This is a genomic window from Pseudomonas sp. NPDC088414, assembly GCF_044753325.1.
Classification (GTDB): Bacteria; Pseudomonadota; Gammaproteobacteria; order Pseudomonadales; family Pseudomonadaceae; genus Aquipseudomonas.
Window position 1 is genome coordinate 1 of the sequence record NZ_JBIVMY010000029.1, and the last position, 57,671, is coordinate 57,671.

General features: G+C 59.1%; 47 protein-coding genes and 2 pseudogenes (1 of these 49 running past the window's edge). 31 read left to right on the top strand and 18 right to left on the bottom strand.

All coding sequences use genetic code 11. The annotated features are described in order from the left end of the window. Nucleotides 1–204 precede the first annotated feature (204 nt). The 6 genes from gatC (at nucleotide 205) to ACIP8I_RS21040 (ending at nucleotide 5,600) form a co-directional block, all read left to right on the top strand. Nucleotides 205–492: an Asp-tRNA(Asn)/Glu-tRNA(Gln) amidotransferase subunit GatC gene (gene gatC, locus ACIP8I_RS21015; RefSeq protein ID WP_003221657.1), complete on the top strand. Its 288-nt coding sequence runs from the start codon at nucleotides 205–207 to the stop codon at nucleotides 490–492. 16 nt (nucleotides 493–508) lie between these two features. Beyond that, nucleotides 509–1,960: an Asp-tRNA(Asn)/Glu-tRNA(Gln) amidotransferase subunit GatA gene (gatA, locus tag ACIP8I_RS21020; RefSeq protein ID WP_400763594.1), complete on the top strand. Its 1,452-nt coding sequence runs from the start codon at nucleotides 509–511 to the stop codon at nucleotides 1,958–1,960. 146 nt (nucleotides 1,961–2,106) lie between these two features. Next, nucleotides 2,107–3,552, top strand: a complete 1,446-nt coding sequence (gatB, locus tag ACIP8I_RS21025) for an Asp-tRNA(Asn)/Glu-tRNA(Gln) amidotransferase subunit GatB (protein WP_103521629.1) — start codon at nucleotides 2,107–2,109, stop codon at nucleotides 3,550–3,552. 191 nt (nucleotides 3,553–3,743) lie between these two features. Then, on the top strand, nucleotides 3,744–4,118 hold the full coding sequence (locus ACIP8I_RS21030) for a septal ring lytic transglycosylase RlpA family protein (protein ID WP_400763597.1): 375 nt from the start codon (nucleotides 3,744–3,746) through the stop codon (nucleotides 4,116–4,118). Nucleotides 4,119–4,164: 46 nt separating this feature from the next. Continuing rightward, nucleotides 4,165–5,226: a calcium/sodium antiporter gene (locus ACIP8I_RS21035; protein ID WP_400763600.1), complete on the top strand. Its 1,062-nt coding sequence runs from the start codon at nucleotides 4,165–4,167 to the stop codon at nucleotides 5,224–5,226. Next, nucleotides 5,223–5,600, top strand: a complete 378-nt coding sequence (locus ACIP8I_RS21040) for a carboxymuconolactone decarboxylase family protein (protein WP_367083103.1) — start codon at nucleotides 5,223–5,225, stop codon at nucleotides 5,598–5,600. Before ACIP8I_RS21035 ends, ACIP8I_RS21040 begins: the two co-directional genes overlap by 4 nt. Nucleotides 5,601–5,685: 85 nt before the next feature. Here the strand turns inward: ACIP8I_RS21040 and ACIP8I_RS21045 are convergent, their stop codons facing one another. From ACIP8I_RS21045 to kdgD, 5 genes are all read right to left on the bottom strand, one after another. Further along, the gene (locus ACIP8I_RS21045) at nucleotides 5,686–6,627 is read right to left on the bottom strand and encodes an AEC family transporter (protein ID WP_400763604.1); all 942 of its coding nucleotides are present in this window, start codon (nucleotides 6,625–6,627) and stop codon (nucleotides 5,686–5,688) included. A gap of 392 nt (nucleotides 6,628–7,019) precedes the next feature. Beyond that, entirely contained in the window at nucleotides 7,020–8,573 is a 1,554-nt protein-coding gene (gene garD, locus ACIP8I_RS21050; RefSeq protein ID WP_400763607.1) for a galactarate dehydratase, read from the bottom strand. Nucleotides 8,574–8,584: 11 nt separating this feature from the next. Continuing rightward, nucleotides 8,585–9,949 (bottom strand): MFS transporter, encoded by a 1,365-nt coding sequence (locus ACIP8I_RS21055; protein ID WP_367083099.1) that lies wholly within the window; start codon nucleotides 9,947–9,949, stop codon nucleotides 8,585–8,587. A gap of 158 nt (nucleotides 9,950–10,107) precedes the next feature. After that, nucleotides 10,108–11,553: an aldehyde dehydrogenase family protein gene (locus ACIP8I_RS21060; protein WP_400763610.1), complete on the bottom strand. Its 1,446-nt coding sequence runs from the start codon at nucleotides 11,551–11,553 to the stop codon at nucleotides 10,108–10,110. Between the two features lie 58 nt (nucleotides 11,554–11,611). Further along, nucleotides 11,612–12,523 carry a 5-dehydro-4-deoxyglucarate dehydratase gene (gene kdgD, locus ACIP8I_RS21065; protein WP_400763613.1) on the bottom strand — a complete coding sequence of 304 codons (912 nt, stop codon included), beginning with the start codon at nucleotides 12,521–12,523 and terminating at the stop codon, nucleotides 11,612–11,614. Between the two features lie 237 nt (nucleotides 12,524–12,760). On the opposite strand from kdgD, the gene ACIP8I_RS21070 reads away from it, so the two are divergent. The 3 genes from ACIP8I_RS21070 (at nucleotide 12,761) to ACIP8I_RS21080 (ending at nucleotide 14,797) form a co-directional block, all read left to right on the top strand. Then, nucleotides 12,761–14,074: a phospholipase gene (locus tag ACIP8I_RS21070; protein ID WP_400763616.1), complete on the top strand. Its 1,314-nt coding sequence runs from the start codon at nucleotides 12,761–12,763 to the stop codon at nucleotides 14,072–14,074. Nucleotides 14,075–14,076: 2 nt separating this feature from the next. After that, on the top strand, nucleotides 14,077–14,265 hold the full coding sequence (locus tag ACIP8I_RS21075) for a hypothetical protein (RefSeq protein ID WP_400763619.1): 189 nt from the start codon (nucleotides 14,077–14,079) through the stop codon (nucleotides 14,263–14,265). Nucleotides 14,266–14,434: 169 nt separating this feature from the next. Then, a complete protein-coding gene (locus tag ACIP8I_RS21080) occupies nucleotides 14,435–14,797 on the top strand; it encodes a hypothetical protein (protein WP_400763622.1) in 363 nt (120 codons plus the stop codon). 7 nt (nucleotides 14,798–14,804) lie between these two features. On the opposite strand, the gene ACIP8I_RS21085 is transcribed toward ACIP8I_RS21080, so the two are convergent. Then, nucleotides 14,805–15,551 (bottom strand): FadR/GntR family transcriptional regulator, encoded by a 747-nt coding sequence (locus ACIP8I_RS21085; protein ID WP_177325602.1) that lies wholly within the window; start codon nucleotides 15,549–15,551, stop codon nucleotides 14,805–14,807. Nucleotides 15,552–15,720: 169 nt separating this feature from the next. Further along, nucleotides 15,721–17,448, bottom strand: coding sequence for an ABC transporter ATP-binding protein/permease (locus tag ACIP8I_RS21090; RefSeq protein WP_400763624.1), 1,728 nt, complete (start codon nucleotides 17,446–17,448; stop codon nucleotides 15,721–15,723). A 270-nt stretch (nucleotides 17,449–17,718) separates the two neighbouring features. Here ACIP8I_RS21090 and ACIP8I_RS21095 point away from each other — a divergent pair, with 270 nt between their 5' ends. Further along, on the top strand, nucleotides 17,719–18,048 hold the full coding sequence (locus tag ACIP8I_RS21095; protein ID WP_400763627.1) for a hypothetical protein: 330 nt from the start codon (nucleotides 17,719–17,721) through the stop codon (nucleotides 18,046–18,048). Between the two features lie 71 nt (nucleotides 18,049–18,119). Here the strand turns inward: ACIP8I_RS21095 and ACIP8I_RS21100 are convergent, their stop codons facing one another. Together ACIP8I_RS21100 and ACIP8I_RS21105 are read right to left on the bottom strand one after the other, a co-directional pair. After that, nucleotides 18,120–18,680: a response regulator transcription factor gene (locus ACIP8I_RS21100; RefSeq protein ID WP_003221630.1), complete on the bottom strand. Its 561-nt coding sequence runs from the start codon at nucleotides 18,678–18,680 to the stop codon at nucleotides 18,120–18,122. A gap of 13 nt (nucleotides 18,681–18,693) precedes the next feature. Next, nucleotides 18,694–19,755: pseudogene (locus tag ACIP8I_RS21105) on the bottom strand (histidine kinase dimerization/phospho-acceptor domain-containing protein); the annotation flags it as partial. Between the two features lie 413 nt (nucleotides 19,756–20,168). Here ACIP8I_RS21105 and ACIP8I_RS21110 point away from each other — a divergent pair. Then, complete coding sequence (locus ACIP8I_RS21110; protein ID WP_027610819.1) at nucleotides 20,169–20,888, top strand: SIMPL domain-containing protein; 720 nt, start codon at nucleotides 20,169–20,171, stop codon at nucleotides 20,886–20,888. 187 nt (nucleotides 20,889–21,075) lie between these two features. Here ACIP8I_RS21110 and ACIP8I_RS21115 read toward each other — a convergent pair whose 3' ends face one another. Beyond that, complete coding sequence (locus ACIP8I_RS21115) at nucleotides 21,076–21,438, bottom strand: DUF6124 family protein (protein ID WP_367083089.1); 363 nt, start codon at nucleotides 21,436–21,438, stop codon at nucleotides 21,076–21,078. Between the two features lie 936 nt (nucleotides 21,439–22,374). Here ACIP8I_RS21115 and ACIP8I_RS21120 point away from each other — a divergent pair. The 9 genes from ACIP8I_RS21120 to ACIP8I_RS21160 all read left to right on the top strand — a co-directional run bounded on the left by ACIP8I_RS21120 (nucleotide 22,375) and on the right by ACIP8I_RS21160 (nucleotide 35,005). Then, complete coding sequence (locus tag ACIP8I_RS21120) at nucleotides 22,375–23,976, top strand: ABC transporter substrate-binding protein (RefSeq protein WP_400763631.1); 1,602 nt, start codon at nucleotides 22,375–22,377, stop codon at nucleotides 23,974–23,976. Nucleotides 23,977–24,236: 260 nt separating this feature from the next. Continuing rightward, on the top strand, nucleotides 24,237–25,862 hold the full coding sequence (locus ACIP8I_RS21125; RefSeq protein WP_007966695.1) for an ABC transporter substrate-binding protein: 1,626 nt from the start codon (nucleotides 24,237–24,239) through the stop codon (nucleotides 25,860–25,862). A gap of 302 nt (nucleotides 25,863–26,164) precedes the next feature. Next, entirely contained in the window at nucleotides 26,165–27,763 is a 1,599-nt protein-coding gene (locus tag ACIP8I_RS21130) for an ABC transporter substrate-binding protein (protein ID WP_400763635.1), read from the top strand. Between the two features lie 174 nt (nucleotides 27,764–27,937). Continuing rightward, the gene (locus tag ACIP8I_RS21135; RefSeq protein ID WP_007966699.1) at nucleotides 27,938–29,350 is read left to right on the top strand and encodes an OprD family porin; all 1,413 of its coding nucleotides are present in this window, start codon (nucleotides 27,938–27,940) and stop codon (nucleotides 29,348–29,350) included. A gap of 78 nt (nucleotides 29,351–29,428) precedes the next feature. Beyond that, nucleotides 29,429–31,024: an ABC transporter substrate-binding protein gene (locus ACIP8I_RS21140; RefSeq protein WP_400763638.1), complete on the top strand. Its 1,596-nt coding sequence runs from the start codon at nucleotides 29,429–29,431 to the stop codon at nucleotides 31,022–31,024. Between the two features lie 73 nt (nucleotides 31,025–31,097). Further along, complete coding sequence (locus ACIP8I_RS21145) at nucleotides 31,098–32,108, top strand: ABC transporter permease subunit (RefSeq protein ID WP_007953665.1); 1,011 nt, start codon at nucleotides 31,098–31,100, stop codon at nucleotides 32,106–32,108. An 11-nt stretch (nucleotides 32,109–32,119) separates the two neighbouring features. After that, nucleotides 32,120–33,046 (top strand): ABC transporter permease subunit, encoded by a 927-nt coding sequence (locus ACIP8I_RS21150; RefSeq protein WP_003221608.1) that lies wholly within the window; start codon nucleotides 32,120–32,122, stop codon nucleotides 33,044–33,046. 10 nt (nucleotides 33,047–33,056) lie between these two features. Further along, the gene (locus tag ACIP8I_RS21155) at nucleotides 33,057–34,025 is read left to right on the top strand and encodes an ABC transporter ATP-binding protein (RefSeq protein ID WP_007966704.1); all 969 of its coding nucleotides are present in this window, start codon (nucleotides 33,057–33,059) and stop codon (nucleotides 34,023–34,025) included. Continuing rightward, complete coding sequence (locus tag ACIP8I_RS21160) at nucleotides 34,025–35,005, top strand: peptide ABC transporter ATP-binding protein (RefSeq protein ID WP_007966705.1); 981 nt, start codon at nucleotides 34,025–34,027, stop codon at nucleotides 35,003–35,005. Before ACIP8I_RS21155 ends, ACIP8I_RS21160 begins: the two co-directional genes overlap by 1 nt. Before the next feature lie 210 nt (nucleotides 35,006–35,215). On the opposite strand, the gene ACIP8I_RS21165 is transcribed toward ACIP8I_RS21160, so the two are convergent. The 3 genes and pseudogenes from ACIP8I_RS21165 to ACIP8I_RS21175 form a co-directional block, all read right to left on the bottom strand. After that, nucleotides 35,216–35,470, bottom strand: coding sequence for a hypothetical protein (locus tag ACIP8I_RS21165; protein ID WP_045122146.1), 255 nt, complete (start codon nucleotides 35,468–35,470; stop codon nucleotides 35,216–35,218). A 157-nt stretch (nucleotides 35,471–35,627) separates the two neighbouring features. Continuing rightward, complete coding sequence (locus ACIP8I_RS21170; protein ID WP_400763644.1) at nucleotides 35,628–36,857, bottom strand: MFS transporter; 1,230 nt, start codon at nucleotides 36,855–36,857, stop codon at nucleotides 35,628–35,630. Nucleotides 36,858–36,984: 127 nt separating this feature from the next. Continuing rightward, a pseudogene (locus tag ACIP8I_RS21175) lies at nucleotides 36,985–37,092 on the bottom strand (hypothetical protein); the annotation flags it as partial. Nucleotides 37,093–37,507: 415 nt separating this feature from the next. Between ACIP8I_RS21175 and ACIP8I_RS21180 the strand changes: the two are divergent. The 3 genes from ACIP8I_RS21180 to ACIP8I_RS21190 are packed head-to-tail and all read left to right on the top strand — an operon-like array spanning nucleotide 37,508 to nucleotide 40,093. After that, nucleotides 37,508–38,557: an HD domain-containing protein gene (locus ACIP8I_RS21180; protein ID WP_400763647.1), complete on the top strand. Its 1,050-nt coding sequence runs from the start codon at nucleotides 37,508–37,510 to the stop codon at nucleotides 38,555–38,557. 25 nt (nucleotides 38,558–38,582) lie between these two features. Next, complete coding sequence (locus tag ACIP8I_RS21185) at nucleotides 38,583–39,566, top strand: nucleotidyltransferase domain-containing protein (protein WP_400763650.1); 984 nt, start codon at nucleotides 38,583–38,585, stop codon at nucleotides 39,564–39,566. A gap of 2 nt (nucleotides 39,567–39,568) precedes the next feature. Next, nucleotides 39,569–40,093 carry a histidine phosphatase family protein gene (locus ACIP8I_RS21190; protein WP_400763652.1) on the top strand — a complete coding sequence of 175 codons (525 nt, stop codon included), beginning with the start codon at nucleotides 39,569–39,571 and terminating at the stop codon, nucleotides 40,091–40,093. 47 nt (nucleotides 40,094–40,140) lie between these two features. Here ACIP8I_RS21190 and ACIP8I_RS21195 read toward each other — a convergent pair whose 3' ends face one another. Then, on the bottom strand, nucleotides 40,141–41,724 hold the full coding sequence (locus tag ACIP8I_RS21195) for a peptide chain release factor 3 (protein ID WP_027610807.1): 1,584 nt from the start codon (nucleotides 41,722–41,724) through the stop codon (nucleotides 40,141–40,143). A gap of 357 nt (nucleotides 41,725–42,081) precedes the next feature. Here ACIP8I_RS21195 and ACIP8I_RS21200 point away from each other — a divergent pair, with 357 nt between their 5' ends. The 5 genes from ACIP8I_RS21200 to ACIP8I_RS21220 all read left to right on the top strand — a co-directional run bounded on the left by ACIP8I_RS21200 (nucleotide 42,082) and on the right by ACIP8I_RS21220 (nucleotide 47,323). Next, entirely contained in the window at nucleotides 42,082–42,771 is a 690-nt protein-coding gene (locus ACIP8I_RS21200; protein WP_177327464.1) for an ABC transporter permease, read from the top strand. Nucleotides 42,772–42,792: 21 nt separating this feature from the next. Beyond that, entirely contained in the window at nucleotides 42,793–43,686 is an 894-nt protein-coding gene (locus ACIP8I_RS21205) for a glycine betaine ABC transporter substrate-binding protein (RefSeq protein WP_400763655.1), read from the top strand. 12 nt (nucleotides 43,687–43,698) lie between these two features. Then, entirely contained in the window at nucleotides 43,699–44,352 is a 654-nt protein-coding gene (locus tag ACIP8I_RS21210) for an ABC transporter permease (protein WP_329696102.1), read from the top strand. Then, nucleotides 44,349–45,506, top strand: coding sequence for a betaine/proline/choline family ABC transporter ATP-binding protein (locus ACIP8I_RS21215; RefSeq protein WP_003221591.1), 1,158 nt, complete (start codon nucleotides 44,349–44,351; stop codon nucleotides 45,504–45,506). The genes ACIP8I_RS21210 and ACIP8I_RS21215 overlap by 4 nt, the downstream gene beginning before the upstream one ends. A gap of 653 nt (nucleotides 45,507–46,159) precedes the next feature. Next, nucleotides 46,160–47,323, top strand: a complete 1,164-nt coding sequence (locus ACIP8I_RS21220; RefSeq protein ID WP_003221589.1) for a type III PLP-dependent enzyme — start codon at nucleotides 46,160–46,162, stop codon at nucleotides 47,321–47,323. 84 nt (nucleotides 47,324–47,407) lie between these two features. On the opposite strand, the gene ACIP8I_RS21225 is transcribed toward ACIP8I_RS21220, so the two are convergent. Both ACIP8I_RS21225 and ACIP8I_RS21230 read right to left on the bottom strand, forming a co-directional pair. Then, the gene (locus ACIP8I_RS21225) at nucleotides 47,408–48,148 is read right to left on the bottom strand and encodes a tetratricopeptide repeat protein (protein WP_400763659.1); all 741 of its coding nucleotides are present in this window, start codon (nucleotides 48,146–48,148) and stop codon (nucleotides 47,408–47,410) included. Then, on the bottom strand, nucleotides 48,145–48,825 hold the full coding sequence (locus ACIP8I_RS21230) for a Fe2+-dependent dioxygenase (protein ID WP_095139806.1): 681 nt from the start codon (nucleotides 48,823–48,825) through the stop codon (nucleotides 48,145–48,147). Before ACIP8I_RS21230 ends, ACIP8I_RS21225 begins: the two co-directional genes overlap by 4 nt. 207 nt (nucleotides 48,826–49,032) lie before the next feature. Between ACIP8I_RS21230 and ACIP8I_RS21235 the strand changes: the two genes are divergently transcribed. From ACIP8I_RS21235 to ACIP8I_RS21245, 3 genes are all read left to right on the top strand, one after another. Then, nucleotides 49,033–51,354 carry a TonB-dependent receptor gene (locus ACIP8I_RS21235; RefSeq protein ID WP_400763663.1) on the top strand — a complete coding sequence of 774 codons (2,322 nt, stop codon included), beginning with the start codon at nucleotides 49,033–49,035 and terminating at the stop codon, nucleotides 51,352–51,354. Between the two features lie 214 nt (nucleotides 51,355–51,568). Then, the gene (locus ACIP8I_RS21240; RefSeq protein WP_400763666.1) at nucleotides 51,569–54,097 is read left to right on the top strand and encodes a PepSY domain-containing protein; all 2,529 of its coding nucleotides are present in this window, start codon (nucleotides 51,569–51,571) and stop codon (nucleotides 54,095–54,097) included. A 366-nt stretch (nucleotides 54,098–54,463) separates the two neighbouring features. Next, entirely contained in the window at nucleotides 54,464–54,865 is a 402-nt protein-coding gene (locus ACIP8I_RS21245; protein WP_400763668.1) for an endonuclease domain-containing protein, read from the top strand. Nucleotides 54,866–54,881: 16 nt separating this feature from the next. Here the strand turns inward: ACIP8I_RS21245 and ACIP8I_RS21250 are convergent, their stop codons facing one another. Then, nucleotides 54,882–56,423, bottom strand: a complete 1,542-nt coding sequence (locus ACIP8I_RS21250) for an alkaline phosphatase D family protein (RefSeq protein WP_400763671.1) — start codon at nucleotides 56,421–56,423, stop codon at nucleotides 54,882–54,884. 167 nt (nucleotides 56,424–56,590) lie between these two features. Next, nucleotides 56,591–57,671 carry the 3' portion of a PTS fructose-like transporter subunit IIB gene (locus ACIP8I_RS21255; protein WP_400763674.1) on the bottom strand. 653 nt of this gene lie beyond the right edge of the window, so only the last 1,081 of its 1,734 coding nucleotides appear in the window; its start codon lies beyond the right edge, outside the window; its stop codon occupies nucleotides 56,591–56,593.

Consider the following 57,671-nt stretch of genomic DNA (forward strand, 5'->3'; position numbering starts at 1 on the left):
TGAAACTAGTCAACGCGTGGGTAAAAAAGTGCGGCAAACTCTAACAACGACAGGGATTTTGGGCAAGGCGCCAATATGTTAAATTGGCCGCTTTTCTGTGCACCAAGCCCCACAATCGCGGCCTTATGACCGTAGAAGTGCGGTAGTGTTCCGACAATCTAACACACGGACGCCGTCCGTTCTGTTTTCCACTGGAGAATCCCGATGGCGCTAGAACGCTCCGACGTGGAAAAAATCGCACATCTGGCCTGCCTTGGCCTCAATGATGCCGATCTTCCGCACATTACTTCCGCCCTCAACAGCATTCTCGGGCTGGTCGACGAAATGCAGGCCGTCGATACCGACGGTATCGAGCCTTTGGCCCACCCGCTGGAAGCCAGTCAGCGCCTGCGCGCCGACGTCGTGACCGAGACCAATCACCGCGAGGCCTATCAGTCCATCGCACCAGCGGTCGAAAACGGCCTGTATCTGGTTCCGAAAGTCATCGACTAAAGGGAAAGAGCCTGCAATGCATCAAATGACTCTGGCCGAGATCGCCCGCGGTCTCGCCGATAAAAAGTTTTCCTCCGAAGAGCTGACCAAAGTCCTGCTGGCGCGTATTACCCAGCTCGATCCGCAGCTCAACAGTTTCATCAGCCTCACCGAAGAGCTGGCACTCGAGCAGGCGAAAGCCGCCGACGCGCGCCGGGCCAACGGTGAGAGCGGCGCCCTGCTCGGCGCGCCGATCGCCCACAAGGACCTGTTCTGCACCCAGGGCATCCGCACCAGCTGCGGTTCGAAGATGCTCGACAACTTCAAGGCCCCGTACGATGCCACAGTGGTTGCGAAACTGGCGGCTGCCGGCGCCGTAACCCTGGGCAAGACCAACATGGACGAATTCGCCATGGGTTCGGCCAACGAGTCGAGCTGGTACGGCGCGGTGAAAAACCCGTGGAACCTGGAACACGTGCCGGGCGGCTCCTCCGGTGGTTCGGCGGCGGCAGTTGCCGCGCGTCTGTTGCCGGCGGCCACGGCCACCGACACCGGTGGTTCGATTCGTCAGCCCGCTGCATTCACCAACCTCACCGGCCTGAAACCGACCTACGGTCGTGTGTCGCGCTGGGGCATGATCGCGTACGCCTCCAGCCTCGATCAGGGCGGCCCTCTGGCGCGCACTGCCGAAGACTGCGCAATTTTGTTGCAAGGTATGGCCGGGTTCGATCAGAACGATTCCACCAGCATCGATGAGCCGGTTCCGGATTACTCCGCCAGCCTTGGCGATTCGCTGCAGGGCCTGCGCATCGGCGTGCCGAAGGAATACTTCAGCGCCGGTCTCGACCCGCGCATCGCCGAGCTGATCCAGAACAGCATCAAAGAGCTGCAGAAGCTCGGTGCCGTGATCAAGGAAATCAGCCTGCCGAACATGCAGCACGCGATTCCGGCGTACTACGTGATCGCCCCGGCAGAGGCCTCCTCGAACCTGTCGCGTTTCGACGGCGTGCGCTTCGGCCATCGCTGCGAGAACCCGGAAAACCTGATCGACCTGTACAAGCGCTCCCGTGGCGAAGGCTTCGGCCCTGAAGTGCAGCGCCGGATCATGGTCGGCGCCTACGCGCTGTCCGCCGGTTACTACGATGCCTACTACCTGAAAGCGCAGAAGATCCGCCGTCTGGTGAAGAACGACTTCATGGCGGCCTTTAATGAAGTCGACATCATCCTCGGCCCGACCACGCCAAACCCGGCCTGGAAGCTCGGCGCCAAGAACAGCGACCCGGTCGCCGCCTATCTGGAAGACGTCTACACCATCACCGCCAACCTCGCGGGCCTGCCGGGCCTGTCGATGCCGGCAGGTTTTGTCGACGGTCTGCCGGTTGGCGTGCAGTTGCTCGCGCCGTATTTCCAGGAAGGTCGCCTGTTGAACGTTGCCCACCAGTATCAGTTGAACACTGACTGGCACACCCGCACCCCGCAGGGGTTTTGAAACTGCTGCGCTCGGTAATGCTGCGTTGAAAACTGGCTCGTAATGCTCATTGACTACAGTCAACTCCGCTTACTCGCCAGTTTTCGCCTTGCCTTACCTTCGCTCGCGACGTTTCAAAATCCCCAGCAAAAGGCTAGGAGACACACATGCAATGGGAAGTCGTGATCGGGCTGGAGATTCACACTCAGCTCACTACCCGGTCGAAAATCTTTTCCGGTAGTTCCACCCAGTTCGGCTCCGAGCCGAACACCCAGGCCAGCCTGATCGACCTGGGCATGCCCGGCGTATTGCCGGTACTGAACCAGGAAGCGGTGCGCATGGCGGTGATGTTCGGTCTGGCGATTGACGCCGAGATCGGTCAGCACAACGTGTTCGCCCGTAAAAACTACTTCTACCCGGATCTGCCGAAGGGCTACCAGATCAGCCAGATGGAATTGCCGATTGTCGGCAAGGGCCACCTGGACATCGCCTTGGAAGACGGCACCGTCAAACGTGTCGGCATCACCCGCGCGCACCTGGAAGAAGACGCCGGCAAGAGCCTGCACGAAGAATTCAACGGTGCCACCGGCATCGACCTGAACCGTGCCGGCACGCCGCTGCTGGAAATCGTTTCCGAGCCGGACATGCGCAGCGCCAAGGAAGCCGTGGCTTACGTCAAGGCGATCCACGCGCTCGTGCGTTACTTGGGCATATGCGACGGCAACATGGCCGAAGGTTCGCTGCGTTGCGACTGCAACGTATCGGTACGCCCGAAAGGCCAGGTCGAGTTCGGCACCCGCTGCGAGATCAAGAACGTCAACTCGTTCCGTTTCATCGAGAAGGCGATCAACTCCGAGATCCAGCGGCAGATCGAGCTGATCGAAGACGGCGGCAAAGTGATCCAGCAGACCCGCCTGTACGATCCGAATAAGGACGAGACCCGTCCGATGCGCTCCAAAGAGGAAGCCAACGACTACCGTTACTTCCCCGATCCGGACCTGCTGCCGGTGGTCATCGAAGAGTCGTTCCTCGGTGAGGTGCGCGCCACCCTGCCGGAACTGCCACCGCAGAAACGCGAGCGCTTCCAGAGCCAGTTCGGTCTGTCGGCGTACGACGCCAACGTGCTGGCCACCAGCCGTGAGCAAGCGGACTACTTCGAGAAAGTCGCAGCCATCGGTGGCGACGCCAAACTGGCGGCGAACTGGGTGATGGTCGAGTTGGGCAGCCTGCTCAACAAGCAAGGCCTGGACATCGAGGACTCGCCGGTTTCTGCTGAACTGTTGGGCGGCATGTTGCAGCGCATCAAAGACAACACCATCTCCGGCAAGATCGCCAAAGTGGTGTTCGAAGCGATGGCCAACGGCGAAGGCACGGCGGACGAGATCATCGACAAGCGCGGTCTCAAGCAAGTGACCGACACTGGCGCGATCTCCGCAGTACTGGACGAAATGCTCGCGGCCAACGCCGAGCAGGTCGAGCAATACCGCGCGGCAGACGAAGCCAAACGCGGCAAGATGTTCGGCTTCTTCGTCGGTCAGGCCATGAAGGCTTCGAAAGGCAAAGCCAACCCGCAGCAAGTGAACGAACTGCTGAAAAGCAAGCTCGAAGGCTGATGCAAATGGAGCCAGCATTTGTTACTGGCTCTGATCCCCTGTGGCGAGGGAGCTTGCTCCCGCTGGTCTGCGCAGCAGACCCAAGTCGGCATCCGCACTTTTTCAGAAAGAATGCGGTTGCTGGTTTTGCGACCGCTTCGCGGCCGAGCGGGAGCAAGCTCCCTCGCCACAATTATTCTGGGAGCTTTCGAATGAAACGCCTGCTCGGCGCCTGCGCCCTGCTCTCCTTGCTCGCCGGTTGCGCCAGCAACGACATCATCGACCCGCACGGTTACGACCAGACCGGCGTCGCCTCCTATTACGGTGCCAAGCACCACGGTAAACGCACCGCCAGCGGCGAAGCGTTCAACCAGCATTCCCTGACCGCCGCCCACCGCCAATTGCCATTCGGTACACGGGTGAAGGTCACCAACCTGAAAAACGACAGATCCTGCGTTGTGCGCATCAACGATCGCGGGCCGCACACCCGTGGCCGCTTGATCGATGTCTCGCACGAGGCTGCCGAACGCCTCGGCATGCTCGGCAGCGGCACGGCGCGCGTGCGCATACAGGCCCTCGACGACTGATGGAGCGCTGACCATTTTTGCTCTAGCCGACTTACCGCTGATCAATGTGATCGAGCTACTCAGCGGCCTGATCCTGCTGATCCTCGGCGCCGAACTGATGGTGCGCGCCGCCGTGCGTCTGGCGGCGCGCCTGCATGTGCGCCCGCTGATCATCGGCCTGACCATCGTCGCCCTCGGCAGCAGCGCCCCGCAAATGGCGGTCAGCCTGCAAGCGACCCTGGCGCGCAACCCCGACATCGCCGTCGGCAGTGTGATCGGCAGCAGCATCTTCAACATCCTCGTGACCCTCGGCCTGTCGGCGCTGATCATTCCGTTGAGGGTCTCGCGGCAACTGGTGCGTCTGGACATTCCGCTGATGATCGGCGCTAGCCTGCTGGTGTTCGTCCTCGCCTGGAATGAACAGATCAGCCGCTTCGACGGCGTACTGCTACTCGCGGCACTGGCGTTGTATCTGGGCCTGCTGCTGCGCCAGTCGCGGCACTCGGCGCGCCCGCATTCGGAATTGCCGCAAGCCCCGCAGGCACCGTGGTTCAGCAGTCTGCTGATGATCGTTGTCGGCCTCGCGCTGTTGGTGTTCGCCGGGCATTTACTGCTCGGCGCAGCGGTGGCGGTGGCGACCGATCTGGGCTTCTCCGAACGGGTGATCGGCCTGACCGTGGTCGCGGTCGGCACCTCGCTGCCGGAACTCGCCACCTCGCTGATCGCCGCATTGCGCGGACAACGCGATATTGCCGTGGGCAACGTGATTGGTGCCAACCTGTTCAACCTGCTCGGGGTGCTCGGGGTCACTGCGTTGATTGCGCCGACGCCGTTGTCGGTCTCGCCCAACGCACTGGATTTCGATTTGCCGGTGATGCTTGGCGTCGCCGCGTTGTGCCTGCCGGTGTTCTATTCCGGCTACCGTGTGACCCGCGCCGAGGGTCTGCTGTTGCTCGGTTTGTACGCGGCTTACGGACTGCACGTGGTGTCGTTCACCACCGGCATGCCGCTGGCCGGCAAACTGGAAAAACTGATGCTGTTCTACGTGCTGCCGACGCTGCTGGCGTTTCTGTTGTTCACGTCCGTACGCGCCTGGCGCCGCCAACACCACAAGAGGGATGTGCCATGACCGATTCGCAGAAAACCGGGGTTGAAATCCGCCGTCAGGTAATGGGCGATGCGTTCGTTGATCGCGCGCTGGGCAACGCCACCGAATTCACTCAGCCGTTGCAGGACTTCGTCAATGAACACGCCTGGGGCGGGGTGTGGAATCGCGAAGGTCTGCCGCTGAAAACCCGCAGCCTGATCACCCTTGCCGCGCTGACCGCGTTGAAGTGCCCGCAGGAGTTGAAAGGCCACGTGCGTGGTGCGCTGAACAATGGCTGCACGGTCGAGGAGATTCGTGAGGCGCTGCTGCATTGCGCGGTGTACGCCGGGGTGCCGGCGGCGATTGATGCGTTTCGTGCGGCGCAGGAAGTGATCGACAGTTACCAGAAAAGCTGAAAGATCGCAGCCTGCGGCAGCTCCTACAGGAGAACGCATCCCAATGTAGGAGCTGCCGCAGGCTGCGATCTTTTGATCTTGCCCTTCAGATCCACCCACCCCACTGCAACAGAAAGATCCCGATATTGGTGGTCACCGCCGCCATCAGCGTGGTCAGCACAATGATCGCCGCTGCCAGCTCATGATTGCCCTGCGCCGCCCGGGCCATGACGAAACTGGCCGCCGCCGTCGGGCTACCGAAGTACAGAAACAGAATCCCCAGCTCCGCGCCACGAAAGCCCCAAAGCCACGCCCCCAGTGTCGCCAGCACCGGCAGGCCGATCATCTTCACCAGACTCGAACTCAGCGCCATGCTGCCGCTCTTGCGCAGCGCGGCCAGTGACAGCGTGCCACCAATGCAGATCAGCGCCAGCGGCAACGTGGTTTGCGCCAGATACTGGCCGGAGGTTTCCAGCCAGCCCGGCAGGCTGATCTTGAACCAGGCAAACGGCGCCGCCGCAATCACGCTGATGATCAACGGATTGCTGAACACGCTTTTGCAGATGCTCCACGGATCGGACTTGATCACCGGGCTGTACACCGCGAGCACGATGGTCGACAGGGTGTTGTAGAACAGGATCACCAACGCCGCGAGAATCGCCCCGAGGGAAATCCCGTAGTCGCCGTACATGCTCGCCGCCAGCGCCAAGCCGATCACCCCGTTGTTGCCGCGAAACGCGCCCTGGGTGTAGATGCCGCGATCCTCTCGGGGGCAACGAAAAATCGCCCAGCCCCAGGCCAGGGCAAAACTCACCAGCGTCGCAACCGCAAAATAGATCAGCAGCGCCGGTTGCAGCGCGGCGTGCAGGTCCGCATGCAGGATCCCTAGAAACAGCAGCGCCGGCATGCTGACGTTGAACACCAGCGAGGAGGCGGTGTGGATAAAGTTGTCGTTGATCCAGTCGATGCGCTTGAGCAACACCCCGAGGAACAGCATGGCGAACACCGGCGCGGTGATGTTCAGGGTTTCGAGGAAGATTGCCAGCATGCCGGGGGGAGCCTTTGAGTGAGCGTCGTCAGGGCTTAATGATAAGCCAAAAGCTTGAAAAGCCCCTCACCCTAACCCTCTCCCGGAGGGAGAGGGGACTGACTGAGGTGTGGTGCGTCATACATCGACCTGCAATACCGAGTCGACTATGGATTCGGCAAAGCATTTTCAGGTCGGTGTATTACTAAAATATTCCCGGATCGGCCCCTCTCTCCCTCCGGGAGAGGGGGCTGACTGAGGTGTGGTGCGTCATACATCGACCTGCAATACCGAGTCGACTGTGGATTCGGCAAAGCATTTTCAGGTCGGTGTATTACTAAAATATTCCCGGATCGGCCCCCTCTCCCTCCGGGAGAGGGTTGGGGTGAGGGTAGCTTTTGCCCCACAAACCATCAGGTAATCGGCGCCGGATTGAACAACGTGATGTCGTTATGCAGCTTGTGCTTCTCCGCCCAGGTCTGCTGCTTGCCGCTGGCAACATCCAGGTAGTAGTGGAACAACTCCCAGCCCAACTCCTCGATGGACGCGCGCCCGGTGGCGATTCGTCCGGCATCGATGTCGATCAGGTCCGGCCAGCGCTGCGCCAATTCCGTACGCGTCGAAACCTTCACCACCGGCGCCATCGCCAACCCGTACGGCGTACCCCGTCCGGTGGTGAACACATGCAGGTTCATCCCCGCCGCCAGTTGCAGCGTGCCGCAGACAAAATCACTGGCCGGTGTCGCGCAGAAGATCAGCCCCTTGCGCTTGAAACGCTCGCCCGGGCCGAGCACACCGTTGATCGCGCTGCTGCCGGATTTGACGATCGAACCCAGCGACTTCTCGACAATGTTCGACAACCCGCCCTTCTTGTTGCCCGGCGTGGTGTTGGCGCTGCGATCCGCCTCACCCTTGGCCAGATAACGGTCGTACCAGTCCATCTCGCGCACCAGTTCCTGCGCCACGGTCTTGGTCTCGGCACGAGAGGTCAGCAGGTAGATTGCATCGCGCACTTCGGTGACTTCGGAAAACATCACCGTCGCCCCGGCGCGCAGCAGCAGGTCCGAGGCGTAACCCAGCGCCGGGTTGGCGGTGATTCCGGAGAACGCATCGCTACCGCCGCACTGCATGCCGAGGATCAGCTCGGAGGCCGGCACGGTTTCGCGGCGGCGCTGATCGAGCTTCTTCAAACGGGTCTCGGCCAGCGCCATAATCTGCTCGATCATCTCGGTGAAGCCGTGACTGGAATCCTGCAGGCGATACAGCCAGGGCTCGCTCAAGTCGACCGAGGCATCGTCCTCGTGCATCACCTGCCCGGCCTGCAATTTCTCGCAGCCCAGACTGATCACCAGCGCTTCGCCACCCAGGTTCGGGTTGCGCGCCAGGTTGCGCACGGTGCGGATCGGGATGTAGGCATCGGTGGCGGTGATCGCCACGCCGCAGCCGTAACTGTGGGTCAACGCCACCACGTCATCGACGTGCGGATACTTCGGCAGCAACTCGTCCTTGATGCGTTTCACCGCGTGATCGAGCACGCCGGTGACGCACTGCACGGTGGTGGTGATCCCGAGGATATTGCGCGTACCGACGGTGCCGTCGGCGTTGCGATAACCCTCAAAGGTGAAACCTTCCAGCGGGGTCTGTGCGGCAGGCACCTCGGTGGACAGCGGCAGGCTGTCCAGCGGCGGCGCGGTCGGCATGCGCAGTTGATCTTCCTTGACCCAGCTGCCACGCGGGATCGGCTGCAACGCGTAGCCGATGGTCTGGCCGTAGCGAATCACCTGGCCGCCCTCGGGAATGTCCTCGAGGGTGACCTTGTGGCTCTGCGGCACAAAATCCACGGTCACCAGACCGTCCGGAAACTCGGTGCCGGCCGGTACGCCCTGGTCGTTGACCACAATCACTACGTTGTCCCGCTCGTGCAGGCGGATGTAGCGCGGCGAGTCGGAATGTTCAATCAACTGCATGACGCCGCTCCTCAGGAATGCGCTTGAGACAATTTGCCGGTGATTTCAGAACCACCATTGGTTGGCGGCTCTTTGAGCACCACACGTTTGATCGGGCCGACGATCACCAGGTAGCTGAACACCGCGACCAGTGCGTTGGCACCGACGAACACCAGCGCCCATTTGAACGAACCGGTGGAGCTGATGATGTAGCCAATCACGATCGGCGTGGTAATCGAAGCGATGTTGCCGAAGGTGTTGAACAGGCCACCACTCAAACCGGCGATCTGTTTCGGCGAGGTGTCGGACACCACCGCCCAGCCCAGCGCGCCGACACCTTTGCCGAAGAACGCCAGGGCCATGAAGCCAACCACCATCCATTCCACGTCAACATAGTTGCAAGCGACGATGCTGCTCGACACCAGCAGACCGGCGATGATCGGTGCCTTGCGGGCGAAGGTCAGCGAATGGCCCTTGCGCAGCAGGTAATCGGAAATCACCCCGCCCAGCACGCCACCAATGAAGCCGCAGATCGCCGGCAACGAGGCGATGAAACCGGCCTTGAGAATGGTCATGCCGCGCTCCTGCACCAGGTACACCGGGAACCAGGTCAGGAAGAAATAGGTGATGCCGTTGATGCAGTACTGGCCCAGATACACGCCGAGCATCATGCGGTTGGTCAGCAACTGGCGGATGTAATCCCACTTCGGCCCGTCAGTTTTTTTGCCTTGCTTGACGTCCATGTCGACCATGCCGCCGTTGTCGGCGATGAACTGCACTTCGGCTTCGTTGGCCAGCGGATGTTGGCGTGGGCTGTGGATAACCTTGAGCCAGATCCCCGAGAACACGATGCCGAACACGCCCATGACGATAAACACGTGTTCCCAGCCGAAGGTGTAGACGATCCAGCCCATCAGCGGCGCGAACAGCACGGTGGCAAAGTATTGCGCCGAGTTGAAGATCGCCGAGGCGGTACCGCGCTCAGCGGTCGGGAACCAGGCAGCGACAATCCGTGCGTTACCGGGGAACGACGGCGCCTCGGCCAGCCCCACCAGAAAGCGCAGCATGAACAGCGCAACGATCGCCGTGGACATGCCGAATTCACCGACAAAGCCTTGCAGCACGGTGAACAGCGACCAGCAGAAAATGCTCAGGGCGTAGACTTTTTTCGAACCGAAACGATCGAGCAGCCAGCCACCGGGAATCTGCCCGGCGACGTAGGCCCAACCGAAAGCGGAGAAGATATAACCGAGGGTGACCGCGTCGATGCCGAGGTCTTTTTGCAGGCTGGAACCGGCGATGGCGATGGTCGCGCGGTCGGCGTAGTTGATCGTGGTCACCAGAAACAGCATGAGCAGGATCAAATAGCGGACGTGAGTCGGCTTGGACGATTGCATGTAGATGTACTCCCACTGATTATTTTTATGCGCGGGTGAATCTTCTTTGGTGTTGCTTTTGTGGGAGCTGGCTTGCCAGCGATGGCATCACCGCGGTACGAGGGCATATCGCGTCGTCCGCATCGCTGGCATGCCAGCTCCCACAGGTATTGCGTGTATCAGGAACCGATGTAGGCGGTTTTCACCACGGTGTAGAACTCTTGTGCATAGCGGCCTTGCTCACGTGAGCCATAGGATGAACCCTTACGGCCACCGAACGGAACGTGGTAATCGACACCGGCGGTCGGCAGATTGACCATCACCATCCCGGCTTGCGAATGGCGCTTGAAGTGGTTGGCGTACTTCAGCGACGTGGTGGCGATACCGGCCGACAGGCCGAACTCGGTGTCGTTGGCCATCGCCAGCGCCGCCTCGTAATCGGCCACGCGAACGACGTTGGCCACCGGGCCGAAGATCTCTTCACGGCTGATGCGCATCGACGCTTCGCTGTCGGCAAACAGCGTCGGCGCGAGGAAGTAGCCTTCGGTGTCGCAGGTCACCAGACCACCGCCGCTGACCACACGTGCACCTTCGCTCTGACCGATGTCGATGTATTTCAGGTCCTGCTCCAGCTGCGCCTGGGAAACCACCGGGCCGATGTCGGTGCCGGATTTCAGCGCGTGACCAACCTTGATCGACTGCATGCGCTCGGCCATGGCCTCGACGAACTGGTCGTGTATCCCGGCGGTGACGATCAGGCGGCTCGACGCCGTGCAACGCTGGCCGGTGGAATAGAAAGCGCTCTGCACCGACAACTCGACCGCTTGTTTGAGGTCGGCGTCGTCGAGAATGATCTGCGGGTTCTTGCCGCCCATTTCCAGCTGCACCTTGGCCTGGCGCGACACGCAGTTGACGGCGATCTGCCGGCCCACGCCGACCGAACCGGTGAAGCTGATGCCGTCGACTTTCGGACTGTTGACCAGCGCTTCGCCGACCACCCGACCGCTGCCCATCACCAGGTTGAACACGCCGGCCGGGAAGCCTGCTCGGGAGATGATTTCTGCCAGCGCCCAGGCACAGCCCGGCACCAGATCGGCAGGTTTGAGCACCACGCAGTTGCCGTAGGCCAACGCCGGAGCGATCTTCCAGGCCGGAATCGCAATCGGGAAGTTCCACGGGGTGATCAGGCCGACCACACCGAGGGCTTCGCGAGTCACTTCGACGTTGACGCCCGGGCGCACCGACGGCACGTAGTCGCCGGACAGACGCAGGCATTCACCGGCGAAGAACTTGAAGATGTTGCCGGCGCGGGTCACTTCGCCAATGGCTTCGGGCAGGGTCTTGCCCTCTTCCCGGGCCAGCAGGGTGCCGAGTTCTTCGCGACGGGCGAGGATTTCCGTGCCGACTTTATCCAGCGCATCGTGACGGGCCTGAATGCCCGACACCGACCAGGCTGGGAACGCCGCGCGGGCCGCATCGATGGCGGCGTTAACCTGAGTCAGGTCAGCCTTGGCGTAGTCGCCGATGGTGTCGCTCAACTCGGACGGGTTGATGTTCGCCGAGTAGTCGGCACCGGCAACCCATTCACCGTTGATGTAATTGTCGTAACGCTTGGAATCAGCCACAGAAATTCTCCTCTCTACGCAAAAGCCGCTGATTGCTCAGCGGCCTTGTGGGTCGGTGTTATTGCGCGCCTTGCTTGTCGATCAGCGCGGCGAGCATTTCGAATTCTTCGCCGGTCAGGTCGGTCAGCGGTGCGCGCACCGGGCCTGCGTCATAGCCGGCAATCTTGGCCCCGGCTTTGACGATGCTCACGGCGTAACCGGCCTTGCGGTTGCGGATTTCGAGGTACGGCAGGAAAAAGTCGTCGATGATTTTGCCGACGGTAGCGTGATCGTCGCGGGCGATCGCGTGGTAGAAGTCCATCGCGGTTTTCGGGATGAAGTTGAACACCGCCGACGAGTAGACCGGCACGCCGAGGGCCTTGTAGGCAGCGGCGTAGACTTCTGCGGTCGGCAGGCCGCCGAGGTAGCTGAAGCGATCACCGAGGCGGCGACGGATCGACACCATCAGCTCGATATCGCCCAGACCGTCCTTGTAGCCGATCAGGTTCGGGCAGCGTTCGGCCAGACGTTCCAGCAGTGCTGCGTTCAAGCGGCAGACGTTGCGGTTGTAGACCACCACGCCGATGTTCACCGATTTACACACCGCTTCAACGTGGGCGGCAACGCCGTCCTGGCTGGCTTCGGTCAGGTAGTGCGGCAGCAGCAGCAGGCCTTTGGCGCCCAGACGCTCGGCTTCCTGTGCGTATTCGATGGCCTGACGGGTCGAGCCGCCGACACCGGCCAGGATCGGCACGCTGCTGGCGCAGGTATCGACCGCCGTCTTGATGATTTCCGAATATTCGCTGGCGGCCAGGGAGAAGAATTCACCGGTGCCGCCCGCTGCGAACAGTGCCGACGCACCGTACGGGGCCAGCCATTCCAGACGCTTGATGTAGCCGGCGCGATGGAAGTCGCCCTGGGCGTTGAAATCGGTCACCGGGAACGACAGCAGACCGGCGGAGAGGATGGACTTCAGTTCTTGTGGATTCATTTTTCGAACACCCAGGGTAGCAACATTTTTTTGTGAATTTTATGGTTCAGCCAGCGCTGAAGTTGTAGGTCATCGTACAACTTAAAAGATAACCGTCAACTGCATTTCATCGTCGCCCGGAGCGTTTTGTCGGACAGGATTGTTTCTTGACGTAGGAAATATCTGGTCTAGGCTCGATTTGACTGTATATTCATACAGCTAAAATAAATTGACCGAAGACATATCAAGGAGAAAGAAATGTCCAGACTGCATGCAAAACCACAGGAACGCCCCAAACCGGTCATCGCCCGGTTCGATGATCTTTTCACGATCAATGGCATCCACTTCAACGCCGACAATCCGCATCTGCTGCTGCATATTGTCGACGCCCACAACGATCTCGAACCGGCCACCGCCCTCCCCGGCAACGCCTTGAAAATTCGACCGCCACTGCGCTTCGAAGGCGCTGAACACACGGCCATCGGTGATAACACCCTGCTGCGCCTGGCGGAAAATGCCGAGCCGATTCGCGCGCAAAACGTGCCGTTGCATTTGCCTAACGGCCTCGCCCTGACCTACGGCCAGGTCGTGGCGCTGGCCGGCGATTTCTACGGTGTCGTCGATCGACCGATCAACGAAGGTGCGACCCCGGCCGATCGCCTGAACCGCTTCAGCACCGCATTCGACTCCCTCGCCGTGCTCCCGGCCTCCCGCGCCGAGGCCACGCAGATTCTCGCGGTCATGCAAAAAGAGGTCGACGCGGTTAAACAGGCGATCAAGGACGGCAAAGCACCGCACGAAGCCTACGACGCGCTAGGAGATACGTTGTCCGAAGAGTGGAACAAGATCACTGGTGGCGGCAGTTTTGTCTCGGCGCTGTTCCCGCTCGGGCGTTATCTGAAACTGGCGGCGAACAACGCCGACCACTTCGGCGAATGGGCCAGACTGGCCTACATCGCCGGGCACACCGCCGCCCTGCAAACCGCCGTCGCGGCCCGCGCCACTCACGATGAGCAACAACTGGAACGGGCCTACGCGATGAACGCATTTGCCGACCACTTCCTCACCGACCTGTTCTCTGCCGGCCACCTGCGGGTACCGCGCAAAGAGATGGCGGCGGTGGTCACGCCGAGCGATCTTGGCTCTCTGGTGACCCGTTTCATGCATGACGAGGACAGCAAATTTGGCCTCAAGGTGCGCAACGCCCATGGCGATCAATGGCGCGCCTACGGCGACAAACGCTACTTCGACGCCAGCGACGCGGACAACCGCACCCAGGTCAATCTGGCGGTGCAGGCCTCGGCGGACGAAGTCTTCGCTGCCTACCTCAGCGGCAACGTGCCCGCCCCTTCGACGTTTGCCGCGCTGCAACGCCTTCCGGATCTGACGGCGGTGCTGAACCTTTCCAGCAATTTCGCGCCGCTATTCCGCGTCGAGGGCGGCAAGGTGCTGCGACGCAAAGACGTGAACAACCTCAACGACACCGCCACCATCGATGACTGGTGGGGCTGGAGCACCTACTTGCTGCTCAAGGACTACCACCCGACGGGCAACGTCAATCAAGGAGAATGAGCATGACGATCAAAGTGAAACTGGAACTGGCGTCGGGGCAGTCTCTGCAAGGTGCGCCACTGGAGTTGCTGGCGGATGGCAAGCCGATTGCGTGGGGGGTTGTGGATGAGGACGGTTTGGTGGCGTTTGCTGCCACTCCGGGGAAAGCGCAACTGGCAGTGAGGGTGGACCGCTCGATATTGCCGCGCTGAACTCACCGGCCCCTTCGCGGGCATGCTCCCGATAGCGCTGTGTCGTTGCATGAATTAGCGGTTTACCGTTCGTCGAGACTGGTATTTCTTACAGGTGCTTTGATTTCGTGATCAAGACCTTAATCAGGTCGTGCCGATATCGGCTTGGACGACCAAAAGGATCTTGAACATGAAAAACAAAAGCTTCGCTGTAACAATGCTGCCGGCCCCTTTGCTTAAAGAGGCGATCAATGGGGTGCTCTACGTTCATAACCTGATTGATCCCGCCCATGGGGAAGTGCCCGTGCTTCCAGACGCAGTCCCTGGGGACGCGATCAAACTGACAGTGAGTAACTCGGGCGGCTTCTTGGAATGGGAAACAAAGATCGTATTGACTGCTATCACCATCGGAAAGCCGATTGTATTGCCAATCCCGAAAACGACGTTTGAAAAAATGCTCAGTGCTGAATCAGATGCCGCATTGCAGTACTCCCTCGAAAGTGCGGGCGACCAAAAGCTTTCAATGCCACTGTCAATCGAGCTTAAACGCTGATTCAACCTCACCCCTGCGCCTGTGCCTCTTCATGAGCCTGGCGCAGTCTTTCGCGGCTGTTGGTCAAATGCAGGCGCATGGCCGCCCGCGCCGCATCGGAATCCTGGCGGGCAATTGCGTCATAAATCTCTTCGTGCTCACGGCTCAGTCGATTCATGTAGTGCTGCTGATCGTCATGGGCCAGGCGCGCCGAATTCAGCCGCGTACGCGGAATGATGCTGGTGCCCAGGTGGGTCATGATGTCGGTGAAGTAGCGGTTGCCGGTGGACAGGGCGATTTCCAGGTGGAAGGCGAAGTCCGAGGCCACCGCATCGCTGGCGTGGGCCACGCTGTCGTTCAGTGCATCGAGGGCGGCGCGCATGGTCGCCAGTTGTTCGGGGCTGCGGCGCTGCGCGGCAAGGCCGGCGGACTCCACTTCCAGGCTGATGCGCAATTCGAGAATCGCCAGCACATCACGCAGGGTGACGACCGTCGCCGGGTCGATGCGAAAACCGCTGGGGCTCGGTGTGTCGAGTACAAAGGTGCCGATGCCGTGGCGGGTTTCCACCTGGCCGGCGGCCTGCAACCGGGAGATTGCCTCGCGCACCACGGTGCGGCTGACGCCATGCTCCTGCATGATCGCCGACTCGGTGGGCAACTTGTCGCCGCGCTTGAGCAGACCGTCGCGGATCTGTTCGGTCAGCACCGTCACCAGCTCCTGGGCCAGGCTGCGGCGCTTGCGCGGGAGGCGTGGGGTGTCGATCGGGTTTTCCATGGTCAACGTCTGGTCTCGAAAATTCGGCTTGGTTCGCATCATAGCGCAGGCGGGTTGTACGATCACTCGTCACAAACCTCCCCTGTAGGAGCTGCCGCAGGCTGCGATCTTTTGATCTTCAAAAACAACATCAAAAGATCGCAGCCTGCGGCAGCTCCTACAGAGGGGGTCAGGCGGTCACGGCCTGTTCCACCAGATGCCCGCTGTCGATCCGCACGTGCCGTGGATGGAAGCGTTTCAGGCTGCTGCGGTGGCCGACGCTGACGATGCTCAGCCCCGGCAATTGATCGATCAGCGCCTGATACAGCGTCGCCTCATCCTCTTCATCCATCGCCGACGTCGCTTCGTCCATGTACAGCCATTGCGGCGCGTAAAGCATGGCGCGGGCGAAGGCCAGGCGTTGCTGCTCACCCGGCGAGAGCATGCGCTGCCAGTGATTGGCTTCGTCCAGACGCGCAACCAGATGCGGCAGACGGCAAGTTTCCAGCACCTCGGCGTAGCGCTCCGGCGCGTAGGTATCGCCCGGTTGTGGATAACTCAACGCCTCGCGCAGGGTGCCGATCGGCAGATACGGCTTCTGCGGCAAAAACAGATAACGCGCCGCCGGCAGGCGAATATTGCCGTGGCCCGCCGGCCACAAATGCCCCATCGCCCGCAACAACGTGGATTTGCCGCTGCCGGAGCGGCCGCTGAGCATCACCCGGTCGCCCGGCTCCACGGTCATGTCGGCATTGGTCAGCAGGTGGCGACCATCGGCCAGATCCAGACCGAGGTTGTGCACTTTGAGTTCGCTGCCCTGATTCTGCACATCGATGGCCGGGGTGCGCTGTTCGTTATCGGTCATGGCCTGACGGAAACTCAACAGACGATCACAGGTGGCGCGCCAGGATGCGAGACTCTGATAGGCGCTGATGAACCAGCTGAAGCTCTCCTGGACGTTGCCGAATGCCGAGCTGATTTGCATCAGTTCGCCCAGTTCGATCTTGCCGGCGAGGTAACGCGGCGAGGCCACGATAAACGGGAAGATGATGGCCGCCTGGCTGTAACCGGCAGTGAAGAATGTCAGACGCTTGGACACTTTCATGATGTCCCAGAAGTTGTGCCAGACATTGCCGAAGCGCCCGCTCAAACGGCGGTTCTCGTTCGGCTCGCCGTTGTACAACGCAATGCTTTCGGCATTCTCGCGAATCCGCACCATGGAAAAACGCAGGTCGGCTTCGAAGCGTTGTTGTTGGTTGTTCAAGCCGATCAGGCGACGACCGATCAAATGCGTCAGCCAACTGCCCACCACGGCGTAGACCAGCACGCACCAGAACATGTAGCCGGGGATGGTGATGCCATAGACTTCGATGCTGCCCGACACGCCCCACAGAATGATCGAGAACGACACCAGACTGACGATATTGCGCAGCAGACCAATCCCCAGCTCAAGGGTATTGGAGGTGAAGTTGTTGAGGTCTTCGGAGATCCGCTGGTCCGGGTTATCGGTGTAACCACCCTGCTCCAGCTGGTAGTAATTCTTGTCGGCGAGCCAACGGGAGAAATGCTTTTCGGTGAGCCAGGCCCGCCAGCGAATCGTCAGCATCTGGGTCAGATACAGCCGGTACACGGCACCGATAATCGCCACGGCCGCAATGCCGCAAAAATACAGAATCAAGCGCCAGAACGCCGCTTCATCTTTCTTCTGCAGCGCGTTGTAGAAATCCTTGTACCAGGTGTTGAACCACACCGAGATACCCACGCTCAGCAGCGAGAGTGCGATTACCGCAATCAGCAGCGTCCAGGCCTTGCCCTTCTCTTCACTGCGCCAGTAAGGCGTGATGATCGCCCACACCTTGCGAAAAAACTGCCCGCGCACAGCATCGTTGACCGCGGAATATTCAGCGTTCTGATTCATGAAAAAGGCTCGATAAAGAAAAGAACAGATACGCACCGATCATAGATGATCGGTTCGTTTTATCGCCAGAGTGGGACTGGCTCATTCAGGGATTGTTCAGATTGATGGGGGTTTCAGTATCGCAGCGAGCGCACGTACCGTTCATCGGGACTGTCAGAGTTGACAGTAGTGGGGGGCGATTCACGCTGATCAACTGGGCTGGCCTCCTGCAAGGAATTCGCTGTGAATCAGGAGAGCAGATTACCCCTCTGACAACGAAAGGAATTGGTCATGAACAAAGAAGACAACCCGCTTAATGCTCCAACCAGCGATTCGATCAGGAAGGGCGAACTGTCTATCAGTGAGCTGAGTGATTCGGGGGCTACATTCATATTCTGGTCCGATAACCGTGAGGCTATTATCGATGTTGCCTGGATCGGTTATGACGGCACCCAATCTGAAATCAACCGACAAGTCGGTAATCAGAACAAGGTCATTCTCCCAGTATCAAAAGCTATCTTGAAACAATGGGTAGGAAAGAAACTCTACGCACAATGCAACGGAACTCTGGGCGAAGGGCATTACACATCGCCACCAACGCACTTCATGGTTGTAGATTGAACCCAAGGCGCGACCCGAATGCAGGGTAGCGCCTGTTTCATTCAGTCTCGCTCATTTGCCCAGAAAACCTTTCAACGACGAACCGGGCGCTTCTGCAGTTTGCGCTGCAGGGTGCGGCGGTGCATGCCCAGGGCGCGGGCAGTGGCGGAAATGTTGCCTTCGTGCTCGGTGAGCACGCGCTGGATGTGCTCCCACTGCAGGCGGTCGACCGACATCGGGTTTTCCGGCACCAGACTGTCGAGGTCGGCGTGCTCGGAGAGCAGCGCGGCCAGTACGTCGTCGGCGTCGGCCGGTTTGCACAGGTAGTTGCAGGCGCCGCGCTTGATCGCTTCGACCGCGGTGGCAATGCTCGAATAACCGGTGAGGATCACCACGCGCATCTCCGGATCCAGCTCCAGCAGCTTGGGCAGCAGCACCAGACCGGAGTCGCCGTCCATTTTCAGGTCCAGCGCGGCGTAGTCCGGCAGGTCGGCCTGGGCGATGGTCAGGCCTTCTTCGGCCGAACCTGCGGTGCTGACGCGAAAGCCACGGCGGGCCATGGCACGGGCCATCACTCGGGTGAAGGTCGCGTCGTCGTCGACCAGCAGCAAATGCGGCAGTTCTTCGCCTTCGACTTGGATTTCGTCACTCATGTTGGTCTCCTCGGGCGCCGTGGTCACGAATGCTGATGGTCACGGTTTCCGCATCCCAGTCCAGTGTCACCTGGAGATTTTCCGGGCAGGCGTCGGCGGCATTGTTCAACAGATTGAGCAGCGCCTGGGTCAGATCCGGTGGCGGCGCCATGCGCGGGACTGTGCCCTGGCCGAGACGCTGGAAACGGTAACTGGCTTCCGGACGCATCAGGTGCCAGCGGTTCAGCGCTTCGTCGAGCCATTGGGTGACGTCCTGCATCTCCACGGCCATACGACGGTTGGCTTCAGCGGCGCGTACCAGTTGCTGCAGGGTTTCTTTGCACAGTTTGACCTGATCCTGCAGCACCTTCAGATCGTCCTGCAGCATCGGGTCGGGATGATCCTGCTGCATCTCCTTGAGCAACACACTCATGGTCGCCAGCGGTGTGCCGAGCTCATGCGCGGCGCCGGCCGCCTGGGTGGCGACGGCGAGCAATTGCTGATCACGCAGGCCTTCTTCGCGACGAATCGCGCGCAATTCTTCCTGACGACGCAGCTCTTCCGCCATGCGCGCAGCGAAAAACGTGATCACCGCAGCGGCCAGCGCGAAGCTCAGCCACATGCCGTAGATCTGCAGGTTCTCGCGGGCCACCGGCAGAGTTTCCAACGGATAGAAACGCGTGAGCATCACGGTGTACAGCGCCAGCGCGATACCCGACAGAATCACCGAATAACGCCACGGCAGCGTCACCGCCGCGATGGTCAGCGGCACCAGATAATAGGAAACGAACGGGTTGGTCGAACCGCCGGAGAAATACAGCAACGCACTGTGGATCACCAGATCGCAGGCCAGCTGCAGGGCGTATTCGAGTTCAGTCACCGGCCATGAAGTACGCAGGCGCACGGCAGTGAACACACACAGCAGAATCGAGCAGCCAAGGGTCATCGCCAGTTGCACCCACGGCAACGGCAGCAGTTGCAGCCAGTAGGCCAGGCCGACGGAACCGGCCTGCGCGGCGAGCACCAGGGTGCGAATGAAGGTCAGCCGCCAGAGGTTCTGGCGAGTGGCGGAAGTCAGTTGTACGGGGGCGAGCATGAGCTCTCCTGATGAGCGCTCCAGGCGGATCGCACGGAGTATAACCAAGCCGCGCCTTTGAGAGGCGAAAGTGCGGCAAATGACCACATGGCGTTGCCGGAAAATTGGTCTACCCCGCATGGCTGCCCGAGATCAACTGTGGCGAGGGAGCTTGCTCCCGCTCGGCTGCGAAGCAGTCGTAAATCCGGTATCTCCGGTATTCCTGGCAGATCACGGTTGCCGGGTTTGGGACTGCTTCGCAGTCCAGCGGGAGCAAGCTCCCTCGCCACAAGAGCGCACTCGACTCAGGATCGGCGGTGAGCCGGGCGCATCTGTATAGAAGTTGTAACTGGGCGAACCGGATCGCAGAAGCTAGAGTCTGATGGTTTCACGCAGGGACGAACCAACACCTGCGCATTATTCAAGGAGCCTTCATGCACACCTTTCGCCGCAGCGCCGCCCTTCTCGCCCTGACCGTCGGCAGCATCGCCAGCCTTCCGGCGCTGGCCGCCGATGAGCTGCACTACAACCAGATTTCCCTGCGCGCCGAAGTCAGCCAGGAAGTGGCCCGCGACCTGATGATCGTGACGCTCTACACCGAAGCGCAAAACACCGACCCGGCCAAACTCGCCGCCGACGTCAGCACCACCATGAACAAGGCACTGGCCCAGGCCAAGCAAGTCAAAGACATCACCCTGCGCCAGGGCAGCCGCAACAGCTACCCGATCTACGACACCAAAGGCCAGAAAATCACCGGCTGGCGTGAACGCGCCGAACTGCGCCTGGAAAGCGCCGACTTCGCCGCCCTGTCCAAACTCACCGGCGAACTGCTGACCGACCTGAAAATGGGCGGCATGGACTTCGCCATCGCCGAGCCGACCCGCAAGGCCAGCGAAGACAAACTGTTGAAAGAAGCCGTCAGCGCCTTCAAGGCCCGCGCGCAACTGGCCACCGATGCCTTGGGCGGCAAGGGCTACAAAATCGTCAACCTGAACCTCAACAGCAACGGCTACCCACAACCGTACATGCGCGCCCCGATGATGATGAAAGCCGCCGGCATGGCGGATTCGGCACCGGTCACGCCAGAAGTTGAAGCCGGCACCAGCCAGGTCAGCCTGACGGCGGATGGCTCGATTGAAGTGCTGATGCAGTGAGTTGATGTGGGCTGAATGAAAAGCCGGCGATCAGTGAATGATCGCCGGTTTTTTTGTGCCCCGATTTTGTGTTGTTTGATCTGCCGTCATCGCTGGCAAGCCAAGCTCCCACAAAGTCATGCGCCAATTTCAAAGTCGGCAAAAACCTGTGGGAGCTGGCTTGCCAGCGATGAACGATGACGCGGTCTCAAGCCTGCGGATCAACCCGATCCAGCGCCCGATTCACCGCCAGCTCAGCGAGCATGATGATCTGCTGAATCGCCAGCGCCGTGTTGCGCTGCGGGCGACTGAGCTGATCGGCGAAATCACTGGCCATGGTGTTGGCCGACGCCAGGGATTCACAAGCGTGGGCCAGCAGACTTTCCGTGTCGATGCCCGGATGGACGAGGAACATCGAACTGGGTGGACGCGGTTTTGTGGCTTCGGGGCTGAGGTAGAAATCGAGGGCGCGTTTGATCGCTTCGCGGTTTTTTGCGAGGTCTTCGGCGTGGAGGGCTTCGGCGATTGGGGTTGTGGATTCGAGCGGTGGATCTGGGACAGGTTTGGACATGCATTTCACCTATGACGTTAGGCCACCTCAAGCCGTTTCTCACACGACGAAGAGGTGGCAGCTGTGTGCGGGGTGAGAAACCGGTCATAGGCACCCGGCCAGACAAAAGTCTGCCCGCACAGAGCCGCCATAACGTAATTGCATACAGCGTATAGGCTGGCGGCAATTATGCGGGTATGGGCACTGAATGACTATGAACTGCCGGGTTCTCACGCCCGATCGCTGAATCTTCAGCGACAGTTCAAGGCTAGAGAGCTGACGTCCGAGGGACAACCTGAAAACCTTGTGGGAAGGTTCTGGTTATTTGAAACGACTTTAAACAGGCCAAGGTTAGTGGGTGACCCGGCGGCCCTCTTCGCGAGCAGGCTCACTCCTACAGTTGGAATGGGTGTGGTCAGTTGGAGAGTGGTCGGCTGTCAGGCCGCCATCGCTGGCAAGCCAGCTTCCACAGTTTTGATTTGTGTATGCCCCATGCGGCGCAGCCGCCCCACTCAACACAATGAGCGCAAGCTCGAGTACCGCTTTTGATCTTGATCCACGGGCGACGTCGGAAGGCTGAGTGGAGGGATTGATCCGGGGGTGGGAGCGCAGCGACCGTTTGGCGAAGCCAAACACAGCGAGAGGAGGTGCAGCGAAGCAAACCGTAGGCGCTGCCCCCGGATCGATCCCGCAGCGAAGGGACCCCGAGCTTTAGCGAGCGGGCCGAACGCAGGAGCAAGCGTTTTTTTGCTTACTTTTTTTAGGCGTTTGTAAAAAAAGTGAGTCGCCGTAAGGGCGAAACCTTAAGCAGCCGTTACCGCAGCAACGGATATGTACCCGACAAAAGCCGCCACATATACCGAGATAGACACCCCAACAGGAAAAACGATATTTCCGAACACACCCAAATCCCCGCTAACCTGAAAAAACAACCACCTCAAAAATCCCGGGGACTCCATGGAAAGATTCACCCTGAAACCACTACTAATCACCCTCGCACTGACAGCCATAGCCCCGATCACCAACGCAGCCACCACCCTGGTCTACTGCTCCGAAGCCAGCCCCGCAGGCTTCGACCCCAGCCAATACACCAGCGGCACCGACTTCGACGCCTCCGCCGAAACCGTCTTCAACCGCCTCACCCAATTCCAGCGCGGCGGCACCGACATCGAACCCGGCCTGGCAACCAAATGGGACGTCTCCAACGACGGCCTCCAATACACCTTCCACCTGCGCCAAGGGGTAAAATTCCACACCACGGAATACTTCACCCCAACCCGCGACTTCAACGCCGACGACGTCCTGTTCACCTTCCAGCGCCTGCTCGACCCGGACAACGCCTTCCGCAAGGCCTACCCCGCCGAGTCCCCGTACTTCACCGACATGGGCTTGAACACCACCATCAAATCGCTAGAAAAAATCGACGCCAACACCGTGCGCTTCAACCTCAACAACGTCGACGCCGCGTTCGTGCAAAACCTCGCCATGAGCTTCGCCTCGGTGCAATCGGCCGAATACGCCGCCCGGCTATTAAAGGAAGGCAAAGCCGCCGACCTCAACCAGAAACCGGTGGGCACCGGCCCGTTCGTGTTCAAGCGCTACCAGAAAGACTCGCAGATCCGCTACGCCGCCAACCCGGCCTACTGGAAACCCGAAGACGTGAAGATCGACAACCTGATCTTCTCGATTACCCCGGACGCCGCCGTACGCCTGCAAAAACTCAAGGCCGGCGAATGCCAGGTCAGCGGCTACCCGCGCCCGGCCGACATCGAAGTGATGGAACAAGACCCGAACCTGCGCGTGCTCAAACAGGCCGGATTCAACCTCGGCTTCCTCGCCTACAACACCACTCACCCGCCACTGGATCAGCTCAAGGTCCGTCAGGCACTGGACATGGCCATCGACAAACCGGCGATCATCAAAGCCGTCTACCAGAGTGCCGGCCAACTGGCGCAGAACGCCTTGCCGCCGGCGCAATGGTCGTATGACCCGAACATCAAGGACGCTCCGTACGACCCGGTGAAAGCCAAGGCGCTACTCAAGGAAGCCGGGGTGGCACCGGGTACCACCATCAATCTGTGGGCAATGACCGTGCAGCGTGCGTCCAACCCGAACGCGCGGATGTCGGCGCAGATGATCCAGCAGGATTGGGACAAGATCGGGATCAAGGCCAACATCGTCAGCTACGAGTGGGGCGAATACATCAAGCGCGCAAAAAATGGCGAACACGACGCGATGATCTATGGTTGGACAGGTGACAACGGTGATCCGGACAACTGGCTCGGCGTGCTCTACAGCTGTGCGGCGGTCAAGGGCAGCAACTACGCCAAGTGGTGCGACCCGGCCTACGACAAACTGGTGCAGCAGGCCAAGGTGACCACCGACAAGGCGCAACGGGTAAAACTGTATCAACAGGCGCAACTGATCCTTAAACAGCAAGTGCCGATCACCCCGATTGCCAACTCGACCGTGTTCCAGCCGCTGCGCAAGGAAGTGACCGACTTCAAGATCAGTCCGTTTGGCCTGACGCCCTTCTACGGCGTGGGTATAAATAAGTAACACCAAGCCCCAAGGCGGCGCGCACAACATGACCAGCGCACCGTTTTGGGGCTTGGTTTGCACCGTAAAAAACGGCCGCAAACGGTCAAATGCGTCAACTCTTATACAAATGCGACATTAAGGTACGTTCGTGCCACCGTTTAACGCCCGCTCACACTCTGGATCTTGCATTGGGTATGGCCCCTGCATAAGTATCCGCAGGCACGACTCACGAGGTCGTACCTCAATATTAAAAAATGACAACAAATCATGAGGCCAACATGCTTAAACACGCGGTCATTCCGTTTTTAGTCGGCGCAGGCTTGTTAGCCTCCGCACCTTTCGCATCCGCTGCGACTAACCTGGTGTTCTGCTCCGAAGGGAGCCCGGCCGGTTTTGATCCAGGCCAGTACACCACCGGAACCGACTTCGACGCCTCAGCCGAAACCATGTTCAACCGTCTGAGCCAGTTCGAGCGTGGCGGCACCGCCGTTATCCCGGGCCTGGCCACCAGTTGGGACATTTCCCCGGACGGCCTGACTTACACCTTCCACCTGCGCGAAGGCGTCAAGTTCCACACCACCCCGTATTTCAAGCCGACTCGTGAGTTCAACGCCGACGACGTGCTGTTCACCTTCAATCGCATGATTAACAAGGATGACCCGTTCCGTAAGGCGTACCCGACCGAATTCCCGTACTTCACCGACATGGGGATGGACACCAACATCACCAAAATCGATAAAGTCGACGACCACACCGTCAAGTTCACATTGAAAGAAGTCGACGCCGCGTTCATCCAGAACATGGCCATGAGCTTCGCCTCGATCCAGTCCGCCGAGTACGCTGCCCAGTTGCTCAAGGAAGGCAAGGCTGCCGACATCAACCAGAAGCCGATCGGCACTGGCCCGTTCGTGTTCAAGAGCTACCAGAAAGACTCGAACATCCGTTACACCGGCAACAAGGATTACTGGAAGCCGGACGACGTGAAGATCGACAACCTGATCTTCGCCATCACCACCGACCCGTCGGTACGTATCCAGAAGCTGAAGAAGAACGAGTGCCAGGTCACCCTGTTCCCGCGTCCGGCGGATCTGGCGGCACTGAAAGCCGACAAGACCCTGAAGATGCCTGACCAGGCCGGTTTCAACCTCGGCTACATCGCCTACAACGTGATGGACAAGGTCAAGGGCAGCAACGAGGCTAACCCGCTGGCTGACCTGCGCGTACGTCAGGCGCTGGACATGGCGGTGAACAAGCCGCAGATCATCGATTCGGTTTACCAGGGCGCCGGCCAGCTGGCCGTCAACGCCATGCCGCCGACCCAGTGGTCCTACGACACCACCATCAAGGACGCCAAGTACGATCCTGAGAAAGCCAAACAGCTGCTCAAGGAAGCTGGCGTCAAGGAAGGTACCGAGATCGTGCTGTGGGCGATGCCGGTGCAGCGTCCGTACAACCCGAACGCCAAGCTGATGGCTGAAATGCTCCAGTCCGACTGGAAGAAGATCGGCCTGAACGTGAAGATCACCAGCTACGAGTGGGGCGAGTACATCAAGCGCTCCAAAGGTGGCGAGAACCAGGCCATGATCATTGGCTGGAGCGGTGACAATGGTGACCCGGACAACTGGCTGAACGTGCTGTTCGGCTGCGACTCGCTCAGCGGCAACAACTTCTCCAAGTGGTGCGACAAGAAGTTCGACGGTCTCGTTAAAGAAGCCAAGCGCACTACCGACCAGGCCAAGCGCACCGAACTGTACAAACAGGCGCAACACGTCCTCAAAGATGCAGTCCCAATGACACCTATCGCTCACTCGACGGTGTATCAACCCATGCGCGCCAACGTGCAGGACTTCAAGATCAGCCCATTCGGCCTGAACTCCTTCTACGGCGTCAGCGTCAGCAATTAAGAAGAGACAGCGGCGACGTTTCAGGCGGCGCCGCTGTTTTTTTCTGCCGACTAGCCAGGAATTTGCCTACAGCCATTTCCACCCTGCTCTAACAGGGAGGTACATGACGTGTTGCCTTTTCCTACGAGTCTTTAGGACTCAGCGCATTTACTGCCAGACCCACGGCCCCTACCGTCGGGTTCTGACCAGTGTCTGCGTGGGCCATCGGCTTGCTGTACGTACTGGATTGAGCTCAATGCAACCTCAACGTCCCTGGACGGGATCGCGATGCATTGAACACCACAACAAAAAGAGGGAGCGTCATGCGCCATACCTTGGTTTTTTCCGCATTGCTGGGCGCCGGCCTGATGGCCGCCACGTCCGCCAGTTACGCCGCCAGCGACAGCCTGGTGTTCTGCTCCGAAGGCAGCCCGGCGGGTTTCGATACCGCGCAGTACACGACCGCGACCGATAACGACGCTGCCGAACCGCTGTACAACCGCCTGGTCGAGTTCGAAAAAGGCGCGACCAACGTCGTACCCGGACTGGCAACCAAGTGGGATATTTCCGAGGATGGTCTCAAGTACACCTTTCACCTGCGTGAAGGTGTGAAGTTTCATACCACGCCGTACTTCAAACCGACGCGCGATTTCAACGCCGACGACGTGCTGTTCACGTTTAACCGCATGCTCGATCCGCAACAGCCATTCCGTAAGGCTTATCCGACCGAATTCCCGTATTTCAACGGGATGAGTCTGAACAAGAACATCGCCAAGGTCGAAAAGACCGGGCCGCTGACCGTGGAGTTCACGCTCAACAGCGTCGATGCCGCGTTCATCCAGAACATCGCCATGAGCTTCGCTGCCATCCTGTCCGCCGAATACGCCGACAAGCTGCTGACCGAAGGCAAGCCGAGCGATATCAACCAGAAGCCGGTCGGTACCGGGCCGTTCGTGTTCAAGAGCTATCAGAAAGACTCGAACATCCGCTACACCGGCAACCCGCATTACTGGGACCCGAGCCGGGTCAAGCTGAAGAACCTGATCTTCGCGATCAACACCGACGCTTCGGTGCGCGTGCAGAAGCTCAAGGCCGGCGAATGCCAGATCACCCTGCATCCGCGCCCTGCCGACGTCGAAGCGCTGAAAGCCGACTCGAAACTGCAGCTGATTTCCAAGCCCGGCTTCAACCTCGGGTACATCGCCTACAACGTGCGCCACAAGCCCTTCGATCAGCTCGAAGTGCGTCAGGCGCTGGACATGGCGGTGAATAAACAAGGGATTCTCAACGCCGTTTATCAAGGCGCCGGGCAACTGGCCGTCAACGCCATGCCACCGACCCAGTGGTCCTACGACGACAGCATCAAAGACGCCGCCTATAACCCGGAAAAAGCCCGCGAGCTGCTCAAGGCTGCCGGCGTCAAGGAAGGCACCGAGATCACCCTGTGGGCGATGCCGGTACAGCGTCCATACAACCCGAATGCCAAATTGATGGCCGAAATGCTTCAGGCTGACTGGGCCAAGATCGGTCTGAAAGTGAAGATCGTCAGCTATGAATGGGGCGAGTACATCAAGCGCACCAAGAATGGCGAGCACGACATTAGCCTGATCGGCTGGACCGGCGACAACGGTGATCCGGACAACTGGCTGGGCACCCTGTACAGCTGCGACGCGATTGGCGGCAACAACTATTCCATGTGGTGCGATCCCGATTACGACAAGCTGATCAAAGAGGCCAAGGTCGTCACCGACCGCGACCAGCGCACCACGCTCTACAAACAGGCGCAGCAGTTGCTCAAGCAGCAAGTGCCGATCACGCCTGTCGCCCACTCGACGGTCAACCAGCCGTTAAGCGCCCGGGTTGAAGGCTTCAAGGTCAGCCCCTTCGGTCGCAATGTGTTCTCGGGCGTCAGTATCGATTAACCCAACCGATTAGCCGCAACGCTGAGGGGACTGTCTATCCCCTCACGCAAGCGCTTTGCCGAAATTCGCCAATCGGGCCTTTTGCAAACGTTTGCGATGTGTGAATGAGTTCTAAACCAATAACCGGCCAACCCAAAAAAGCCGGCATAAAAAGAAAGTAAAGGAGCTTCACCCATGAAACTGAGCAGCACCGCGATCCTGGCCTTGGCCATAAGCAGCATCACCGCTACCGCTTATGCGGAAGAGCAGAGCCAGGCGTTTACCCCGGTGACCGTCAACGAGAAGAGTGCCCAGGCTGACGCCAAAGGTTTCCTCGAAGGTTCGACCATCAGCGGCACTACCCGTAACTGGTACGCGAACGAGCAACTCAAACGCGGCGGCAAGTTCACTTACCGCAAGGACGGCGTCGCCACCCCGACTGACCGTCGTATCAACTGGGTGCAGGGCACCATCGTCAACTTCAGCTCCGGTTTCACTGAGGGCACCGTCGGTGTCAGCACTGAAATTGCCGCTTACAACGCTGTAGCGCTGGAGCGTAATCGCAAGGATCTGGCCTCCAACAATGGTGGCGCACCGGGTTCACGTCCAGGCGCGGGCAACAACCGTACGCTGACCAAGGAAGGCGGTGACGCTGAAGGCCAGTGGAGCAAACTGGGCCTGGCCAACGTCAAGTTCCGCGTTTCGAACACCACGCTGACCGCTGGTCGTCAGAACTTCAGCACGCCGATCGTCGACACCATCGGCAACCGTGCGCTGCCTTCGAGCTTTGAAGGTGTCAGCCTGCACAGCGAAGAACTGAACAACCTGTCGTTCGACGCCGGCAGCTTCGACCGCGTATCGCCGCGTACCGAAGAAAGCCTGTCCAAGTTTCGCACCGAGTACAGCGCCAACGGCGCCGAGACCGATCGCGTCAGCATCGTCGGCCTGAACTACCAGCCGCTGAAAAGCCTGAAGACCAGCCTGTACGCCTCCAAGGCTGAAGACTTCTGGAACCAGTACTACTTCGGCGCCACCCACGAACTGGGTGACAGTAATGTCCTGAGCCTGACCACCGGCCTGAACTACTACAAGACCGTCGATACCGGCAAGAAAGAGATGGGTGAAATCGACAACGATACCTACTCCCTGTCGTTCGGCCTGACGCATCAGGCCCACAGCCTGACCTTCTCGTACCAGGCCATCAACGGTAACGAGTACTTCGACTACCTGCACGAAACCAACGGCATCTACCTGGCCAACTCCCTGCTGTCGGACTTCAACGGCCCGAACGAGAAGTCCTTCCAGGTCGCCTACGGTCTGAACATGGCCGAATACGGCGTGCCAGGCCTGAAGTTCAACATCTACCAGGCGCGCGGCTGGGGCATCGACGGTACTCATTACACCGGCACTGCGTACGACGTACGCAGCATGGACGGCGAGCACCACTATGAATACGGCATCGGTGCAACCTACGCGGTACAGAGCGGCCCACTCAAGGCGACCACCATCCGTGGCACCTACACGGCTCACCGCGCCAGCGAAAACCAGGCTGACGGCAGCATCAACGAGTTCCGTCTTGTGACCACCGTTCCATTCAACATCCTGTAAAAAACGCCAACCGGCGGCTGACTCATGATGAGTCGGTCGTCCGGTTTTTTGTCTTCAACCGATTGCAGAGGGTTATCGATGAAAATGCTTCCCCTACGTGCAGCCGTCGCGGCTGCGTTGTTGAGCGCCGCCATCGGCGTCTCGGCCAAACCCTTGGTGGTCTGCACCGAAGCCAGCCCGGAAGGCTTCGATATGGTCCAGTACACAACTGCAGTCACTGCCGATGCGGTGGCCGAAACCATCTTCAACCGTCTGGCGGACTTCAAGCCCGGTACCACCGAAGTGATTCCGGCACTGGCCGAATCCTGGGACATCAGTGAAGACGGCCTGACCTACACGTTCCACCTGCGCAAAGGCGTCAAGTTTCACACCACCGAATACTTCAAACCAACGCGCGACATGAATGCCGACGACGTGGTCTGGAGCTTCCAGCGTCAGCTGGACCCGAATCACCCGTGGCACAAACTGTCGAGCGTGGGCTTCCCGTACTTTGAAAGCATGGGCTTCAAGGAACTGCTCAAAAGCGTGGAAAAAGTCGACGACAACACGGTCAAGTTCACCCTGACCCGTCGCGAAGCGCCGTTCCTGGCCGACATCGCCATGGCGTTCTCCTCGATCTACCCGGCCGAATACGCCGACCAGTTGCTCAAGTCTGGCAAAACTGCCGACCTGAACAGCAAGCCGATCGGCACCGGCCCGTTCATCTTCCAGCGCTACGCCAAGGATGCGCAGGTGCGCTTCAAGGCCAACCCGGACTACTTCCGTGGCAAGGCCCCGGCTGACGCGCTGATCCTGGCGATCGCCACCGACAACAACGTGCGCCTGCAGAAGCTCAAGGCCAATGAGTGCCAGATTGCGCTGTATCCGAAACCGGATGACATCCCGAGCATCAAGAAAGACAGCAACCTGAAAGTCGATGAGATGGACGCGATGACCGTCTCGTACATCGCCATGAACACCCAGCACAAATACATGAGTGACGTACGCGTGCGTAAAGCGATCGACATCGCCTTCGACAAGGAAGCCTACGTCAACGCGCTGTTCGGCAAAGGCAACGCCTCGGTGGCGGTCAACCCGTACCCGCCGACGCTGCTGGGCTATAACCACGACCTGAAGAACCCGCCACGCGATCTGGACAAGGCCCGTGCCTTGCTCAAGGAAGCCGGGGTTCCGGAAGGCACCGTGTTTACCCTGTTTACCCGTAACGGCGGCGGCCCGACCAACCCGAATCCGATGCTCGGCGCGCAGATGATGCAGGCTGACCTGGCGAAAGTCGGGATCAAGATCGACATCCGCGTCATGGAATGGGGCGAAATGCTCAAACGCGCCAAGGCCGGCGAGCACGACATGGTGTCGGCCGGATGGGCGGGCGACAACGGCGACCCGGATAACTTCCTGACGCCTATGCTCAGTTGCGAAGCGGCCAAGAACGGCGAAAACTACGCGCGCTGGTGCAACGAGAAATTCCAGGCACTGCTCGACGAAGCACGGGCTAAAGTAGATCCGGCCGAACGCGCGAAGCTCTACGAACAGGCCCAGGTGCTGTTTAATCAGGACCAACCGTGGATCAGCATGGCCCACACCCGGATGTTTACCGCAATGCGCAACAACGTAGAGGGTTATCACATCAGCCCTCTCACAACCAATAACTTCGCCACCACCCAGGTGAAGTAGATAAGAAACTCCCGGCCTCCCTGACCCCAGGGTCGCCGGGCACGCCTAACCGGCTGATGAGGTACCACACAAGATGTTTAGTTTTATTGCCCGCCGACTGGGGTTGTTGATCCCCACGTTTTTCGGCATCACCTTGCTGACTTTCGCGTTGATTCGCATGATTCCGGGCGACCCCGTGGAAGTGATGATGGGCGAACGTCGGGTCGACCCCGAAATGCACGCTCAGGCAATGGAACGCCTAGGTCTGAACAAACCGCTGTATGCCCAGTACCTGGACTACATCGGCAAACTGGCCCACGGCGATCTCGGCGAATCCCTGCGTACCCGTGAAAGCGTATGGACCGAGTTCACCTCCCTCTTCCCGGCGACCCTGGAACTGTCCATGGCCGCTCTGCTGTTCGCCGGCATTCTCGGTCTTCTGGCCGGGGTGATTGCGGCACTCAAGCGAGGATCCCTGTTCGACCATGGGGTGATGGGCATCTCCCTGGCGGGGTATTCGATGCCGATCTTCTGGTGGGGCCTGATCCTGATCATGTTCTTCTCGGTGAGCCTGGGCTGGACCCCGGTGTCCGGACGGATCGACCTGCTCTACGACATCGAGCCGCGCACCGGTTTCATGTTGATCGACACGCTGTTGGCCGATGACATGGGCGCATTCCTCGATGCCCTGCATCACCTGATCCTGCCGGCCATCGTGCTCGGCACCATTCCGCTGGCGGTGATCGCGCGGATGACCCGTTCGTCGATGCTCGAAGTGCTGCGTGAAGACTATATCCGCACCGCCAAGGCCAAAGGCCTGTCGCCGTCGCGCGTGGTGTTCGTGCACGGCCTGCGCAACGCGCTGATCCCGGTCCTGACCGTGGTCGGCCTGCAAGTCGGCACCCTGCTGGCCGGTGCAGTCCTGACCGAAACCATCTTCTCCTGGCCCGGCATCGGTAAATGGCTGATCGAAGCCATCGGCGCCCGGGACTACCCGGTTGTGCAAAACGGCATCCTGTTAATCGCCTGCCTGGTGATTCTGGTCAACTTCGTGGTGGACATCCTCTACGGCTTTGCCAACCCACGCATCCGTCATCAGCGCTGAGGTCAATACCCATGAGCACTCCAACATCCTCAGTAGCCACTTCCGCTCCAAGCGCGGATCAAAGCCTGCTGTACCCGTCACCGTACAAAGAATTCTGGCAAGCCTTCTCCAAGAACAAGGGCGCGGTTGCCGGTCTGCTGTTCATGCTGCTGGTGATTTTCTGCGCGATCTTCGCGCCGTGGGTCGCCCCGCATAACCCGAGCGAGCAATACCGGGACTTCCTGCTGACGCCACCGGCGTGGCTCGAAGGCGGGCAGATGCAGTTCCTGCTCGGCACCGATGAACTGGGCCGTGACCTGCTATCGCGGCTGATCCAGGGTTCGCGCCTGTCGCTGCTGATCGGTCTGTCGTCGGTGGTAATGTCGCTGATCCCGGGGATCCTGCTGGGTCTGTTCGCCGGTTTCTTCCCGAAAATGATCGGCCCGACCATCATGCGTCTGATGGACATCATGCTGGCCCTGCCGTCGCTGCTGCTGGCTGTGGCGATCGTCGCCATCCTCGGCCCTGGCCTGATCAACACCGTGATCGCCATTGCTGTGGTGTCCCTGCCATCCTACGTGCGTCTGACCCGTGCTGCGGTGATGGGCGAACTGAACCGCGACTACGTGACCGCCGCGCGCCTGGCCGGTGCCGGTCTGCCACGCCTGATGTTCATCACCGTGCTGCCCAACTGCATGGCACCGCTGATCGTTCAAGCGACCTTGAGCTTCTCCTCGGCGATTCTCGACGCTGCGGCGCTGGGCTTCCTCGGCCTCGGCGTACAACCGCCAACCCCTGAGTGGGGCACCATGCTGGCCTCGGCCCGCGACTACATCGAACGCGCCTGGTGGGTCGTCAGTCTGCCTGGTTTGACCATTTTGCTCAGCGTGCTGGCAATCAACTTGATGGGCGACGGCCTGCGCGATGCGCTGGACCCGAAACTCAAGAACGCCGCCTGAGGAGATTCCCATGTCACTGCTAGAAATCAAGAATCTCAACGTTCGCTTCGGCGACAAGAACGCCGTTCCGGTGGTCGATGGCCTCGACCTGAAGGTCGACAAGGGCGAAGTCCTGGCGATCGTCGGCGAGTCCGGTTCGGGCAAGTCCGTTACCATGATGGCCCTGATGGGCCTGATCGAGCACCCAGGGATCGTCACTGCCGACGCCCTGAGCTTCGACGGCAAGAACATGCTCAAACTGAGCAACCGCCAGCGTCGGCAGATCGTCGGCAAAGACCTGGCGATGGTGTTCCAGGACCCGATGACCGCGCTCAACCCGAGCTACACCGTCGGCTTCCAGATCGAAGAAGTGCTGCGCCTGCACCTGAAAATGTCCGGCAAGCAAGCGCGCAAACGCGCCATCGAACTGCTGGAAAAAGTCGAAATCCCGGGCGCCGCCAGCCGTATGGACGCTTACCCGCACCAACTGTCCGGCGGTATGAGCCAGCGTGTCGCGATCGCCATGGCGATTGCCGGCGAGCCTAAACTGCTGATCGCCGACGAACCGACCACGGCACTCGACGTAACGATTCAGGCACAGATCATGGATCTGCTGCTGGCGTTGCAGAAAGAACAGAACATGGGTCTTGTGCTGATCACCCACGACCTCGCCGTCGTGGCCGAAACCGCCCAGCGCGTGTGCGTGATGTACGCCGGCCAGGCGGTGGAAGTCGGTCAGGTGCCGCAACTGTTCGACATCCCGGCGCATCCTTACAGCGAAGCGCTGCTCAAGGCGATTCCCGAGCACAGCCTGGGCGCCGCGCGCCTGTCGACCCTGCCGGGCATCGTTCCGGGCCGCTACGATCGTCCGCAGGGTTGCCTGCTGTCGCCGCGCTGCCCATACGTGCAGGACACCTGCCGCGCGCAGCGTCCGGCCCTTGATCCGAAAAGCAACAGCCTCGCACGCTGCTTCTTCCCGCTGAACCAGGAGGTGGCGTAATGGCCGTCGTACTTACCGCCCGCGACCTGACCCGTCACTACGAAGTCTCCCGTGGCCTGTTCAAGGGCCACGCGACCGTGCGCGCCCTCAATGGCGTGTCGTTCGAACTGGAAGCCGGCAAGACCCTCGCCGTGGTAGGCGAATCGGGTTGCGGCAAATCCACCCTCGCCCGCGCCCTGACGCTGATTGAAGAGCCGTCGTCCGGCTCGCTGAAAATCGCCGGGCAAGAAGTCGCCGGCGCCGACAAGGCCCAGCGCAAGCAACTGCGCAAAGACGTGCAGATGGTGTTCCAGAGCCCGTATGCGTCGTTGAACCCACGGCAGAAAATCGGTGATCAACTGGCCGAACCGCTGCTGATCAACACCAACCTGAGTGCCGCCGAGCGTCGCGAGAAAGTCCAGGCGATGATGAAGCAGGTCGGCTTGCGTCCCGAGCACTACCAGCGCTATCCGCACATGTTCTCCGGCGGTCAGCGTCAGCGTATTGCCCTCGCCCGGGCGATGATGCTGCAACCGAAAGTGCTGGTGGCGGACGAACCGACCTCGGCGCTGGACGTGTCGATTCAGGCACAGGTGCTGAACCTGTTCATGGACCTGCAGCAGGAATTCAACACCGCCTACGTGTTCATCTCGCACAACCTGGCGGTGGTGCGTCACGTCGCCGATTCGGTGTTGGTGATGTACCTCGGCCGGCCAGTGGAAATGGGCCCTAAAGAGGACATCTACACCCGTCCCCTGCACCCGTACACCCAGGCCTTGTTGTCGGCAACGCCCACGATCCACCCGGATCCGGACAAGCCGAAAATCAAGATCGTCGGCGAACTGCCCAACCCGCTGAACCCGCCACCGGGCTGCGCGTTCCACAAGCGTTGCCCGTATGCGACCGAGCGTTGCAGCAGCGAAGAGCCGGCCCTGCGCCAGCTCGACAACCGGCAGGTGGCTTGCCACTACGCCGAGCAATTCCTCGACGGCGCCGCTTAGGCAAAACCGGCGACCGACACAAAACCTGTAGGAGCTGTCGAGTGAAACGAGGCTGCGATCTTTTGATTTTCAGCATCAGGATCAAAAGATCGCAGCGTGCCGCAGCTTCTGCAGGGATCGTGTTGATCCGCAAATAACGTGTTAACCCAAACCCCTTCTCCCCCGATTGCGCATCAATCGGGGAAGAAGGGGTTTTCTTTTGCCTGCGCTTTACGACTGGCTGTCGCCGTCGTCATCGTCGGTGTCCGGCTCGTCGGTGGTCGAGTCGTCATCATCCTTGCTGCCGCCCTGATCCTGATCGCCCGGTTCGGATTCCGACTTGGCCAGCATGACCACACCGGATTGTCCGTGGGCGGCATTAAAACCCTGTGGTGGCGTGGCAGAACTCGCCCACGCCGCCGTGGTGCCAAGCGTCAACATCACCAAAACCTTAAGCAACAGCACAACGCGTTGAAAAATGCTCATAGCCATTTCCATCCTTTCGTGGTTGAAGCCTGGGGTGCCGATCCGGCGCTGAATGAAATCTAGTTCCGATCAGCCGGGTTCACCAGATAGGACGCTAACGAGCCCGCGGAAATGCCCCGGCAGGGAAGATCACTTGTGAATAATCCCTATAACCGAATCAGCTAAGCGAGCTGGCTTCTTTGCTGGCGGTCGGCGCATTGGCCTGGGTCGATGAGCGCGTCGCGAGATAGATCAGGGGCAAGGTCAACAACGCCAGCGTCGCGCTCGCAAGCCATACGCTGTGCCCTCCGAAATGCCCATAGAGCTGACCACTCAACACCGGCGACAGCAATGCACTGGCGCTCCAGCTCATGAAAAACAGGCCGAAATACTGGCCGCTTTTGCCGCCCTGCGCATGCCGCATGACCAGCACATTCATCGGCGGCATGAAAAAAGCTTCACCCAACGTCCAGATCACCGTCGACAGACACACGTAAAACAGCCCGGAGCCAAACGGTAACATTCCCAACCCGACCGCCAGCAACACACAGCCCGCCAGCAATTGCCGACGCAGGCCCCAACGCTCGCCCCAATGTGTCAGAGGTATCTGCAGCGCCACCACCAGCATCGCGTTAAGGCCAAACTGCCAGCCGATGGCCTCGGTGCTCAAGTGGTAGTAGTCACGCAGATAGTTGCCCAGCGTGCTGTAGACCGTATCGAACGCCATCCCCAGTAACACCGCCGCACCGAGCAGCCAGAGGAACGCCGTGTCGCGCAACGGTGTGCCAGTGCCAGCCTCGGTCACCTCATCGGGCTCGAGCACTGCACGGCGCCAGGTAGTGCGCACAAACCACAGCAACGCGAGCAACGTCATCGCCGCACTGACAAAAAACACCCAACGGAAATCCGTCTGCGCCAACACCCCGCCGGCAACACCGGCAGCCGCCATGCCGAGGTTTCTTGCAACCCGGCTCAAGGCTTGCGCGCGCGAGCGCTGCGCAGGCTCGCAATACTCCATGATCAGCCGCTGATGCAGCGTTCGAATCGCCCCGTCGAGGGTGCCGCTGAGCAACAGCAAACCGGCCAGCAGCGGCACCTGCGTCACCAGCCCCAACAGGATCAACACCCACACAGAAACAAAGAACAACGCCGCCGTCAGCCGCGCCGTCCGCACATGGTCACTGAGCAAACCACCCAGCATCGAACCGACCAACAACCCGGCACCGTAAGCCGACAACAGCCAGCCCACCGTCTCGATCGCCAGCCCCAGCTCCTGACGCAGATACAGCGCCATGAACAACTTGACCATGCTGCTCAGACGATTGATGAACAGCAACGCCGCCAGTACCCAGGCCATCAGGCTGAAATAGCCGTTGGGGCGCAGCAGATGAACGAGCCTCCCTGTCATTCGATTGCTCCCTTGTTGATCAACCAGACGCGCTGCGTCCGACTTGAATGAGTTCGCATACTTAATCAACACGCAAAAAAAAGCCCACTGTTTTATCAGTGGGCTTTCGGGTGTCGCCAGTCAGCGCTTAGTGGTGCTCACGGGTCGCACGGAATCTCACGTCCGGCCAGCGCTCTTCCATTAATGCTAGGTTGATTCGAGTTGGAGCAAGGTGGGCCAGATGCCCCTTGCCGCCCATCGCTAGGCTTTACATCAGACTGTTGAAGCATTTTTCGATTTTTACGTCACGAAAATCTTCACTCAGGGCCTCCGCCCCCAGACTTCCGACCTGTGATAGGTGCAAGATGATGTGCTACGATTTGGTCGTTATGCGCAAAAAAATGTCCCGATTAAAGATCAATTTTAAATCGATGAAAGCGTCAAATTCACATCACACGGCGTAACCTTTTGATATTTAACACTTTTCACAAATAACCTTCTAAATTTTTCATGATCGTCAAAAAAATGCCAGTAACAATTAATCAGTATTTTGACTGTGGGAGGTGCTTCTCAATGTTTCAAGAAGGAAAGGTCGCTGATTGCGAGTTTTCGGCAATGATTCCTCCCCTGAGCAGCGGCTACCTCTCGGCGGTTGGAAGGTTGAAATCAAAATGAAGCATGATCAGTCTCGAAACCTTCCGCTCTGGTCAGAAAAGTCCGTCAACCAGAACTCCATTGACTATTGGATTGAAAACCTCTCCAAGAACGAATTAGTTACAAAAATATTAAATACAGATGCTTTTCTCCGACTTGAAAATATCTCTTTCCTTGGAGCTCTCGACTATACCTGCAAGACAAAAGGTATCGAAAAACGAGAACGAAGCAGAGCACAACACTCAATATTTGTCGCAGCAATAGCGAACTACGTTGCTAGCAAAAGAAACTACTCAGAAGAGTTAACAAATCACGTAATAGCGGCTGCTCTCCTTCATGACATTGGTCATCCGCCGCTCTCACATAGCGCAGAGCCATTTATAAAAAAATCCCTCGGCTATGGGCATCACGAAGCAGGCGAACAAATTATTACTGGCGAAGTTCCGCTTGGGAAAGAGCTATCAAAAGCATTACACTCAAGCGTCGACATAAACTTCATCTTAAACTTGATCAATGGCGAAGCGGACGCAAATTATGGCGGCGATTTATTCTACAGCTCAATAAATATCGATACAATTGATGGAATACTCAGATCGCACAAATACATTACAGGACTGCGCCCATCTCTAAACCATTTATCAGTTGCGGACGCTTCGTTTTTTGACAACCCAAACAACGAACATGCCATACTCGATGAGTTCTGGTGCATGAAGGAAAGAGTTTATTCCGGCCTCATAAACAATGAACTGGGGCTGCTTTCAGATAAAACAAGCGAAGTCTTTTTCATGCTACTGAAGGACAACTTCAGAGAGGAAGACATTTACACATGCGAAAACGCATGGAAGAAAAAGTACAAAGGGCTTTTCAAAGAATTTAGCAATATTCTAAAGAAAACAGCCATCCCGGAGTGGCTGTTGGAATCAGAGGTAACTTTCATTGACAGGCAATATCTAATAAAAAGAGAAGAAAACAGTAAAAACCGATATAAATGCATTAAACAGACCAAGCTCCATAGCTTTAAGGACACCAAAGAACCTGAAACAACTTCTTTAAGGCTATTTGTATAGCACGATCACATTAAAAAGGAATTTTATGAGCTTTTATGAATTTTTCTCAAATTACCCAGTGCTTAACGACGCTTCAGCCTTTTCAAAGAAAACCGTACAGACAATACGGGAAGAGCTTGATGACGCCTTAAGTGATAGTTCATTCAAAGATAAGATCACAATTATTACTACAGGCTCTTATGGGCGAGGCGAGGCTTCCGAAGCCTCTGACTTAGATTTTTTTGTTTTTTTCGATTCTGGTTTACCTGATGACGTGATAACCAGCGATATAATAAAGGCAAAAGAGGTAATAGAGAGACATGTGACTAAAGCCGTAGGAAGCACGGGAACTTTTGGGGCTGATGCCATTGTAAAATTTAGTGATCTCCTACAAAACATAGGCGGAGAGAAAGATAAAAACCAATCGCTTACGAGAAGAATTTTATTCTTATTAGAAGGAACCTGGCTATACGGCGAAGACCGCGCACTTTATTACAGAGAAGAACTACTTAAACGCTATATAAAAGATATAGATTTAGAAAAGCAAATCTCAAGATTTCTTTTAAACGATATAATTCGATACTACAGAACCATCACAACAGACTTTGAACACAAAGTAACGGAAGACCAAAAATCCTGGGGACTGAGAAATATAAAACTTCGATTCTCTAGAAAATTGCTATATTTTGGCGGCATCATTTCTATAGCCGAAATATCTGACATAGACCGCCACAGTAAAATCACTGAACTTTGCAAAATACTAGACGATGCAATACTAAAAAGAATATATCAAGTTGGCCCAGACAATCAGCACACTGCAAGAATATTTGAAATATATCAGACCTTTCTAGATACTATTTCAAACCAAAAAAACAGAGAGTTGCTGGACAGTGTCACCAAAGAGAACCGAAATAACTGCAGCTTATTTATCGAAATGCGCGATCTTAGCAAGCAATTCTCCCTTACATTGGAAGAGTGGTTGGACGCACAATACCAAAGCCACCCTATTCACCACGCACTACTTTTCTAGCAATGATAATTTTCATTCGTCACGGAGAAACGGAATTCAATATTAATAACTTATGGATGGGCCAGACTGACTTACCATTGAACGAAAACGGCTTTGATCAAGCTCAATTGGCTGGCGAAAAACTAGGTAACATCGCCTTTGAAGCAATCTACACCAGCCAACTAAAGCGAGCACACTCAACAGCGTTAACGATCCAGAGAATGCAAGCAGGCCATCCCCAGGTCATAATAGAAAGCCGGTTCCAAGAGCGAGGATTTGGTGATTTCGAAGGATTAGAAAAAACCTTCGAAAGGAGGAAAAAACTCGAATTCGCAATCGGTGTAGAAACAATAAACTCCTTAAAAAGTCGATTATTGTCTGGATTTAAAGATATACCACTAGAGAAAGACATATTAATTGTCTCTCATTCAGCTGTATTTCGCTGCCTGATCGAAAACTTACAGTTTTCCACTGGCGCAAGCGTGACTCAACTGGGGAACGGAGAGTTTACAACTATCATCCCACCCAAACATCTTCATATGATGTAGGAAGTTCAAATACTGCGAGCCCTAGAGCTCGCAGTATTTCAATGGTATTAGTGGTGCTCACGGGTCGCCCGGAACTTCACATCCGGCCACCGCTCTTCCATCAACGCCAGGTTAACCCGCGTTGGCGCCAGGTAGGTCAGGTGCCCACCGCCATCCAATGCCAGGTTCTCCACCGCCTTGTTGGAAAACTCCTCAAGCTTCTTCTTGTCGCTGCATTCGATCCAGCGCGCGGAATAGACAGTGATCGGCTCATACGAGCACTCGACCTTGTATTCCTCCTTCAAACGGCTGGCGACCACATCGAACTGCAGCACACCCACGGCGCCGAGAATGATGTCGTTGCTGCGCTCCGGGAAGAACACCTGCGTCGCGCCCTCTTCAGCCAACTGCTGCAGACCCTGACGCAATTGCTTGGACTTCAGCGGATCACGCAGACGCACACGACGGAACAGCTCCGGGGCGAAGTGCGGAATACCGGTGAAACCGAGGACTTCGCCTTCGCTGAAGGTGTCGCCGATCTGGATCGTGCCGTGGTTGTGCAGACCGATGATGTCGCCGGCGTACGCCTCTTCCAGCTGTTCACGCTCGGAAGAGAAGAACGTCAGGGCGTCGCCGATGCGAACGTCCTTGCCGGTACGCACGTGGCGCATCTTCATGCCTTTCTCGTACTTGCCGGAGCAGATACGCATGAAAGCGATGCGGTCGCGGTGTTTCGGGTCCATGTTCGCCTGGATCTTGAAGATGAAGCCCGAGAACTTCTCTTCCACCGGCTCCACGGTACGCTCGTTGGCGACACGGGCCAGCGGACGTGGCGCCCAATCAACCACAGCATCAAGCACGTGATCGACACCGAAGTTGCCCAGTGCGGTACCGAAGAACACCGGGGTCAGTTGACCGTCGAGGAATTCCTGCTGGTTGAACTCGTGGCAGGCGCCCTGCACCAGTTCCAGCTGTTCGAGGAAGCGATCGTACTCGTCGCCCAGGTGCGCGCGCGCCTCGTCGGAGTCGAGCTTCTCGATGATCTTGGTTTCGGTGCGTTCGTGACCGTGACCGGCGGTGTAGACAATGATGTAGTCGTCGGCCAGGTGGTACACGCCCTTGAAGTCGCGGTAGCAACCGATCGGCCAGGTGATCGGCGCTGCCTTGATCTTCAGAACGGCTTCGATTTCGTCGAGCAGTTCGATCGGGTCGCGGATGTCACGGTCGAGTTTGTTGATGAAGCTGACGATCGGCGTGTCACGCAGACGGCAGACGTCCATCAGGGCGATGGTCCGTGGCTCAACGCCTTTACCGCCGTCGAGCACCATCAGCGCCGAGTCGACCGCCGTCAAGGTGCGGTAGGTGTCTTCGGAGAAGTCTTCGTGGCCCGGGGTGTCGAGCAGGTTGATCATATGCTCGCGATACGGGAACTGCATGACCGACGTGGTAATGGAAATACCCCGCTGCTTCTCCATCTCCATCCAGTCGGATGTCGCATGGCGGTCGGATTTACGGGATTTCACCGTGCCGGCCACTGCAATCGCCTTGCCCATCAACAGGAGCTTTTCGGTGATCGTGGTTTTACCGGCATCGGGGTGGGAAATAATGGCGAAAGTGCGGCGTTTCGCGACTTCGGCGGCCTGGTTGGTCATGGGAAATCGCCTGGCGGTGATTCAAAAAAGGGCCGCGATTATAGCCCAAGTCGATGCAATAACCGAACCGTTGAGCACATTAAGGGTGGCCAAATGCTGCCCCGGATGGGAACCTTTTAAAGCACGGAGACGTCCATCCCCTGTTACGACATTTCGTCAGGGGCTGAAAAATCAGCAAGTTAGCCTGACGAGGCTGCGCTCATGGCTCGCTTTCAGACCGCTTTGCCGGCCCTGAAAAACGGCTACTTTTCGCGAACGACGCTCCCGGCGGCCAGGAATGGCATGCCACACGGGACTGCGCTCGCCGACTACAAAAAAAGGAGTCCGCCTGTGGCTATCCGCTATGGCAAAGGGCTGATGGGAGGTGCGGTGGTGATCGCGCTCCTGGCCCTGCTGGTTCACTGGATCGGCATCAACACGATCGAACACTACCGCGACGATTTGTTGTTTTACCTGCAAGCTCATCTGATTCTCGTCCTCGCTTCAATGCTGGCCGCCCTGGTCGTGGGCATCCCCGCCGGTATCTTTCTCAGTCGCCCGACCATGGTCGGCCGCGCTGAACGCTTCATGCAGATCTTCAATATCGGCAACACCGTGCCACCGCTGGCCGTACTGGCGATTGCCCTGGGGATTCTCGGCATCGGTAGTGGTCCGGCAATCTTCGCCTTGTTCCTCGCCTCACTGTTGCCGATTGTGCGCAACACCTACGAAGGCCTGAAAAACGTCCAGGGTTCGCTCAAGGAAGCCGCCGTCGGCATCGGCATGACCCCGCGTCAGGTGCTGTGGAAAGTCGAATTGCCCAACGCCGTGCCGATCATTATCGGTGGCGTGCGCGTGGCACTGGCGATCAACGTTGGCACCGCGCCGCTGGCCTTCCTGATCGGCGCCAACAGCCTCGGCAGCCTGATCTTCCCCGGCATCGCCCTGAACAATCAGCCGCAACTGCTGCTCGGCGCTGCGTGCACCGCGCTGCTGGCCCTGCTGCTCGATGGCGTGGTCACCCTCGCCAGCCGTCTCTGGCTGGAACGCGGTTTGCGTCCGTCTTAAGGCTTTTGCGAAGGAATACTTATGAAACGACTTAGCTTGATCTTGGGTTGCGTGCTGCTGTTCGCAGGAATCGCGCAAGCCGCCGAGAAGCCGGTGATCCGCCTCGGCGCCCGGGTCTTCACCGAGCAGACCCTGCTCGCGGAAATCACCGCGCAATACCTGCGCAGCAAAGGCTACGACGCGCAGATCACCGGCGGTCTGGGCAGCAACCTCGCCCGCAGCGCTCACGAAAGCGGACAACTGGACATGCTCTGGGAATACACCGGCGTGTCGCTGGTGGCCTACAACCATGTCACCGAGAAACTCGACAGCGAGCAGTCCTACGCCCGAGTCAAAGAACTCGACGCGAAAAAAGGCCTGATCTGGCTGACCCCGTCGAAATTCAGCAACACCTACGCCCTCGCCCTGCCGAAAAAAGTCGCCGAGCAATATCCGCAGATCAACACCATCAGCGAGCTGAACAAGGTGCTGCGCGATGAGGCGAAGACCAATCACCTGGTGGCGCTGGACACCGAGTTCGCCAACCGCTCCGACGGTCTGGACGGCATGGTCAAGCTCTACGACATGAACCTGACCCGCAACAACATCCGGCAGATGGACGCAGGGCTGGTCTACACCGCGCTGCGCAACGGCCAGGTGTTTGCCGGTCTGGTCTACACCACCGACGGCCGCTTGAATGCGTTCGGCCTGAAACTGCTGGAAGACGACAAGCACTACTTCCCCGACTACACCGCCGCGCCGGTGGTGCGTCAGGCCTATCTGGATGCGCACCCGCAACTGGCCGAGCAGCTCAAGCCGCTGGCGCAACTGTTCGACGACGAAACCATGCGCCAGCTCAACGCGCGGGTCGACGTCGATCACGAAAGCCCATCGAAAGTGGCCGCGGATTTCCTGCGCCAGCATCCACTCAATTAAGGAGGAAAAGTCATGGAATTTCTCAACGCCTTTTCCCACCTCGACTGGCAGCAGGTGATGCACCTGACCTGGCAGCACATCACCCTGGTCGGCATCGCCGTGACCCTGGCGATTCTTATCGGCGTGCCACTGGGCATTCTGATGACCCGCTTCCCGGCTCTCGCCGGGCCTTTGCAGGCCAGCGCCACGGTGCTGCTGACCGTGCCGTCGATTGCCCTGTTCGGCCTGCTGCTGCCGTTCTATTCCAGGTTCGGCCAGGGCCTCGGGCCGATGCCGGCGATAACCGCGGTGTTCCTTTATTCACTGCTGCCGATCATGCGCAACACCTACCTCGCCCTGACGGGCGTCGAACCGGGCATTCGTGAAGCCGCACGCGGTATCGGCATGACCTTCGGCCAGCGCCTGCGCATGGTCGAGCTGCCGATTGCAGTGCCGGTGATCCTCGCCGGGGTGCGCACCGCCGTGGTGATGAACATCGGTGTGATGACCATCGCCGCCACCATCGGCGCCGGTGGCCTCGGCGTGCTGATCCTCGCCTCCATCAGCCGCAGCGACATGTCGATGCTGATCGTCGGCGCGCTGCTGGTCAGTCTTCTGGCGATCTTCGCCGACCTTCTCCTGCAGTGGCTGCAACGTACGCTGACTCCAAAAGGACTCCTCAAATGATCGAACTTCAAAACCTCAGCAAGACCTTCCAGAGCAACGGCAAAGACGTCAAAGCCGTGGACTCGGTGAGCCTGACCGTCAATGAAGGCGAAATCTGTGTGTTCCTCGGGCCATCGGGTTGCGGCAAAAGCACCACGCTGAAAATGATCAACCGTCTGATCAAGCCGACCTCGGGCAAGATCCTGATCAACGGCGAAGACACCACCGACCTCGACGAAGTCACCCTGCGCCGCAACATCGGCTACGTGATCCAGCAAATCGGCCTGTTCCCGAACATGACCATCGAAGAGAACATCGTCGTGGTGCCGAAACTGCTCGGCTGGGACAAACAGAAATGTCACGACCGTGCTCGCGAACTGATGAGCATGATCAAGCTCGAACCCAAGCAGTATCTGCATCGCTATCCGCGTGAACTGTCCGGCGGCCAGCAACAGCGCATCGGCGTGATCCGCGCACTGGCGGCGGATGCGCCGCTGTTGCTGATGGACGAGCCGTTTGGTGCGGTCGACCCGATCAACCGCGAGATGATCCAGAACGAGTTCTTCGAGATGCAGCGCGCGCTGAACAAGACTGTGATCATGGTCAGCCATGACATCGACGAGGCGATCAAGCTCGGTGACAAGATCGCAATTTTCCGCGCCGGCAAACTGCTGCAGATCGATCATCCGGACACCCTGCTCGCCCATCCGGCAGACGACTTCGTCAGCAACTTCGTCGGCCAGGACAGCACCCTCAAACGCCTGCTGCTGGTGAAAGCCGAAGACGCGGCGGACAACGCGCCATCGGTCAGCCCGGAAACTCCGGTGGCCGATGCGCTGGAATTGATGGACGAACATGACCGCCGCTATGTGGTGGTCACCTGTGCCGAGAACAAAGCGCTGGGTTATGTACGTCGTCGCGACCTGCACCGCCAGACCGGCACCTGCGCGCAGTATTTGCGCGAATTCAACGCCACGGCGGCGTACGACGAACATCTGCGCATCCTGCTGTCGCGGATGTACGAGTTCAACCGTTCGTGGCTGCCGGTGATGGATGCCGAGCGGGTGTTCCTCGGTGAGGTGACGCAGGAGTCGATTGCGGCTTACCTGAGCTCGGGGCGTTCGCGCGGGATGAAGACCAATATCGTCTCGCCGGCTGAGGCCGTGGTCGCCTGATCGATAAAAAGGTCGTACACCGAACCTGTGGCGAAGGAGCTTGCTCCCGCTGGGTTGCAAAGCGGCCCTGCTTTTAAAAAAAAAGCGGGGACTGCTGCGCAGTCCAGCGGGAGCAAGCTCCCTCGCCACAGGTTTTTTGTGTTTTCAAAGACTGGAAAAGAATATCAACACCGAGGTGGGCTCTGGCACTGCTGGACCACCTGCCACATTTATCAAAATCCTCCTCACATCCACCTCTCGCCGCCAACGTCGCCGATGTTGCGCCGATCACACTTACCCACGACTTCGCCGACAAAAGCTGCGAACGTGCAGGTATTTTTAACACTTCAAAAATCGCAGGGAACATCTGTCCGTCATCTCGGTCGGCTACAAAGAGTGATATCCGCGACGTACGTCAGAAGCGTGCAGAAACGCGACATTTTTAGTTGATCTCAGGCCCCTCACGCCCTAAAGTTCGCGCCGAACGTCCATGCTGGAAACGATCCATCCGGCTCAAGTACTGACGACGAGACAGCAAGGCCAAGGGCAGTTACGCCCGTGGCCTTTTTGCTTTCGGCGACATGCCTTGGGAAGTAGGCGAACCAAAGTGGGGATACGGAGGACGTTCATTTACACCCATGTTTTTACCCGTTTGCCCATAGGAGCACTCCAGCATGTCGATCCAGGTCGAAGACTATTTCGCGCGCGAAACCTTTCAGAAAATGAAGGCGTTCGCCGACAAACAGGAAACCCCGTTCGTGGTGATCGACACCGCGATGATCAGCCAGGCCTACGATGACCTGCGCGCCGGTTTCGAATTCGCCAAGGTCTACTACGCGGTCAAGGCCAACCCGGCCGTCGAGATCATCGACCTGCTCAAAGAGAAAGGCTCGAGCTTCGACATCGCCTCCATCTATGAGCTGGACAAAGTGCTGAGCCGTGGCGTCAGCCCGGATCAGATCAGCTACGGCAACACCATCAAGAAGTCCAAGGACATCCGCTACTTCTTCGAGAAGGGCGTGCGTCTGTACGCCACCGACTCCGAAGCCGACCTGCGCAACATCGCCAAAGCTGCACCGGGCTCGAAAGTCTATGTGCGCATCCTCACCGAAGGCTCGACCACCGCCGACTGGCCACTGTCGCGCAAGTTCGGCTGCCAGACCGACATGGCCATGGACCTGCTGATCCTCGCCCGTGACCTCGGTCTGGTGCCTTACGGCATCTCCTTCCACGTCGGTTCGCAACAGCGCGACATCAGCGTCTGGGACGCGGCGATCGCCAAGGTCAAAGTGATCTTCGAGCGTCTGAAAGAAGAAGACGGCATTCACCTGAAACTGATCAACATGGGTGGCGGCTTCCCGGCCAACTACATCACCCGCACCAACAGCCTGGAAACCTACGCCGAAGAGATCATCCGCTTCCTGAAGGAAGACTTCGGTGATGACCTGCCGGAAATCATTCTCGAGCCGGGCCGTTCGCTGATTGCCAACGCCGGCATTCTGGTCAGTGAAGTGGTGCTGGTCGCGCGTAAATCGCGCACTGCTGTCGAGCGTTGGGTGTATACCGATGTGGGCAAGTTCTCCGGCCTGATCGAAACCATGGACGAGGCGATCAAGTTCCCGATCTGGACCGAGAAGAAAGGCGAGATGGAAGAAGTCGTCATCGCCGGCCCGACCTGCGACAGCGCCGACATCATGTATGAGAACTACAAGTACGGTCTGCCGCTGAACCTGGCCATCGGTGATCGTCTGTACTGGCTGTCGACCGGTGCTTACACCACCAGTTACAGCGCTGTTGAATTCAATGGCTTCCCGCCGCTGAAATCGTTCTACGTGTAAGCGTCGCCGCCGAAACGCAAAAAGCCCATGACGTGTCATGGGCTTTTTTGTATCTGCTGATCCCTGTAGGAGCTGCCGCAGGGCTCATGCGCAACGGCGGGCGTATTCCGTTGCCAAGGCTCGAAACCTGGGTTCGGCTGCGGCGGCCAGCGTCTGACTTGCTACCCGCAGGAAGTTCTGATTACCACCCGCCAACGCTTTCTCCAACCACACAACTGCCTCATCGACCAAGCCCTCATCCGCCAACACCGCCGCATGACTGAACTGCCCTCGAAAATCCCCACCCTCGGCCGAACGCCGATACCAGTCGTGAGCCGCTGTCAGATCCCTCGGGCACACCCGCCCTTCTTCCAGATAACGTCCCAGCAGGTTCATTGATTTGGCATGGCCGGCTTCAGCGGCGCGTCGATACAGGTCCAGTGCCTGAAGTTGATCCTCAGGTATCCCGCGCCCGGTGGCGAGCAGATTGGCCAGGTTGTACATCGCCCAGTCCAACCCGTTTTGCGCAGCGATCCGATAATGCCGCGCGGCAACCGCAGCATCCGCCACACAGCCCCAACCATGCTCATGGCAGCGACCGAGCATGTTGCGCGCCATCAGGTGACCCTGCCCGGCAGCGATGCCAAACCAGCGCAGCGCCAATGGCGCATCCTGAGCGATGCCGCGACCATCGAGCAGGATCTGTCCGAGCAGCGCCTGCGCTTCAACAATGCCCTGCCCCGCCGCCAGCAGAATCGCCTGCGCGGCGCGGGCCGGGCTTTCTTCGAGCATGGCACTGAGCTGGGCGCCGTCGAGCACTTCTTCGCGCCGCAGTTGAAAACTCATACCTCGACCCAGCGCCGCAGCAGATTGTGATAGGTGCCGGTGAGGCGGATCAGTGACGGGTGATCGGGCATGTCTTGAGTGAGTTGCTGAATTGCGCCGTCCATCTCGAACAACAAGGCGCGCTGGCTGTCTTCGCGCACCAGGCTTTGTGTCCAGAAGAACGACGCATAGCGTGCACCGCGGGTGACGGCATTGACCTTGTGCAGGCTGGTGCCGGGGTACAAAACCATGTCACCGGCGGGCAGTTTCACCCGTTGCGTGCCGAAAGTGTCCTGGATCTCCAGCTCGCCGCCGTCGTAATCCTCGGGCTCGCTGAAAAACAGCGTGGCTGACAGATCGGTGCGCACCCGCTCGATGCTGCCTTTGGGCTGACGCACGGCGTTGTCGATGTGAAAGTCGAAACTACCGCCCGCCGTGTAGCAGTTGAGTAACGGCGGGAATACTTTGTGCGGCAGCGCGGCGGACATGAACAGCGGATTTTTCCACAGCCGTTCGAGCATCGCTGCGCCGATTTCCTTGGCCAGCGGGTGGCCTTCCGGCAGTTGCAGATTGTGCTTGGCCTTGGCCGACTGATAGCCGGCGGTGATCTTGCCATCGGCCCAATCAGCCTGCTCCAACGCCTCGCGGATGCGCTGCACTTCTTCTTTGGCGAACAGGCCGGGGATGTGCAGCAGCATGGCGATCGTACCTGATGGTAAAGGGGCGCCAATGGTATTGATTCTTATTGGCTGTGTAAAACCCGCATGACGAATGAATCGGTAAAAACCGTAAGGTTAAATTGTAAAGAATGTAAATTCGTCGCGAATAACAATGTTTCGCAATTGATACGAATACCTGTTTACCCTATATTCCGCGACCTCAAATCCTTGGGGAGGGGAATAAAAATGTCACGTCAACACGCTCAATTGCCGGTCAGTTCACCACGCTTGCTCGCTTCGGCCATTGGTGTCGCCATCACCGCCGGTTCCGCTGGCCACATGGTCTTCGCCGCAGAAAAGACCGACAGCAAAGCCTCCGGCAATGCCATCGCCCTGGACGCTACCGCCATCACCGGCGAAGCGCAGGACCCGACGTCCTACCAGGTCGAAAAAGCCTCCTCGCCCAAGTACACCGCGCCGCTGGTCGATACCCCGCGCTCGGTCACCGTCATCCCGCAACAAGTCCTCAAAGACACCGGCGCCCTGAACATGCAGGATGCGCTGCGCACCGTGCCGGGCATCACCTTCGGTGCCGGTGAAGGCGGTAACCCGCAGGGTGATCGTCCGTTCATTCGTGGTTTCGACGCCCAGGGCGACACCTACCTCGACGGCGTGCGCGACACCGGTTCGCAGAGCCGCGAAATCTTCGCCGTGGAAAACATTGAAGTCAGCAAGGGCCCGAACTCGGCCATCGGCGGTCGTGGCGCAGCTGGCGGCAGCATCAACCTGGTGAGCAAGAAAGCGCACCTGGGCAATTCGTTTGATGGTGGTTTCACCTGGGGCTCCGACCAGACTCAGCGCTACACCCTGGACGGCAACTACCAGTTCAGCGACACCGCTGCCGGCCGCCTGAACCTGATGAGCCACGAGAGCAACGTCGCCGGTCGCGACAAGGTCGACTACGACCGCTGGGGCATCGCGCCGTCCCTGGCGTTTGGCCTGGGCACCGACACCCGCGTCAACCTCGACTACTACCATCTGGAAAGCAACGACACCCCGGACTCGGGCATTCCTTACACCATTCCAAAAGCTGGTTCGGCTGCACGCACCAAGTCCAACCCGGACAAGCCGTACGCCGGTGGCGATCACAGCAACTTCTACGGTCTGGATCGCGACTTCCGCAAGGGCCGCACCGACACCGCGACCTTCGCCATCGAGCATGACCTGAGCGACTCGCTGACCATCAAGAACACCCTGCGCCACGGCACCAGCATGCAGGATTACATCCTGACTCAGCCGGACGACAGCAAGGGCAACGTCAACAATGGCAGCGTTTGGCGCCGTGCCAACACGAGGGTCAGCAACACCGAGACCACCACCAACCAGACTGATCTGTTCGGCAATTTCTACGTCGCCGGTTTCAAGAACAGCTTCTCCACCGGTGTCGAATACACCCGCGAGGAAGGCCAGAAGTCCTCGTACAACGTCAACACTGACACCACCCCGCGCACCAGCGCCGCGACCACCAATTGCACCCCGTCGATGATTGGCGCATCGAGCGGCTACAACTGCACCTCGCTGTCGAACCCGAACCCGAACGATCCGTGGAACGGCGCGATCTCGCGCAACTACGCCGGCACCGACACCAAGGCCAACACTTACGCGCTGTATGCGTTCGACACCCTGGAGTTGTCCGAGCAGTGGCTGGTGAACATGGGCCTACGTTACGACCACTTCTACACCGACTACAAAACCTACACCAACGCCGGCACCACCACCTCCAAGGGTGATGACACCAGCGAATTCGTCACCGGTCAGTTCGGCGTGGTCTACAAACCGGCACCGAACGGCAGCATCTACGCCTCCTACGCGACCTCCGCGACACCACCGGGCAACACCCTGGGCGAAGGCATGGAAGGCAACCCGCTGGGTGGCACCCCGGATCGCAATGGCAACCTGCTCAAGAGCGACATGGAGCCGGAAACCACCAAGAACTACGAAATCGGCACCAAGTGGGATCTGTTGAACGATCGCCTGTCGCTGACCGCTGACGTGTTCCGCACCGAGAAAGAAAACGCTCGCGTACAAGTCGACACCACCTCCTACGAGAACGCCGGTAAGACCCGCGTGCAGGGTATCGAGCTGTCGGCCAGCGGCAAGATCACTGACAAGTGGCAAGTATTCGCCGGCTACGCCTACATGGACAGCGAACAGGTCGACGGTGGTGACCTGCCGGCCAACAAGGCCAACAACGGCAACGAACTGCCTAACACCCCGAAAAACAGCGCCAGCCTGTGGACCACTTATCAGGTCACGCCGAAGCTGACCATTGGTGGCGGTGCGTTCTATGTCGACGACGTCTACGGCAGCGTGGCCAACACCACGATGGTCGATTCCTACGTACGTTACGACGCGATGGCCGCCTACAAGCTGAGCAAGAACGTCGACCTGCAACTCAACGTGCAGAACCTGACCAACGAAACCTACTACGACAAGTCCTTCTCGACCCACTTCGCCAACCAGGCGGCGGGCCGTACGGCGCTGTTGAGCACCAACTTCCACTTCTAAGGAACCTGTAGGAGCTGCGGCACGCTGCGATCTTTTGATCTTGATTGTTAAAAACCAACATCAAAAGATCGCAGCCTTCGGCAGCTCCTACAAAGAACAAAGCCCCGTTCATTCATGTGAACGGGGTTTTGTGCGTAATAAAGAACGCTTCTCGATAACCCACGGCATAATGCGCGCCGTGATGACAAATTTTCGAACGAACAAGGCGAGCGACGTGTTGAAGAAAACCCTGTTCCAGTTGCACTGGTTTTTCGGCATCACTGCCGGGCTGGTGCTGGCCCTGATGGGCATTACCGGTGCCGCCTATTCGTTTCAGGACGAAATCCTGCGGGCGCTCAATCCATCGGTATTGCAGGTGGAAAAGCAGGTCGCCGGCGTCCTGCCTCCCGTCGAGCTGGTGGAACACATCGAATCGAGCTCCGGCAAAAAGGTCTCGATGCTCTGGGTCGAGACCGACAGCGGCAACGCCGCGCGCGTCTACTTCACCCCGCCCAAAGGCGAACGCCGTGGCGAGATGCGCTACTTCGATCCGTACACCGGCGAGTTCATGGGCGACGCGGTGGGCCAGGACTTCTTCGGCCTGATGCTGCAACTGCACCGCTTTCTCGCCATGGGCGACACCGGGCGCAACATCACCGGCGCCTGCACCCTGATTCTGCTGTTCTTCTGCCTCTCCGGGCTGTACCTGCGCTGGCCGCGACAGTGGAACAGCTGGCGCGTGTGGCTGACCCTCGACTGGAAGAAAAAGGGCCGCAGCTTCAATTGGGACCTGCACTCGGTGGCCGGCACCTGGTGTCTGCTGGTGTATCTGCTGCTGGCGTTGACCGGGTTGTCCTGGTCGTACGAGTGGTACAACAAGGGCCTGACCAGACTGCTTTCCGATGCGCCGCAAAACGAGCGTGTGCGCGGCGGTCGCGGCCCGGCGCCGGAAGGTCCGGCACCGACTGCCGACTACGCGGCGATGTGGAGCAGCATCTACAGCGCTGCCGGCCCGGGCCTGTCGGCCTACAACATCCGCATGCCGCCAGTGGCCGGGCAACCGGCGACCGTGTTCTACCTGCTCGACAGCTCGCCGCATGATCGCGCGCTGAACCAGATCACCCTCGACCCGGCCACCGGCGTGGTCAAACGCGTCGACCGCTATGCCGACAAGAGCTTCAAGGCGCAGTTGCTGACCAGCATTTACGCGCTGCACGTCGGCAGCTATTTCGGTCTGGTCGGACGAATCATCGTCACCCTCGCCGCCGTGTGCATGCCGCTGTTTTTCATCACCGGGTGGCTGCTGTATCTGGATCGCCGGCGCAAGAAAAAGCAGATTCAGGACGCGCGCAAAGGTCTTCGGGCACCGAACGCAGATACACCGGCATGGCTGGTGGGTTTCGCCAGCCAAAGCGGTTTTGCCGAACAACTGGCGTGGCAGACCGCCGGCCAATTGCAGGCCGCCGGCTTGCCGGTGAAGGTGCAGCCGCTGGCGAACGTCAGCACGCAGGATTTGCGTGAGTCGAATAACGCACTGTTCGTGGTCAGCACCTTCGGCGACGGCGAAGCCCCGGACAGCGCGCGTGGTTTCGAGCGCAAAGTCTTGAGCAACGCTGCAAGCCTCGACGGTCTGAACTATGCGGTACTCGGACTCGGTGACCGCCAGTATCAGCATTTCTGCGGTTTCGCCCGACGTCTGCATCAATGGCTGGGCGAACACGGTGGCAAGACCCTGTTCGCTCCGGTGGAAGTCGACAGCGGCGACCCGTACGCCCTGCGCCACTGGCAAACCCAGCTCGGGCAGCTGACCGGACAAGCGCCGGTCGACACCTGGCAAGCGCCGAGCTACGCCAACTGGACGCTGGTCAGCCGCGAATTGATGAACCCCGACAGCAGCGGCGCGCCGGTGTACCTGCTGGGCCTGAAGGCGCCGAGCACCAGCAGCTGGCTGGCCGGCGATCTGGTGGAAGTGCTGCCGCGCAACTGCCCGTGGGCCATCGAACACTTCCTCGACGGCCTTGGCATTCGTGGCGAAACCACGGTGAAGATCAACGGCCTCGAAGAGCCACTGGAAGTGGCCCTCGCCAGCCGCCAGTTGCCCGAACATCGCGCGCATCTGGTCGGCCTGCATGCGCAGGCGCTGGTGGATGCGATGGTGCCGCTGGCCATGCGCGAATACTCGATCGCCTCGATTGCCGCCGACGGTGTGCTGGAACTGATCGTGCGTCAGGAACAACACGCCGATGGCAGCCTCGGCATCGGCTCCGGCTGGCTGACCGAGCATGCACCCGTGGGCGGCAGCATCAGCCTGCGCGTGCGGCGCAACAGTGGCTTCCACTTGCCGAACCAACCGGTGCCGATGATTCTGCTGGGCAACGGCACCGGCCTCGCCGGGCTGCGCAGTCTGCTCAAGGCGCGCATCGCCGACGGTCAGCAGCGTCACTGGCTGCTGTTCGGCGAACGCAATCGCGAGCACGACTTCCTCTGCCGGGCGGAGCTGGAAGAGTGGTTGATCAATGGCGATCTGGCGCGACTCGATCTGGCGTTTTCGCGGGATCAGGCGCAGAAAATCTACGTCCAGGATCGCCTGCGCGAATCCGCTGACGAGCTGAAGAAATGGCTGGCTGACGGTGCGGTGATCTACATCTGCGGCAGCCTGCAGGGCATGGCCGCTGGCGTCGATCAGGCACTTAGCGACATCCTCGGTACCACCGAAGTCGAACGTCTGATCGAACAGGGCCGCTATCGCCGCGACGTGTACTGACTCAGCCAAAGAGCCCCTCACCCTAACCCTCTCCCGGAGGGAGAGGGGACTGATTGGGGGATGCCGGATAAATACGCCGACCTGAAGGTGATGTACCGAATCCGTAATCGACTCGGTCTTTCAGGTCGATGTACAACTCGATACAACTCCGTAGGCTCCCTCTCCCCGAAAAAGAGGAGGGCTGATTGGGGATGCCGAATTACGCCGCTATGAAGGTGATTCACCGAATCCATAATCGACTAGGTCTTTCAGGTCGATGTACAACTCGATACAACTCCGTAGGCTCCCTCTCCCTCCGGGAGAGGGCTGGGGTGAGGGTCCTCGTCTACAGTGAGATTTCCAGCCACTTCACAAGGATCGTGAAGCATGCAAAATCGCCTCACTCTCGCTCAGTTCGCCCGCCAGTTACGCAGCAGCCAAACCGGTTGCGAACAATTACTCTGGCAAAAACTTCGTTCACGCCAAGTCGCCAATCTGAAATTCCGCAGGCAGTTTCCATGTCCGCCCTATGTCCTGGATTTTTACTGCGTAGAGCTGAAACTGGCGATTGAGCTGGATGGGGGTCAACACTATGAAATAGCGGGCTTGATCCACGATCAACGTCGGACGCTTTTCCTGGAACGTCAGGGCATTGAAGTTGTGCGATTCAGTAATCTCGAAGTAATGCAGCAGATCGATGATGTACTGGAGCAAATCACAAGAATTGCCGCGAATCGAAAAACACCCTCACCCTCCAAGCGGTCCGACATTTCGGGAGGGCCGGGGTGAGGGTTGTTTTTGAACTTCAAACTGGCTGCAATTTCTGCTCGAAAACCGCCACCCCATTCAAATCCCGCAACACCACACTCATCTCCCCGCTCTGCCCTTCGATGTTCACCTCGCCAAAGAACTGAAACCCGGCAAACGGTGAAGCATTCTGGGTCGGCGGTGCCTTCTGGAACACCACTTCCGGGCCGAAGGTCTTGTCCAGCGGATTAGGACCGAAACTCCCGGCATTCAACGGCCCGGCGACAAACTCCCAGAACGGTTCGAAGTCCTGAAACGCCGCGCGATCCGGGTGGTAGTGATGCGCCGCGCAGTAATGCACGTCCGCCGTGAGAAACACGAAATTGCGCACGTTTTGCGCCCGCAGAAAACCGAGCAGTTCAGCGACTTCCAGCTCGCGTCCCTGCGCCGGGCCGGGATCGCCGTTGGCCACCGCTTCCCAGCGCGCCACGCCCGGGCTGACTTCACCGTCGGGTACGCCGAGGCCGATCGGCATGTCGGCGGCGATCACCTTCCACTGCGCCCTGGAGTGCTTCAAGCCACGCTTGAGCCAGTCCAGTTGTTCGCGCCCCAAAAACGCTTTGGCCGCGCCGAGGTTGTCGTCATTGGCGCCGCGATAGCTGCGCATGTCGAGCACGAACACATCGAGCATCGGCCCGTAACTGAGCTTGCGATAAATTCGCCCGCCGCCGTCGGCCGCCTGCAAACGCATCGGCGAATATTCCAGCCAGGCCTTGCGCGCGCGACCGACCAGGGTGTGGATATCTTTTTCCTGATAACGCTCGTCGAGCTGCTTGCCCGGCGACCAGTTGTTGACCACTTCGTGGTCGTCCCACTGCCAGATCTGCGGTACTTCGGCGTTGAAACGGCGGATGTTTTCGTCCATCAGGTTGTAGCGGTAGTTGCCGCGATAATCGTCGAGGGTCTGGGCGACTTTGCTCTTGGCTTCGGTGGTGAGGTTGCGCCAGATCCGCCCGCCTTCGGTGGTGAGTTGCGCGGGCACCGGGCCGTCGGCGTAGATGGTGTCGCCGCTGTGGATAAAGAAGTCCGGCAGGCGCAGGCGCATGGATTCGTAGATGCGCATGCCGCCGATGTCCGGGTTGATGCCGAAACCCTGTCCGACGGTGTCGCCGCTCCAGACGAACCGAATGTTGCGCCGCGCCGTCGGGGCGCTGCGCAAATGGCCGAGCCACGGTTCGCTGGCGACGCCGGTTTGTGCGTCCTTGAAATACACCCGATAGAAAATCGCCTGATCGGCGGGCAGCCCGGTGAGTTCGACACGGGCAGTAAAGTCGCTGCGCGCATCGGCCAGTGGCGAGACCACACGGCGCGGGTGACGAAACTGACTGCGGGTGTCCCACTCGACCACCATCCGCGCCGGCCGGTCGCTGCGGCTCCAGATCATCGCGCGGTCGCCTTGCAGGTCGCCGGACTGCACGCCGTCGGTGAGTTGCGGCCGATCCTTGACCGACGCAATCACCGCCGGCGCCAGCCCCGGCATCAGCAGCCCGGCACCGACAACCTGCATGACCCGTCGGCGACCGATGTTGAAATCGCTCATGCGTGTTCTCCCTGAAAAAAGGAAAACTTAAGCACGGCTATATGAACTCGCCATGACACCCTGCTTTTGTAGGAGTGAGCCTGCTCGCGATCGCGGTGTTTCAGTCAACCTCCATGTCGCAGAAAGATTGCTATCGCGAGCAGGCTCACTCCTACAGGGGGGCGTTGTCAGGCATTGACGGGTTCGACCGCCAACTCAACGGCTTCCGGCCGTTTGACCGCCGCGTAAACCACCGCCGTCAACAAACTCCCCGCGACAATCGCCAGCAAATACAACAGCGCATGATTGATCGCATTGGGGATCGCCAGCACAAACAAACCACCGTGCGGCGCCATCAGTTTGCAGCCGAAATACATCGACAACGCACCGGTCAACGCACCGCCGGCAATGCTCGCCGGAATCACTCGCAGCGGGTCTTTCGCGGCAAACGGAATCGCCCCTTCGGAGATAAAACATAGCCCCAGCACCAGCGCCGCTTTACCGGCCTCGCGCTCGGTCTGGGCGAACTTGCGCCGGGCGATGAAGGTGGCGATGCCCAGCCCGATTGGCGGCACCATGCCGGCGGCCATGGTCGCGGCCATCGGTGCATAACTCTGCGACGCCAGCAGCCCCACCGAGAACGCATACGCGGCTTTGTTGATCGGCCCGCCGAGGTCGACGCACATCATGCCGCCGAGCAACACGCCGAGCAGAATCGCGTTGGTGGTACCCATGCTGTCGAGAAAATGCGTCAGCGCCGCGAGCATCCCGGCTACCGGTTTGCCGACCACGTAGATCATCACCAGCCCGGTGAACAGGCTGGCGAACAACGGGATGATCAGGATCGGTTTCAGCGCTTCGAGGCTCTGCGGCAATGCCACATAACGACTGATGGCCTTGGCCGCATAACCGGCGATAAACCCGGCAACGATCCCGCCGATGAACCCCGCCCCCAGCGTACTGGCGAGCAAGCCACCGATCATCCCCGGCGCCAGGCCCGGACGGTCGGCGATCGAATAGGCGATGTAACCGGCAAGCAGCGGCACCATCAGCTTGAACGCGGTCTCGCCACCGATCTGCATCAGCGCCGCCGCCAGCGTGCCCTCTTCCTTGAACGCGGTGATGCCGAAAACGAACGACAAGGCGATCATCAAACCACCGGCCACCACCATCGGTAGCATGAACGACACACCGGTCAGCAAGTGTTTGTAGACCCCGGTTTTCTCTTGCTTGGACGGCGCCTTGCCGTCGCTCGCAGCGCTCTCCACC

What these genes read in the sequence shown, in the direction of transcription:
- ACIP8I_RS21220 (WP_003221589.1), top strand. Translation starts at nt 46,160, where the DNA reads ATGTCGATCCAGGTCGAAGACTATTTCGCGCGCGAAACCTTTCAGAAA.
- ACIP8I_RS21085 (WP_177325602.1), bottom strand. Translation starts at nt 15,551, where the DNA reads ATGGAAAACCCGATCGACACCCCACGCCTCCCGCGCAAGCGCCGCAGC.
- ACIP8I_RS21125 (WP_007966695.1), top strand. Translation starts at nt 24,237, where the DNA reads ATGCTTAAACACGCGGTCATTCCGTTTTTAGTCGGCGCAGGCTTGTTA.
- ACIP8I_RS21055 (WP_367083099.1), bottom strand. Translation starts at nt 9,949, where the DNA reads ATGCAATCGTCCAAGCCGACTCACGTCCGCTATTTGATCCTGCTCATG.
- ACIP8I_RS21040 (WP_367083103.1), top strand. Translation starts at nt 5,223, where the DNA reads ATGACCGATTCGCAGAAAACCGGGGTTGAAATCCGCCGTCAGGTAATG.
- ACIP8I_RS21245 (WP_400763668.1), top strand. Translation starts at nt 54,464, where the DNA reads ATGCAAAATCGCCTCACTCTCGCTCAGTTCGCCCGCCAGTTACGCAGC.
- ACIP8I_RS21225 (WP_400763659.1), bottom strand. Translation starts at nt 48,148, where the DNA reads ATGAGTTTTCAACTGCGGCGCGAAGAAGTGCTCGACGGCGCCCAGCTC.
- kdgD (WP_400763613.1), bottom strand. Translation starts at nt 12,523, where the DNA reads ATGAATCCACAAGAACTGAAGTCCATCCTCTCCGCCGGTCTGCTGTCG.
- ACIP8I_RS21030 (WP_400763597.1), top strand. Translation starts at nt 3,744, where the DNA reads ATGAAACGCCTGCTCGGCGCCTGCGCCCTGCTCTCCTTGCTCGCCGGT.
- ACIP8I_RS21080 (WP_400763622.1), top strand. Translation starts at nt 14,435, where the DNA reads ATGAAAAACAAAAGCTTCGCTGTAACAATGCTGCCGGCCCCTTTGCTT.
- gatC (WP_003221657.1), top strand. Translation starts at nt 205, where the DNA reads ATGGCGCTAGAACGCTCCGACGTGGAAAAAATCGCACATCTGGCCTGC.
- ACIP8I_RS21180 (WP_400763647.1), top strand. Translation starts at nt 37,508, where the DNA reads ATGAAGCATGATCAGTCTCGAAACCTTCCGCTCTGGTCAGAAAAGTCC.
- ACIP8I_RS21145 (WP_007953665.1), top strand. Translation starts at nt 31,098, where the DNA reads ATGTTTAGTTTTATTGCCCGCCGACTGGGGTTGTTGATCCCCACGTTT.
- ACIP8I_RS21160 (WP_007966705.1), top strand. Translation starts at nt 34,025, where the DNA reads ATGGCCGTCGTACTTACCGCCCGCGACCTGACCCGTCACTACGAAGTC.
- ACIP8I_RS21200 (WP_177327464.1), top strand. Translation starts at nt 42,082, where the DNA reads ATGGGAGGTGCGGTGGTGATCGCGCTCCTGGCCCTGCTGGTTCACTGG.
- ACIP8I_RS21090 (WP_400763624.1), bottom strand. Translation starts at nt 17,448, where the DNA reads ATGAATCAGAACGCTGAATATTCCGCGGTCAACGATGCTGTGCGCGGG.
- ACIP8I_RS21100 (WP_003221630.1), bottom strand. Translation starts at nt 18,680, where the DNA reads ATGAGTGACGAAATCCAAGTCGAAGGCGAAGAACTGCCGCATTTGCTG.
- ACIP8I_RS21155 (WP_007966704.1), top strand. Translation starts at nt 33,057, where the DNA reads ATGTCACTGCTAGAAATCAAGAATCTCAACGTTCGCTTCGGCGACAAG.
- ACIP8I_RS21140 (WP_400763638.1), top strand. Translation starts at nt 29,429, where the DNA reads ATGAAAATGCTTCCCCTACGTGCAGCCGTCGCGGCTGCGTTGTTGAGC.
- ACIP8I_RS21190 (WP_400763652.1), top strand. Translation starts at nt 39,569, where the DNA reads ATGATAATTTTCATTCGTCACGGAGAAACGGAATTCAATATTAATAAC.
- ACIP8I_RS21215 (WP_003221591.1), top strand. Translation starts at nt 44,349, where the DNA reads ATGATCGAACTTCAAAACCTCAGCAAGACCTTCCAGAGCAACGGCAAA.
- ACIP8I_RS21070 (WP_400763616.1), top strand. Translation starts at nt 12,761, where the DNA reads ATGTCCAGACTGCATGCAAAACCACAGGAACGCCCCAAACCGGTCATC.
- ACIP8I_RS21205 (WP_400763655.1), top strand. Translation starts at nt 42,793, where the DNA reads ATGAAACGACTTAGCTTGATCTTGGGTTGCGTGCTGCTGTTCGCAGGA.
- ACIP8I_RS21110 (WP_027610819.1), top strand. Translation starts at nt 20,169, where the DNA reads ATGCACACCTTTCGCCGCAGCGCCGCCCTTCTCGCCCTGACCGTCGGC.
- ACIP8I_RS21170 (WP_400763644.1), bottom strand. Translation starts at nt 36,857, where the DNA reads ATGACAGGGAGGCTCGTTCATCTGCTGCGCCCCAACGGCTATTTCAGC.
- ACIP8I_RS21075 (WP_400763619.1), top strand. Translation starts at nt 14,077, where the DNA reads ATGACGATCAAAGTGAAACTGGAACTGGCGTCGGGGCAGTCTCTGCAA.
- ACIP8I_RS21150 (WP_003221608.1), top strand. Translation starts at nt 32,120, where the DNA reads ATGAGCACTCCAACATCCTCAGTAGCCACTTCCGCTCCAAGCGCGGAT.
- ACIP8I_RS21230 (WP_095139806.1), bottom strand. Translation starts at nt 48,825, where the DNA reads ATGCTGCTGCACATCCCCGGCCTGTTCGCCAAAGAAGAAGTGCAGCGC.
- ACIP8I_RS21165 (WP_045122146.1), bottom strand. Translation starts at nt 35,470, where the DNA reads ATGAGCATTTTTCAACGCGTTGTGCTGTTGCTTAAGGTTTTGGTGATG.
- ACIP8I_RS21130 (WP_400763635.1), top strand. Translation starts at nt 26,165, where the DNA reads ATGCGCCATACCTTGGTTTTTTCCGCATTGCTGGGCGCCGGCCTGATG.
- ACIP8I_RS21095 (WP_400763627.1), top strand. Translation starts at nt 17,719, where the DNA reads ATGAACAAAGAAGACAACCCGCTTAATGCTCCAACCAGCGATTCGATC.
- ACIP8I_RS21120 (WP_400763631.1), top strand. Translation starts at nt 22,375, where the DNA reads ATGGAAAGATTCACCCTGAAACCACTACTAATCACCCTCGCACTGACA.
- ACIP8I_RS21235 (WP_400763663.1), top strand. Translation starts at nt 49,033, where the DNA reads ATGTCACGTCAACACGCTCAATTGCCGGTCAGTTCACCACGCTTGCTC.
- ACIP8I_RS21195 (WP_027610807.1), bottom strand. Translation starts at nt 41,724, where the DNA reads ATGACCAACCAGGCCGCCGAAGTCGCGAAACGCCGCACTTTCGCCATT.
- ACIP8I_RS21135 (WP_007966699.1), top strand. Translation starts at nt 27,938, where the DNA reads ATGAAACTGAGCAGCACCGCGATCCTGGCCTTGGCCATAAGCAGCATC.
- ACIP8I_RS21115 (WP_367083089.1), bottom strand. Translation starts at nt 21,438, where the DNA reads ATGTCCAAACCTGTCCCAGATCCACCGCTCGAATCCACAACCCCAATC.
- ACIP8I_RS21210 (WP_329696102.1), top strand. Translation starts at nt 43,699, where the DNA reads ATGGAATTTCTCAACGCCTTTTCCCACCTCGACTGGCAGCAGGTGATG.
- ACIP8I_RS21250 (WP_400763671.1), bottom strand. Translation starts at nt 56,423, where the DNA reads ATGAGCGATTTCAACATCGGTCGCCGACGGGTCATGCAGGTTGTCGGT.
- ACIP8I_RS21045 (WP_400763604.1), bottom strand. Translation starts at nt 6,627, where the DNA reads ATGCTGGCAATCTTCCTCGAAACCCTGAACATCACCGCGCCGGTGTTC.
- ACIP8I_RS21185 (WP_400763650.1), top strand. Translation starts at nt 38,583, where the DNA reads ATGAGCTTTTATGAATTTTTCTCAAATTACCCAGTGCTTAACGACGCT.
- garD (WP_400763607.1), bottom strand. Translation starts at nt 8,573, where the DNA reads ATGCAGTTGATTGAACATTCCGACTCGCCGCGCTACATCCGCCTGCAC.
- gatB (WP_103521629.1), top strand. Translation starts at nt 2,107, where the DNA reads ATGCAATGGGAAGTCGTGATCGGGCTGGAGATTCACACTCAGCTCACT.
- gatA (WP_400763594.1), top strand. Translation starts at nt 509, where the DNA reads ATGCATCAAATGACTCTGGCCGAGATCGCCCGCGGTCTCGCCGATAAA.